Below are 56,285 nucleotides of genomic sequence, written 5' to 3'. Positions count from 1 at the left end.
GCTGTACGGCGCGCTCGCCGCGCTGCTCGCCGAACGCGTGAAGCGCGGCGCCGGCCCGCTCACGCTGCAAAGCTGCGACAACCTGCGCAACAACGGCGCGCGGTTTCGCGCGGGGATGCGCGAATTCCTCGAACGGCGCGGCGAAGGCGGCCTGCTCGCATGGTTCGATGCGCACGTCGCGACGCCCAGCGCGATGGTCGACCGCATCACGCCGCGCCCGACCGCCGACGTGCGCGAGCGCGTCCTCGCGGCCACCGGCGTCGACGACGCGTGCCCGGTGATGGGCGAATCGTTCATCCAGTGGGTGATCGAGGACCGCTTCGCGGCCGGTCGCCCGCGCTGGGAGCTGGCCGGCGCCGAACTCGTCGACGACGTGCATCCGTACGAGGAAGCGAAGATCCGCATCCTCAACGCGACGCACAGCTGCATCGCATGGGCCGGTACGCTCGCGGGCCATACCTACATCCACGAAGGCACGCACGACCCGGCGATCCGCCGCTTCGCGCACGACTACGTGACGCAGGACGTGATCCCGTGCCTCACGCCGAGCCCGCTCGATCTCGCGCGCTATCGTGACGTCGTGCTGGAGCGCTTCGGCAATCCGTACGTGCTCGACACGAACCAGCGGGTCGCGGCCGACGGTTTCTCGAAGATCCCGGGCTTCATCGCGCCGACGCTCGTCGAATCGTTCGCGCGCGGCGCGGCACCCGTCGCCACCGCCGTGCTGCCCGCGCTGTTCCTGCGCTTTCTCGAACGCTGGGCGCGCGGCACGCTGCCGTATGCGTACCAGGACGGCGTGATGGACGACGGCAGCGCACGCGCGATCGTCGAAGCCGACGACCCGGTCGTCGCGCTGTGCGCGAGCCGCGCCTTGTGGGGCTCGCTCGCCGGCAACGCGGCGCTGTTCGAGGCGCTGCGCGCCGGGCTCGCGCGCGTCGACGCCTGGCTCGCCGCCCGCTGATGGCCCGCGCGCGGCGCCCGGCCGCGCAGCCGGGCGAACCCGCTTGGCACAGGCCGTGCGGCACGGCTAAAGTAGCGGCTCCTCACTGACCGAACGGATCGCTCATGTATCTCGGCATCGACCTCGGCACCTCCGAAGTGAAGGTGCTGCTGCTCGCCCCGGACGGCGCGGTCGTCGGCACCGCCGGCTCGCCGTTCAGCGTGTCGCGGCCGCATCCGCGCTGGGCGGAACAGCATCCGGACGACTGGTGGCAAGGCACGCTCGCCGCGCTCGCGGCGCTGCGCGAACGGCACCCGCAGGCGTTCGCGCAGGTGCGCGGCATCGGCCTGTCGGGCCAGATGCACGGCGCGGTGCTGCTCGGCCGCGACGATCGCGTGCTGCGCCCGGCGATCCTGTGGAACGACATGCGCAGCGCCGACGAATGCGCGCTGCTCACCGAACGCGCCCCCGATCTCCATGCGCTGGCCGGCAACCTCGCGATGCCCGGCTTCACCGCGCCGAAGCTGCTGTGGGTCGCGAAGCACGAACCCGACGTGTTCGCGGCAACCGCATGCGTGCTGATGCCGAAGGACTACCTGCGCTTCCGGCTGACCGGCGCGAAAGTGTCCGATCCGTCGGACGCGGCCGGCACGCTGTGGCTCGACGTCGCGCGCCGCGACTGGTCCGATGCGCTGCTCGCCGCGTGCGGAATGACGCGCGGGCAGATGCCGCGCATCGTCGAGGGCAATGCGCCATCCGGCACGCTGCGTGCGGACGTCGCACGCGAGTTGGGGTTATCCGAGGCCGTGCTGGTCGCGGGCGGCGGCGGCGACAACGCAACGAGCGCGCTCGGCATCGGCGCGATCCACGCGGGCGACGGCTTCGTGTCGCTTGGCACGTCCGGCGTGCTGAGCGTGGTCGGCGACCGCTTCATGCCGAATCCCGCGTCGGCCGTGCATGCGTTCTGCCATGCGATTCCCGATCGCTGGCAACTGATGAGCGTCGTGCTGTCGGCCGCGAGTTGCCTGCGCTGGGTCTGCAAGCTGACCGGCACCGACGAGCCCGCGCTGCTCGCCGAAGTCGAGGCGCTCGACCCCGACGCGCTCGCCGCCGCCCCGCTGTTCCTGCCCTACCTGTCGGGCGAGCGCACGCCGCACAACGATCCGTACGCGCAGGGCGTGTTCTTCGGGATGACGCACGCAACCGACCGCGCGCACCTCGGCTACGCGGTACTCGAAGGCGTGACGCTGGGCCTCGCCGACGGCCTCGACGCGCTGCACACGGCCGGCGTCGAGACCGACCAGTTGTCGCTGATCGGCGGCGGCGCGCGCAGCGCGTTCTGGGCGCAACTGATCGCGGACGCGCTGAACGTGCGCACGCGTCAGCACGGCGGCGGCGAAACCGGCGCGGCGCTCGGCGCGGCACGGCTCGGCTGGCTGGCCGTCGGCGGCGATCCGCAGACGGTGCTGACCAAACCGCCGGTGCGCGCCGAATACGCACCGGACGCCGCCCGCCATGCGCGGCTGCGCGAACGCCTCGATGCGTTCCGCACGCTGTACCGTCACGTGCGGCCGCTGTACGAACCGTCGCGCGCACGGCTCGCGTAGGCGAGCTCCGTCGCACGGCCGGCCGCCGGCCGTGCGTGCGACATGCGTTACAGTGGATGCCGTCATGCGGCCCGCCGGCCGGCCCGCGGGGCAGCCCCCAGATCCGAACCGAATCGCTATCGTGTCCAAGTCCTCAGAAAAACTCGATCTCGCCACGCGCGCCGCGTGGCTCTATTACGTCGCGGGCGACACGCAGAACGAAATCGCCGAAAAGCTGCAGGTGTCGCGCCCCGTCGCGCAGCGCCTCGTCGCGTTCGCGGTCGAGAAGAACCTGATCCGCGTGCGCGTCGACCATCGGCTCGCCGACTGCCTCGATCTCGGCGCGCAGCTGTCGAAACGCTACGGCCTCGCGATGTGCGAAGTCGTGCCGGTCGACGCCGATGCGCCCGACGCGATCGACCGCAAGCTCGCGGTCGCCGGCGCGCAGGTGATGGAGCGCTACCTGAACGAAACGCGGCCGATGGTGATCGCGGTCAGCAGCGGCCGGACGCTGAAGGCCGCGGTCGCGCAGATCGCGCAGATCGACCGCCCGCAGCACCGGCTCGTGTCGATGGTCGGCGCGATCGCGGCCGACGGCTCGTCGAACCGCTACGACGTCGCGCAGTACATCTCCGAGAAAACCGGCAGCAAGCACTTCCTGCTGCCCGCACCGCTGTTCGCGGATAGCGACGCCGAGCGCGCGCAGTGGTGCAATCACCGGCTGTACCGGATCGTCGAGGCGCTGTCGGGCGAGGCCGACGTCGCGTTCATCGGGATCGGCAACATCGGCCCGCACTGCCCGCTCTACGAAGACGGCTTCATCACCGAACAGGAGCGCGACGAGATGACCGCGCTCGGCGCGGTGGCCGAACTGCTCGGCGTGCCGATCGACGCGCAGGGCACGCAGATCACCGTGTCGACCAGCGCGCGCGTGACGAGCGTCGCGCTCGCCACGCCGCCGAAGCTGCCGACGATCGCGTTCGCCGGCGGCCCGAAGAAACACGACGCGGTGATTGCCGCGCTGCGCGGCGGCTGGCTGTCGGGGCTCGTCACCGACGAAGCCTGCGCGCGCGCCGCGCTCGCCGCGAAGGCGGCCTGACGCGGCCGTCGGCATCGCGCACGCGCCGGCTCAGGCCGCGCGCGGCGCCGGAAACGCATGCTGGCGGGCGCACCACGCGCCGACCCACGCCAGCGCCAGCAGCACGACGAGCACCCACGGAATCGCACCAGCGCCCGTCGCGCCGAGCAGCATCCCGCCCGCGATGCCACCGCCGGCGATCGCGAGATTCCAGACCGTCACGAGCATCGACTGCGCGACGTCGGCCGACTCCCCCGCCGCGTTCGCGGTGGCCGTCTGGAACAGCGTCGGCGCGCCGCCGAACGCGAGCCCCCACAGCACGACGCCCGCATAGACGAACGTCATCCCCGCCCCGGCGCCGAGCATCGCCGCCGCCAATGCGAACAGCGCGATGCTCGCGAGCGTCAGCCGCCGCTGCGCGACGCCGATCCATGCACCCGTCAGCGCGATGCCGACGAGGGACGCGACGCCGAACACGAACAGCACCACATCGACCTGCGCGCCCATCCGCACGCCCGCAAGGAACGGCGCGACGTACGTGTACAGCATGTTGTGCGCGAGCACGTACGCGAACATCACCGTCAGCACCGGCCGCACGCCGGGCAGCGCCATCACGCCGAGCACCGGCTCGCGCGCGCCGGCCTGCTGGCCCGGATAGTCGGGCACGCGCAGGCGAATCCAGCCGATCAGCGCCAGCGCCGCGACCGTGATCCCGGCGAACGCGACGCGCCAGCCGAACATCGCGCCGAGCGCCGTGCCGGCCGGAATGCCGATCGACATCGCTGCCGGTATGCCGAGCATCGCGACCGCGATCGCGCGGCCGCGCAGCGACGGGTCGACCAGGCGGCTCGCGTAGCCCGCCAGCAGCGCCCACAGCAGCCCGGCCGACATCCCCGCGACGAAGCGCGCGGCCAGCGTGAGCGCGTAGTACGGCGACGCGGCCGTCAGTGCGTTCGACACGACGAAGCCGGCCAGCGCCGCGAGCAGCAACCGGCGCCGGCGCATCGCGCGCGTCGCGGCGACGAGCGGGATCGCCGCGACGATCGAACCCAGCGCGTAGATGGTCACCAGTTGACCGATCAGCGCCTCGGTCACGTGCAGGTCGGTGCTCATCAGCGGCAGCAGGCCGGCCGGCAACGCTTCGGTGAGCACCGTGATGAAGCCGGCGGTGGCCAGCGCGAGCAGGTTCGCGACGGGCAGACGTGCACGAGCCGGCGTGGACAAATCTGCCGCACGATCGACAGCGCGGTCGGAGACGGATACGCACTCGCTCATTGCGCGCTCCGGTCGTCGATGCCATACACCGCATCGCGCACGTCGGTGACGATGCGCCCGTGCATCCCTTCGTACAACGTATTGGTCAGCGCGACGACCGTCAGCCCGGCTGCGCGGTCGACGAACCACGCGTGCCCGTACGCACCGCCCCAGCGCCAGGTGCCGACCGACTCCGGCGACTGCGCGGCCACCGGGTCATGCAGCACGGAAAAACCGAGTCCGAAGCCGAATCCCGGCGCATCCGGCAAGTCGTGCGCGCCCAGTTGCACCCGCGCCATCTCGTCGATCCAGCGCGGTGCGAGCCAGCCGTCGAGGCCCGTGCGCAGCGTATCGAGCAGCGTCAGGCAATCGTGCGCGGTGCCGACCATGCCCGCGCCGCCCGACGGCCATGCGGTCGCGTCGAACGCGCGCGCCGGCTCGAAGCGGATGCCGACCGTGCCGTCGAACACCGGCACGAGATCGTCGTCCGCCATCCGGCGCGGCACGTCGGGCGTGCTGACGTAAGGCGTCGCCAGACGCGCCGCGTCATGCGTGAAAAATGCCGTGTCGGTCATCCCGAGCGGCGTCGTCACGAGCGCCGCCACGGCGTCGGCGAGCGGCCGGCCGTCGACCGCCTCGATCAGCGTACCGATCACGTCGGTCGCAAGCGAGTAGCCCCACGACGTGCCGGGCGCGAACTGCAGCGGCACGCCGGCGATGCGCCGCACGTTCTCGGCGAGTGACAGGCTCGCGCGATCCATCCCGTCGGACACGCCCGCGCGCGCGTACGGCCCGTCGGCGTCCGCTTCGAGAAAGCGATAGCCGAGCCCGGCCGTGTGCGACAGCAGATGCCGCAGCGTGATGTTCGCCGGCGTGCCGTCCGCGAGCGTCGGCGTGAACGCGGGCAGCCGGCGCGCGACCGGCTCGTCGAGCCCGATCTTCGATGCCGCGACCAGCCGCATCGCGGCGGCCGTCACGATCGGCTTGGATACCGACGCGAGCCGGAACAGCGTGTCCGCGCGCATCGGCGTGCCGGCTTCGCGATCGGCCAGCCCGGCCGCGCGTGCATAACGCAATTCGCCGTCGCGCGCGACCAGCACGACCGCGCCGACCGCGCGCGCATCGGCCAGCGCGCGGTCGAGCACGGCATCGAGCCGGGCGCGCAGCGCGGCATCCGGTTCGGCGCGGCGGGCGGTGACAGGCAGTGATGACATGGCGTGACCTCGAACAGTGAAGGAACGCCCATCGTAGGGAGCCGGCACGGGAAGAAAAATCGGGTTAGAGTTCCGGACACTCCGGACATGGGTGTCCGCAATCGGGAACCTGCATGGAAAATCTTGGCGGCTTCGTCGTGTTCGTCCAGGTCGCGGAAACGCGCAGCTTCGTCGCGGCCGGCCGAGCGCTCGGACTGTCGGCGTCGGCGATCGGCAAGCGCATCGCGCGGCTCGAGGCACGCCTGAACGTGCGGCTCTTTCACCGCAGCACGCGCAGCATCACGCTGACGGCCGAAGGCGCGCGCTTTCTCGAACGATGCCGGCGCGTGATCGCCGAAATCGACGCGGCCGAGCAGGAACTGACGCAGAGCGTCGAGGCGCCGCGCGGGCGGCTGCGCGTGAGCCTGCCGACGATCGGCACGTTGCTGTTGCCGGTGCTCGCCGATTTCATGGCCGCGTATCCGGAGATCGAGCTCGACATCGATTTCAGCGACCGGATCGTCGACGTGATCGACGAAGGCTTCGACGTGGTACTGCGCACCGGCCATCCGACCGATTCCCGGCTGTCGTCGCGGCTGCTCGGCCACTTCCGCCAGCACCTGGTCGCGTCGTCCGACTATCTCGAACGGCACGGCACGCCGCGCACGCCGGCCGACCTCCCGCAGCACCGCTGCCTGCATTACCGATTCCCGAGCAGCGGCAAGCTCGAGATCTGGCCGCTGCGCGCGCCGCGCGCCGGCACGCCGCCGGAGGTACCCGTCTCGATGGTCAGCAACAACGCCGAGACGCGCCTGTGCTTCGCGCTGCGCGGGCTCGGCATCGCGTGCCTGCCCGAGTTCTTCGTGCGCGACACGCTCGCCGACGGCAGGCTGCGCGCAGTGCTCGACGATCACGTCGCGAGCCGCACGCCGTTCTACGTGCTATGGCCGTCGGGCCGCCATCCGCTGCCCAAGCTGCGCGCGTTCGTCGACTACATGGCCGAGCATTTGCGGCTGTAACCGGCGCGCGGCCGTCAAGCCGCCTTCGCGTGCGCGCTGAGCCGCCGCAGCGCCTGCCCGTGCTCGTCGAACAGGTGGCAGTGCTCGGCCTGCGCATGCACGCGCAGCGCCTCGCCGGTGCGGTACGTGTCGAGCGGCGGAATCCGCGCGATCAGCCCGTCCGGCGCGACGGCCGACTCCGCATACAGATACGCGGCGTCGCCGAGCGACTCGACGGCCATCGTCCGCGCGGCGACGCCTGCCACCGACGCATCGACCAGCAGATGCTCGGGCCGCACGCCGACGGTCACCGCGGCGCCGCGCTGCAGCCCCGCCGCATCGACCGCGACACGCTGCGTCTCGCCGCTGTCGAAGCGCACGAGCACGCCGCCCGCATCGGCCGATTCGACCGTGCCCTTCAGGAAGTTCATCTTCGGCGAACCGATGAAGCCCGCGACGAACTGGTTCGACGGCGCGTGATACAGCTCGTTCGGCGTGCCGACCTGCTGCACCGCGCCGCCCGACAGCACGACGATCTTGTCGGCGAGCGTCATCGCCTCGACCTGGTCGTGCGTCACGTAGATCATCGTCGTCTTCAGCTCGTCGTGCAGCCGCGCGAACTCCAGCCGCATCTTCACGCGCAGCGCGGCGTCGAGGTTCGACAGCGGTTCGTCGAACAGGAACACCTTCGGCTTCCTCGTGATCGCGCGGCCGATCGCGACGCGCTGCCGCTGGCCGCCCGACAGCTGCTTCGGCTTGCGGTCCAGCAGGTGATCGATGTGCAGGATCTTCGCGGCCTGCTTCACGGCCTGGTCGATCTCGGGCTTCTTCGCGCCGGCGAGCTTCAGGCCGAACGCCATGTTGTCGTACAGCGTCATGTGCGGGTACAGCGCATACGACTGGAACACCATCGCGATGCCGCGCTTCGCGCTCGGCACGTCGTTGACCTTCGCGCCGTCGATCAGCAGGTCGCCGTTCGAAATGTCTTCCAGGCCGGCGATCATCCGCATCAGCGTGGATTTGCCGCAGCCGCTCGGGCCGACGAACACGACGAATTCGCCGTCGGCGATGTCGAGGTTCACGTTGCGCAGCACTTCGGTGTCGTCGTAGCGCTTCGCGATATTGCGCAGGAGCACGCTTGCCATGATCTGTCTCCGTTCGTTCGTGATGCGCCGCGTTGAAAGCGGCGCGCCTTCGTTCCTGATTGCTAGTTCGGCAGCACCGCGCCCGTCGCCTGCCAGCGCGCGACGTAGCCGGGCAGCTCGTGCATGTCGTCGAATACGTGCCGCGCGCCGATGCCGCGCAACGCGTCGATCTGCGCCGCCGACGCGTGCCCGCCGCCGACGAAGCCGAGCACGGTCATGCCGGCCGCGGCCGCCGCGGTGATGCCGGTCACGCTGTCCTCGACGACCAGGCATTGCGCGGGCACTACGCCGAGCGCACGTGCGGCGGCCAGATACACGTCGGGCGCCGGCTTCGGCCGCGCGACCGAATCCGCGCAGAACAGCCGGTCGCCGAAAAAGCGCGCGAGGCCGGTGCGCGCGAGCGCCGCTTCGACGTACGCGCGATAGCTGTTGCTCGCGCAGGCCGTCGTCAGGTCGATCGCGGCCAGCGCCGCATCGATGCCGTCGACCATCGGCGCGTTGACGGCCGCCGCTTCGACCGCGCGGCGGATCGCGTCGACGTCGTCGGCCGACAGCGTGCGGCCGACCGCGTCGCTCGCGCCGGCCAGCACGCGCTCGATGCGCAGCCCGAGCAGCGGCATCACGGCCGGCCGCGCATCGACGCCCGGCCAGCGCGCATCGAGTTCGCGCACGATCACGTCGGCGGCCACGGCCTCGCTGTCGATCAGCACGCCGTCGCAATCGCAGATCAGCACGTTGACGCCGTGACCGGCCGCGCCTTTGCTTGCGCCGCTCATTTAACCGCCCCGAACGTGAGCCCGCGCACGAGCTGCTTCTGCGACAGCCAGCCGACGATCAGGATCGGCGCGACCGCGAGCAGGGAAGCCGCGGACAGCTTCGCCCAGAACAGCCCTTCGGGGCTCGAGTACGACGCGATGAACACGGTCAGCGGCGCCGCGTTCGAGCTCGACAGGTTGATGCTCCAGAACGCCTCGTTCCACGACAGGATCACGAGCAGCAGCGCGGTGGACGCGAGCCCCGGCAGCGCCATCGGCATCAGCAGGTAGACGATCTCCTGCCACGTCGACGCGCCGTCGATGCGCCCGGCTTCCAGGATGTCCTTCGGGATCTCGTTGAAGTACGTGAAGGTCATCCACACCGCGATCGGCAGGTTGATCAGCGTATAGACGATCACGAGCCCCGACACGGTATCTAGCAGCCCCGCGTTCTTCCACAGCAGGTAGATCGGCACCAGCACGCCGACCGACGGCATCATCTTGGTCGACAGCATCCACAGCAGCACCTTCTGCGTGCGGTGGTTCGGGAAGAACGCCATCGCGTACGCGGCCGGCACCGCGAACAGCAGCGAGATCACCGTGACGCCGGCCGAGATCAGGATCGAATTCCACGCAAACCCGAAGTAGTTGCTGCGCGCGAACACCTCGCGGAAGCTGTCGAGCGTCGGCATGAAGAACAGCGTCGACGCGTACGCCTGCTGTTCGGTCTTGAACGCGGTGATCGCCATCCAGAAGATCGGGAAGAACAGCAGGAGCGCGATCAGCCACGCGAGCGTGCCGGGCAGCGCGCGCCGCACGAGGTCGAACACGGCCGGCGTGCGCCGGCCTGCCAAGGTCAGGTCGCTCATTTTTCGTACTCCCCTTTCAGATTGCGCGCGAGCATCCGCACGAGGAAGAACGACACGACGTTCGCGACCACGACGGCGATGATGCCGCCCGCGGACGCGAGGCCGACGTCGAACTGCTGCAGGCCGAGCGCATAGATCAGGTACGACAGGTTGGTCGTCGCGTCGCCGGGGCCGCCGCCGGTCGTCGTATAGATTTCCGCGAAGATCGACAGCAGGAAGATCGTCTCCATCATCACGACCACGGCGATCGCGCGCTTCAGGTGCGGCAGCGTGATGTAGAAGAACATCGCGATCGGGCCGGCGCCGTCGATGCGCGCGGCCTCCTTCTGCTCCTGGTCGAGCGACTGGATCGCGGTGAACAGGATCAGGAACGCGAACGGCAGCCACTGCCACGCGACGATGATGATCACGGCGGTCAACGGGTAATCGGCGAACCAGTCGATCGGCGTCATCCCGAGCGCGCGCATCGCGTTCGCGACGAGCCCGTACACCGGATGCAGGATCATGTTCTTCCAGATCAGCGCGGAGACGGTCGGCATCACGAAGAACGGCGCGATCGCGAGCAGCCGCGCGACGCCCTGCCCGTAGAACTTGCGGTCGAACAGCACCGCCATCAGCACGCCGCCGATAACCGTGATCGCGAGCACCGCGCCGATCAGCACCAGCGTGTGCCAGATCGCCGGCAGGAACGACGGATCGGTCGCGAGGAAGCGGTAGTTGTCGAACCCGGCGAAGCCCTTCACGTCCGGGTTCAGCAGGTTGTAGCGCGAGAACGAATACCAGATCGTCATCGCGAGCGGAATCGACATCCACAGCAGCAGCACCGCGACGGACGGCGACACGAGCCAGCTCGCGCCGCCGCGCGCGCGGCGCGGGGCGCCGGGCGGCGACGACGCGTCGCCGACCGACGGCGCGTGAGCGTGACTCAGGGGAAGACGCAGGTGACGCATGATCGGAGTCCCTCCGGTTGATGCGCGGGCGCGAACGGCCTGCCCGCCTGTCAGCCTAGCCGGCCCGCGCCGTGTGCCACGGCGCACGGTGCGGGCCGCGCGACGGCTTGCGCGTTACTTCTTGTAGCCGGCCTGCCGCACTGCGCGGTCGGCCGCGGCCTGTCCGGCGGCTAGCGCCTGGTCGACCGACATCTGGCCCGCGACCGCGCCCGCGATCGACTGGCCGACCACCGTGCCGAACGACTGGAATTCAGGAATCCCGACGTACTGCACGCCCGTGTACGGCACCTTCTTCAGCGACGGATCGTTCGGGTCGGCCGTCTCGATCGCCTTCAGCACGAAGTCCGAGAACGGCGCGGCGGCCTTGTACTCGGCGCGCTGATACGTCGACGTACGCGTGCCCGGCGGCACCGACGCCCAGCCTTCGTCCTTGCCGACCATCTCGATGTACTGCTTCGACGTCGCCCACGCGATGAACTTGCGCGCGGCGTCCTGCTGCTTCGACGTCTTCGGCACGGCCAGCGCCCACGCCCACAGCCAGTGCGAGCCCTTCGGCGTCGCGGCGACCGGCGCGGCCGCGAAGCCGATCTTGTCGGCCACCTGCGACTGCTGCTTGTTGTAGAGCATCCCGGCCGCGACCGTCGCGTCGATCCACATCGCGCACTTGCCGGACGCGGTCAGCGTCAGGTTCTCGTTGAAGCCGTTCGAGCTCGCTCCGGGCGGGCCGTTCTTCTTCAGCAGGTTCACGTAGAAATTGATCGCCTTCTTCCATTCGGGCGACGTGAGCTGCGCGTTCCAGTTCTCGTCGAACCAGCGTCCGCCGAACGTGTTCACGACCGTCGACACGTACGCCATGTTCTCGCCCCAGCCGGCCTTGCCGCGCAGGCAGATCCCGTAGGTGCCCTTCGACTTGTCGGTGAGCTTGTCCGCGAATTCGGCGATCTGGTCGTAGGTCGGCTGGTCGGGCATCTTCAGCCCCTTCGCCGCGAACAGGTCCTTGCGGTAGAACGTCATCGAGCTTTCGACGTAGAACGGCAGCGCGTAGAGCTGGCCGTTGTACGACAGGCTGTCGCGCGCGGTCTTCACGATGTCGTTCAGGTCGTAGTCGGCCGGCAGCCCCGTGATCGGCGCGAGCCAGCCGCGCTTGCCCCACTGCGGCGTTTCATAGGTGCCGATCGCCATCACGTCGAACTGGCCGCTGCCGGTCGTGATGTCGGTCGTCGCGCGCTGGCGCAGCACGTTCTCCTCGAGGATCACCCAGTTCAGCTTGATGTCGGGGTTCGCCTTCTCGAACGCCGGCGACAGCTTCTTCAGCTCGATCATGTCGGGGTTGTTCAGCGTCGCGATCGTCAGCGTGCCGGCGGACGCCGCGCAGGCCGCCGTCGCGAGCGCGGCTCCGGCGAAACAGCGTGCGGCGGCGTCGAGCATCTTTCGTTGCATGGCATGTCTCCTGTGATTGTTCGAAATGTCGTCGGTCTTGTGTCGGTGTTGCGTCGTTTCCTTCGCGGCCCGTCATGCCGGCCGCTGCATGCCGCACGCGCGCGCATAGTGCGCGATCACGTCGCGTATCCGGTGGCGCACCCATGCGCGCGGCTCTTTCGCGAGGCCGCCCGCGCGGCACGCCGCGTAGACGTCCGGCAGCCACTGCGCGACGAGCGTCTCCGGCACCGGCTGCCGCGCGAGGTTGCCGAACAGCTGCTCGACCGCGGCCGCGACGGCCGGCTGCAGCCAGTAATAGCGGATGCGGTCGCTGTAGCTGAACTGGCGCGCGAGCCGCTGCGCGGTCTCGTCGCCGCGGTAGTACGGCGCCCAGTGTTCGGGCTGCGCGCGCATCGCCGCATCGACGACATCGCGCAACCGCGAGCGCTGCGCGACGTCGTCGATCAGCGCGTCCTCGATGAACGTCAGCGCGAACAGCGCCTCGCGCAGCGCGAACGTCAGCGCGGGGCCGACCTTCAACACCGCGAAGTGGTCGCGCACCAGCGCGGCGAGCGCGGCTTCCGTCTGGTAATCGGTCGAATGCGCTTCGAACACGAGGCGCGGTGTCTGCAGGATACTCGCGCCCAGTGACGCCGCCTTGGCACTGTCGTAATCGAGTACGTGGCGGTCGTCGAAGTCGACGCCCGGCTGCGCGACGATCGCGACGACGCGCGTCCATGCGTCGTCGAGCCCGGCCGCCGAGAACGCGCGGCGGTGCGCGTCGAGCGTCGCCGCGATGCTGTCGCTGCGCGTGACGACGATCTGCGCGATCGCATCGCCGCTCGCGTCGCTACCGGCGTCGCCGCTCACCTCGCCGCCCGGCGTCGGCACCTCGGTGCCGATCACGTAGACGGGCGCGATCCCGACGCGCGCCGCCGCGTCTTCCGCGACACGGCACAGCTCGGCCGCGCGCGCGGCGATCGTGCGATCGTCGAGCCGTGCCGGATCGTCCGCGCACGCCATGCTCGCATCGAGGTGGATCTTTTCGAAACCGGCTTCGACATACGCGGCGACCATCGCAGCGGCTTCCCGCATCGCGTCGGCCGCGCGACGGTGCCGCCACGGGTTCGGGCCGAGATGGTCGCCGCCGAGCACGAGCGCCGACGGCGCGAGCCCGCAGCGCGCGGCAATCGCATCGACGTCTCGACGAAAATCGGCCGGCGTCATGCCCGTATAGCCGCCGAGATGGTTCACCTGATTGCAGGTCGCCTCGATCAAGAGCGGCGAGCCGTCCGCGCGCGCGGCTTCGCACGCGGCCTCCAGCACCAGCCGGTGCGCGCTGCAGATCGAATAGATGCCGCGCTGCGCGTCAGCGCGGTTCGCGTCGAAGATCATCCGCAGCACGGTGTCCGCGTGCGCGGTGCGCGGGCGTTCGGCAACGGTCGTCAGGCCGGACATGCGATCCCCCGTTCGGTCAGGAAGCGGTCGATCTCGGCCGCGCTGCTGTTGCCTTCCATCGGGCCGCGCCGCGTGACCGCGATCGCGCCGGCCGCGTTCGCACGGCGCAGCGCGACCTCGACGGCCACGCCCGCGACGAGGCTCGCGACCAGCGTGCCGCCGAAGCAGTCGCCGGCGCCGGTCGGATCGACTTCGTCGACCGGGAACGCCGGCGCCTCGGCACGGTGGGCGCGATCGAACGCGACGCTGCCTTGCGCGCCGCGTTTGAGCACGACGCGCTCGAGCAGCGGATGCGTCGCGAGCAGGCCCGCGATCGCGCGCTCGGCCGGCTGCGGGCCGCAGAAGAACGGCAGATCGGCTTCGCTCGGCAGGAACAGGTGGCACGCGGCGAGCATCTCGTCGAGCGCCGCGCGCATCGGGCGGAAGCTCAGCATTTCGGGCCGCACGTTCGGATCGAACGACACCTTGGCGCCCGCGCGCGCGGCCTCGATCACGCCGCGCTGCACCGCCGCGATCGCCGATTCGCTCGTCAGCGACGAGCCCATCACATGAAAGTAGCGGCAGCCGTCGAACATCGTGGTGTCGACGTCGGACGCATCGACGCACGCCGCGGCACTGGTCGACAACGTGAACACGAAACTGCGCGAGCCGTCGTCGCGATACGCGACGAACGCGGTGCCGGTCGGGCGGGCGACGCGACGAATGCGCGCGACGTCGACGCCGTCCCGGGCGAGCCGCGCGACGATCGCATCGCCGAACGCGTCGCGGCCGACGCAGCCCGCATACGCGACGCGCGCACCGAGTCGCGCGGCCTGATCGGCGAAGATCGCTGGCGCGCCGCTCGGGAACGGTCCTTCGAACAGGCCTGGCGTATCGAAACCCTGGCCGCGCTCGGCGGCGACGAATTCGGCCAGCAGTTCGCCGGCGACGACGATCTCGGCCATCAGGCGAGCCCTCCTCGTGCGACGGCGGCCGCTGCGTGCGGCGCTGCCGCTGCGTCGCGGGCCGGCCGGCGGATGGCGCGTGCGAGCGGCGCCACGTCAGCTCATCCAGTTGCCGCCATCGACGTTCAACGTCTGGGCGGTGATGTAGTCGGCATCGGCCGACGCGAGGAACAGCGCGGCGCCCGTCAGGTCGCCCGGCACGCCCATGCGGCCGAGCGGCACGGCTTCACCGACGAGCCGCTTCTTCTCGCCGAGCGGCCGGTTCTCGTAGCGCGCGAACAGCGCATCGACCTGCTCCCACATCGGCGTGTCGACCACGCCCGGCGCGATGCCGTTCACGTTGATCCGGTGCGGCGCGAGCGCGAGCGCGGCCGACTGCGTATAGCTGATCACCGCGGCCTTGGTCGCGCAGTAGTGCGAAACGAGCGCCTCGCCGCGACGGCCGGCCTGCGACGACATGTTGACGATCTTGCCGCCGCGCCCCTGCTCGACCATCCGTTGCGCAACCGCCTGCATCAGGAAGAACAGCCCTTTCACGTTGACCGAGAACAGCCGGTCGAACACGTCCCACGATTCGTCGAGGAGCGGGCGCATGTCGAACAGCGCCGCGTTGTTGAACAGGATGTCGACGCCGCCGAAGCGCTCGACCGCCGTGGCGACGATCCGCGTGATGTCGTCGCGGCGCGTGACGTCGGCCGTGACGGCCACCGCGCGGCCCGGGTTGGCCTCGATCAGCCGCGCGAGCGAGCCGCCTGCCGGCTTCACGTCGACGAGCACGCAGCGCGCGCCCTCGTCCAGATAGCGTTGCGCGACCGCCTCGCCGATGCCGCTTGCGGCGCCCGTCAGGATCGCGACCTTGTCTTCCAGTCTCACTGGCTGTCTCCGGTTCGTTCTGTTGCACGACGGTCGAGGTGAGCGAACGCTCATCTACCGATCAATTGCTCTGTTAGTGATCGAATGATCGGATACGCGATGCGCGCTGTCAAGGCGACGTGACGGCTTTCTATGACGCGCTGCGGCACGGCGGCGCACGACGACGCCCCGCCGTGCCCGCGCGGCAAGGCGCAAGACGCACGATGCGGCGCAGTGGTATCGACGATGGAGGGGACGGAGCGTGGACGGAACGAGGCGGAAAACGGAATTCGCGCTGCACGACGCGACGATACGTTATATCATCGCCGTACTTTGTTTCATCGCCCTGCTTCACGCCATGGCTACCTCATCGTCCATTGACGCCCGGCTGTCCCGGGCCGACGCATTCGCCGCCGAGCACGGGCTCGCGTGGACGCCGCTACGCCGCCAGGTCTACGAACGCGTGCTGGCCGCACAGCGCCCGATCGGCGCGTACGACCTGCTTGCCGAACTCGAACCGCAGCGCGGCCGCGTGCCGCCGACGACCGTCTATCGCGCGCTGGATTTCCTCGTCGAGCACGGCTTCATCCACCGGATCGAATCGAAGAACGCGTTCTTCGCCTGCTGCGAGATCGGCGTGCCGCACGAAGGCCAGTTCCTGATCTGCGATTCGTGCGGCGACACCGTCGAGATTCCCGGCGGCGACCTCGCGAAGCAGTTGTCCGCGAGCGAGCCCGCGCACGGTTTCGAAGTCCACCACCAGGTCGTCGAGCTGAGCGGCCTGTGCGGGCACTGCAAGCGCAAGCCCGCGCAGCGCTGACGCCGAATCGCGCGGCGTACGCGCCGCCCTTCCAACGAGGAGTTCCATGTCCATTGCCCTGAAGCGCGCGCCGCGGCGCGCCCTGTCGCCTGTCCGCTGGCTGGCCGCCGCCGTCGCCGCGCTGTCGTTCGCCGCGCCCGTGGTCGCGCAGGCCGCGACCGTCAACGTCGTCGCTGCGGAGAATTTCTACGGCGACGTCGCGTCGCAGATAGGCGGCCGCCACGTCGCGGTCACCAGCATCCTCAGCAATCCGGATCAGGACCCGCACCTGTTCGAAGCGAGCCCGAAGACGGCCCGCGCGCTCCAGCACGCGCAGGTCGTGATCTACAACGGCGCCGACTACGATCCGTGGATGGGCAAGCTGCTCGGCGCGTCGAAACAGGCGAAGCGCGCGACGATCGTCGTCGCCGATCTCGTCGGCAAGAAGGCCGGCGACAACCCGCACCTGTGGTACGACCCGGCGACGATGCCCGCGGCCGCACGCGCGATCGCGGCCGAGCTCGGCCGCGCCGACCCGGCGAACAAGGCCGAATACGACGCGAACCTGCAGAAGTTCGTCGCATCGCTGAAGCCCGTGGACGACAAGATCGCCGCACTGCGCGCGAAGTACAAGGGCGTGCCCGTGACGGCCACCGAGCCCGTGTTCGGCTATATGTCGGACGCGATCGGCCTCGACATGCGCAACCAGCGCTTCCAGCTCGCGACGATGAACGACACCGAAGCCAGCGCGCAGGACGTCGCCGCGTTCGAGGGCGACCTGCGCAAGAAGCAGGTGCGCGTGCTGATCTACAACAGCCAGGCCGAGGAGCCGATGACCAAGCGCATGCTGAAGCTCGCGCGCGACGGCGGCGTGCCGACCGTCAGCGTCACCGAGACGCAGCCGGCCGGCAAGACCTTCCAGCAATGGATGGGCGGCCAGCTCGACGCGCTCGGCACCGCGCTTTCCGCCGACAAGTAACAGACCACCGTAACACCATGACCGCCACTCCCCACGCACTCGCACTCGATCGCGTCACGCTCGAACTGGGCGGCCGCACGATCCTGCGCGACGTCAGCTTCTCGATCGAGCCCGGCGAATTCGTCGGCGTGCTCGGGCCGAACGGCGCGGGCAAGACGACGCTGATGCGCGCGGTGCTCGGCCTCGTCCCCGTGTCGGCCGGCACGCTGTCGGTCGGCGGTGTGCCGGTCGCGCGCGGCAACGCGTCGATCGGCTACATGCCGCAGATCAGGAGCGGCCTCGCGAACCGCCGGATGCGCGGTTACGACTTCGTCGCGATGGCCGCCGACGGCCACCGGTGGGGCCTGCCGCACACGAACGCGGCCACGCGCCGCGACGTCGATCGCGTGCTCGACCTCGTCGGCGGCCCGTCGCTCGCGCGCCGGCCGCTGTCCGAACTGTCGGGCGGCGAACGGCAGCGCCTGCTGCTCGCGCAATGCCTGCTCGGCAATCCGAAGCTGCTGCTGCTCGACGAGCCGCTGATCAGCCTCGACCCGAACCACCAACGCGGCGTCGTCGAACTCGTGCGCAACGTGCAGCGCGAGCTCGGCATCACCGTGCTGTTCTCCGCGCACGAACTGAACCCGCTGTTGAACGCGCTCGACCGCGTGCTGTATCTCGGCAACGGCGTCGCGGCGCTCGGCACCGTCGACGAGGTGATCACGAAGCCCGTGCTGTCGCGGCTCTACGGCTCGCCGATCGACGTGATGCGCGTGAACGGCAAGATCTTCGTGATGTCGGGCGACGTCGAAGTCGAGAAGCACGATCACGAACACGAGGACGACGACGGCCATTCGCACGGCGGTGGCGGCGGCCACGGCCATCACCACCACGGACACGCTCATCCCGGGCATTCGCACGATGTTTGAATACGACTTCATGATCAACGCCTTCGCGGCGTCGGGGATCGTCGCGGTGCTCGCGGGCATCGTCGGCTATTTCCTGGTGCTGCGCGGGCAGACCTTCGCCGGTCACGCGCTGTCGCACGTCGGCTTCACCGGCGCGACGGGCGCGGTGCTGCTCGGCATCTCGCCGATCTGGGGGATGGTCGGCTTCACGCTCGCGGCCGGAATCGGGATGGGCGCGCTCGGCGAAAAGCTCGCGGGCCGCGACGTCGCGATCGGCGTGATCCTGTCGGGCGCGCTCGGCTTCGGCTTGTTGTTCCTGCACTTCTACACGTCGTTCGCGACGCAGGTCACCGCATTGCTGTTCGGCAACGTGCTCGCGGTCAGCCACGACACGCTCGCGGTGCTCGCGGGCATCGGCGCGGTGAGCCTCGCCGCGCTCGCGCTGATCGCGCGGCCGTTGCTGTTCGCGTCGCTGCAGCCCGAACTGGCCGAAGCCAAGGGCGTGTCGCTGCGCACGGTGTCGATGCTGTTCCTCGCGGTGTGCGCGCTCGCGGTGGCCGCTGCCACGCAGATCGTCGGCGTGCTGCTCGTGTTCACGCTGCTGGTCGGGCCGGCGGCGGCCGCGCAGAACGTATCGACGCGACTGTCGACGGGCGTGCTGCTCGCCGCGCTGTTCGCGCTGTTCGAAGCGTGGGCCGGCATCGTGCTCGCGTATCACACCGACTGGCCGACGAGCTTCTGGATCACCGCGCTGTCGGCGCTCGTGTACGGCGCGAGCCTGTTGCGGCGCAACTGATCGGCGCGGCGCATCGCCTCCCGATGCCAATGAAAACGCCGGCGTGCCCGAGGGCAGCGCCGGCGTTTTTTCATGCGCCCGCGATTACGTCGCGGCGCGCCATATGCACGACGTGTGTCGGTTCCGGCTCACCGCGCCAGCACGCGCGCGTGATGCGCGACGTGATCGGCGATGAACGTCGAGATGAAGTAGTAGCCGTGGTCGTAGCCCGGATGGCGGCGCAGCGTCAGCGGCTGGCCGGCCTTCGCGCACGCGGCTTCGAATACGTCCGGGTTCAGCTGGTTCGCGAGGAACTGATCGGCCAGCCCCTGATCGACGAGGATGCCGTCCGCGAACTTCGGCGCATCGGCGCGCGCGACGAGCTCGCTCGCGTCGTGCGCCTTCCACGTCTCGCGATCGGCGCCGAGATAGCCGGAGAACGCCTTCTCGCCCCACGGGCAGCGCGTCGGCGCGGCGATCGGCGCGAACGCCGACACCGACCGGTACAGGCCCGGATGACGCAACGCGAGCGTCAGCGCCCCGTGGCCGCCCATCGAGTGGCCGAAGATGCCGAGCCGCGCACCGTCGATCGGCAGCTCGGCCGTGACGAGTTCGCGCAGCTCGCCCGTCACGTACGACTCCATCCGGTAATGCGTCGACCACGGCGCTTCGGTCGCATCGACGTAGAAACCCGCGCCGACGCCGAAGTCCCACGCATCCGTCTCGCCCGGCACGCCCGCGCCGCGCGGGCTCGTGTCGGGCATCACGAGTGCGATGCCGTGCCGCGCCGCGTATTGCTGCGCGCCGGCCTTGATCGCGAACGTCTCGTCGGTGCACGTGAGCCCGGCGAGATAGAACAGCGCCGGCACGCGCCCGTGCGCGGCCTGCGGCGGCAGATACACCGAAAACTTCATCGGCAGGCCGATGGCCGCCGAATCGTGACGGTAGAAACGCTGCTCGCCGCCGTGGCACGCATGCGAGGAAACGAGTTCGAGCATGGCGGTGCGCTCCGGTCAGTACAGCACGACCGAGCGGATCGACTCGCCGGCCTTCATCAGGTCGAAGCCTTCGTTGATCCGTTCGAGCGGCAGCGTGTGCGTGATCAGGTCGTCGATGTTGATCTTGCCTTCCATGTACCAGTCGACGATCTTCGGCACGTCGGTGCGCCCGCGCGCGCCGCCGAACGCCGAGCCCTTCCACTCGCGGCCCGTCACCAGCTGGAACGGACGCGTGCTGATCTCCTCGCCCGCCGCCGCCACGCCGATGATGAACGACTGGCCCCAGCCCTTGTGCGTGCATTCGAGCGCCTGGCGCATCAGCTTCACGTTGCCGACGCATTCGAACGAGTAATCGGCGCCGCCGTCGGTCAGCTGCACGATGTGGTCGACGACGTTCTCGACTTCGTTCGGGTTGATGAAGTGCGTCATCCCGAACTTCTTCGCGAGCTCGACGCGCTTCGGGTTGATGTCGACGCCGATGATCTTGTCCGCGCCGACCATCTTCGCGCCCTGGATCACGTTCAGGCCGATCCCGCCGAGGCCGAACACGACCACGTTCGCACCGGCCTCGACCTTCGCCGAGTACACGACCGCGCCGACGCCCGTCGTCACGCCGCAGCCGATGTAGCAGATCTTGTCGAACGGCGCGTCCTCGCGCACCTTCGCCACGGCAATCTCCGGCACGACGATGTAGTTCGAGAACGTCGACGTGCCCATGTAGTGGAACAGCGGCTTGCCGTCGAGCGAGAAGCGCGACGTCGCGTCCGGCATCAGGCCCTTGCCTTGCGTCGCGCGGATCTTCTGGCACAGGTTGGTCTTGCGCGACAGGCAGAACTTGCACTCGCGGCATTCGGGCGTGTAGAGCGGAATCACGTGGTCGCCCTTGCGCACGGTGCCGACGCCGGGGCCGACATCGACCACCACGCCCGCGCCTTCATGGCCGAGGATCGCCGGGAAGATCCCTTCCGGATCGGCGCCCGACAGCGTGTAGTAGTCGGTGTGGCAGATGCCCGTCGCCTTCACTTCGATCAGCACTTCGCCGGCGCGCGGCCCTTCGAGATCGACTTCCTCGATCGTCAGCGGCGCACCCGCCTTCCATGCAATCGCGGCTTTCGTTTTCATCGTGTCACTCCTGTGTGTCGGTGAGATCGGCCCGGGCCGGCGTGCGGCGCCGGCCGGGGTTTCGTGCAAAGCGGTCGAAGCCGTGCCGCGTGGCACGGCGCAAGAATCTCGTGCTCGCCATGATGGCCGCTCCCGCCGCGCATCGCGTGCGGGAAACGGTCGCCGGCTTGCCAGGATGCGTCATCGCTGGCGCAAAAGAACAAGTGTTCGAGTTTAAACGCCCGTCGTGAACCATGCATCCGTGCGGGCGTACAGATCAATGAAGCGCGCGTGGCGGGCGGCCAGCAGGCGGTCGTCGTGCGGGGCGGCGACCGGCGACGCGCCCGGCGCCAGCGCGCGCAACGCACCTTCACGCCAATGCCCGATCGCGACGCCTGCGAGCAGCGCGGCGCCGCGCGTCGCGGCGTTCGGGCAATCGATCGCGTGCAGCGACGCGCCGAGCGCGTCGGCGAGCAACTGGCGCCAGCGCGGATCGACCGAGCCGCCGCCCGCGAGACGCAGCGTCGTTACCGCGTCGCGGCGATCGGCGTCGCGGATCGCATCGAGCCCCGCGCGCAACGCGAACGCGACGCCTTCGAACGCGGCGCGCATCATCGCGCCGCGCGTGTCGGCGAGCCCGAGGCCGAGCCAGCCGCCGCGCGCATCGGGGTTCATCCACGGCGAACGCTCGCCGGTCAGGTACGGCAGGAAGCACAGCCGTTCGGACGCCGCCTGCGCGAACGCTTCGTCGTACGCATCGGCCCATCGCGCGTAGCCGAGCCAGCCGCGCACGGCTTCGAGCGCGAGCCCGACGTTCTGCATCGCCGCCATCGTGTAGTAGCCGCCGCCGGCTGCCGCACGATAGCGATGCAAGCCGCGCCGCGCGGGCGGCAACGTATCCGCGAGCACGACGATCTGCCCGCCGCTGCCGGTCGTCAGCAGCGCGTCGCCTGCCGCGGCCAGCCCGCTGCCGAGCGCCGCGCACGCGGTATCGGCCGCGCCCGTCGCGAGCGGCACGCCGGCCGGCAGGCCGAGCGCGGCCGCGGCCTGCGCACCGAGCACGCCGCAGCGCGCGGTGGACGCACGCACCGGCGCGAAACGGTCGGCAGGCAGGCCGAGCGTGTCGATCAATGCGTTGTCCCACGCGCCGTCGGGCGTCGCGAGCGCCGTTGCGCACGCGTCGCTCGGATCGGCTGCGACGTCGCCGCCCAGTGCGATGCGCAGCCAGTCCTTCGGCTGCACGGCCCAGCGCGCGACGCGCAGCGCGTCGGGTTCGTGCGTGGCCAGCCAGCGCAACAGCGGGCCCGCCATGCCGGGCGCGACGGGATTCGGTGGGACGGGCGATCCGGCGGCGGCCCAGTCAGCCGCGTCCGCCTCGCGCACCGCGCGCGTGTCCGGCCACAGCAGCGCGGGCCGCACCGGCTGGCCCGCCGCATCGATCAGCACGACACCATGCATCTGGCCCGAAAAGCCGATCGCCGCGACCTGCGCGCGCTCGTCGGCCGGCAGTCGCGCGGCCGCGCGGACCAGCGCCTGCCACCATGCGTCGGGCGCGATTTCCGCCCAGCCCGGCTGCGGCGACGACAACGCATAAGGTTCGCTCGCGACCGCGCGCTCGACGCCGTCGGCATCGAGCGTGACGAGTTTGACGGAGCCGGTGCCGAGGTCGATTCCGAGCAGGCGCATGACGTGAAGGAGATTCGTGTGAACGGATGTCGATGATAACGGGATCGCGATGGGCGCCCCGGTTTTGGCCGCCGCTTCGACGCATCGAAAGTGCGGTCGGATCGGCGCCCTCCACCGGGCCGCACCTTGCACGCAAAAGCGGCCGTTCGCGGGTTAACCCGGCGCGATTTCCACACACCGCTTTTTGCCACTATGCGGCGCACCCGATACACACCATAAAGCGCGCCATATTTGACATGGGGGCCGGCGCTATTTTGAAGCGCTATAAAACCGGTGAACCTCACTCCCGCGGCAGTTTCCCGATGATCGCCCCCCTGTTCCATACCGAAATGGCATATCGAACCAGCAAAGAACGGAATAGAACCCAGTGCTCTTGTTGCATGGATTCATTCCGAATAACTTCGTATCACCCCGAAAACAAGATCATGGAGTGAGACAGATGCAATCGAACACGGTCCATCCGTGCGATGAGGTGCTGCCGACCGGCAAGCTGGTAACGCTTGGCCTGCAACACGTCCTCGTCATGTACGCCGGCGCCGTCGCCGTGCCGCTTATCGTCGGCGCGGCGCTCAAGCTGCCGAAAGACCAGATCGCGTTCCTGATCAGCGCCGATCTGTTTTCGTGCGGCATCGCCACGCTGATCCAGACACTCGGCCTGTGGATCTTCGGGATCCGCCTGCCCGTCATCATGGGCTGCACGTTTGCGGCCGTCGGCCCGATGATCGCGATCGGCACGAACCCCGGCCTCGGCATTCTCGACATCTTCGGTTCGACCATCGCGGCCGGCATCATCGGCATCGTGCTCGCGCCGATGATCGGCAAGCTGCTGCGGTTCTTCCCGCCCGTGGTCGTCGGCACGGTGATCGCCGTGATCGGGCTGTCGCTGATGGAAGTGGGCATCAACTGGGCGGCCGGCGGTGTCGGCAACCCCGAGTACGGCAGCCCCGTCTATCTCGGCCTGTCGCTGCTCGTGCTCACGCTGATCCTGCTGATCAACAAGTTCGGCCGCGGTTTCGTCGCGAACATCTCGGTGCTGCTCGGCATCGTCGCCGGCTTCGTGATCGCCTTCGCGCTCGGCCGCGTGAACACCGACGGCGTCGCGCATGCGCCGTGGGTCGGTTTCGTGATGCCGTTCCACTTCGGCCTGCCGCACTTCGACCCGCTGTCGATCGTGACGATGGTCACGGTGATGTTCGTCACGTTCATCGAATCCACCGGCATGTTCCTCGCGGTCGGCGACATGGTCGATCGCCCGGTCAACCAGGAGCGCCTCGTGCGCGGCCTGCGCGTCGACGGCCTCGGCACGCTGATCGGCGGCATCTTCAACTCGTTCCCGCATACGTCGTTCTCGCAGAACGTCGGCCTGATCGGCGTGACGGGCGTAAAGAGCCGCTTCGTGTGTGCGACGGGCGGCGTGATCCTCGTGCTGCTCGGCCTGTTCCCGAAGATGGCGCAGGTCGTTGCCTCGGTGCCGCCGTTCGTGCTCGGCGGCGCAGGCATCGTGATGTTCGGGATGGTCGCCGCGAACGGCATCAAGGTGCTGTCGAAGGTCGACTTCGTGCAGAACTCGCACAACCTGTTCATCGTCGCGGTGAGCGTCGGCATGGGCCTCGTGCCGGTCGTGTCGCCGCACTTCTTCTCGAAGCTGCCGCCCGCGCTCGCACCGATCCTGCACAGCGGCATCCTGCTGGCATCGGCCACGGCCGTGATCCTGAACATCGTGTTCAACGGTGTGAAAGGCGAAAAGGATGCGCGCTGCGAGATTCGGCGCGCGGGACACGATTTCGACGGGCGGCCCGCCGACGTGCACCACTGATCGCGCCGCGCCGGACGATGGCGCGAAGCGGTAACGAAAAACGCCACGGCATGCCGTGGCGTTTTGCTTCATTTCCCGCACGATTCGACAACACAAAAGAAAACGCCACGAACTTGCGTCCGTGGCGTTCTCGTTTCCGCATACAGCCGGTTCGACGTGCAAGCGCGGTAAGCCGCGCCTGCGCTTCTTTGCACTTACCCGTTCGTCGCCGTTGCCGACGCGGGCGCCGGAACAGCCGCCTTGTCGTAGTCGACCGGTGCGTCCGGCGCGCGCGGTGCTTCGCCTGCACGCTGGATCCACCCGCCGCCGAGTGCGCGGTACAGATCGACCAGGTTCGTCCAGCGTGCCAGACGCGCGCTGATCAGCGACTGCTGTGCCGAGTACAGATCCGTCTGCGCGGTCAGCACCGACAGGTAGCTGTCGACGCCGTTCTTGTAACGCAGGTCCGACAGGTCGAAGCGACGTTGCTGCGCGTGCTCGTTGCGCTCCAGCGCCGCGATCTGCTGGTCGTACGTGCCGCGTGCGGCGAGGCCATCCGACACTTCGCGGAACGCCGACTGGATCGCCTTCTCGTAGTTCGCGATCTCGATGCGCTTCTGCACGTGCGCGAGATCGAGGTTCGCGATGTTCTGCCCGCCCTCGAAGATCGGCAGTGCGATGCTCGGCGCGAATGACCATGCCGCCGTGCCGGCCTTGAACAGGCCGCCCAGCGTCGGGCTCGCGGTGCCGAACGCGCCCGTCAGCGAGATCTTCGGAAAGAACGCCGCGCGCGCCGCGCCGATGTTCGCGTTCGCGGCCAGCAGCGTCTGCTCGGCCTGCATCACGTCAGGACGACGCGTCAGCAAGTCCGACGGCAGGCCAGCCGGCACGTCCGTCAGCAGGTTCTGCGCGTCAAGCGGCATGCCCGCCGGCAGATCGTCCGGCAGCGGCTCGCCGATCAGCAGCACCAGCGCGTTCAGCGCCTGCGCGCGGGCACGGGCCTGCGCCTGCTGGTTCGCGAGTGCCGTCTCGACGACCGTCTGCGCCTGACGCAGCTCGAGCTCCGAGCCCGTACCGTTGTCGAACTGCAGCTTGGTCAGGTCGTACGATGCCTGCGCGGTCTTCAGCGTGTCTTCCGTGACCTTCAGCAGGTCATCGGTCGACAGCAGCGTCAGGTATTGATCGGCCACCTGCGACACCAGCGAGATCTCCGACGCCTGTCGCGCATACGCGGTCGACAGGTATTGCGCGAGCGCCTGATCCTTCAGGCTCTGCACGCGGCCGAACAGGTCGAGCTCCCACGACGCCGACAGTCCGACGTTGTAGGTGCGCGAGATCAGCGGCTGGCCCGTCTGCGATACACCAGCCGGGAAACGCTGGATGCTGCCCGTGCCCGTACCGTCGAGCGTCGGGAACAGCCCCGCGCGCGTGATCTGGTACTGCGCACGCGCCGCCTCGATGTTCAGCACCGACACGCGCAGGTCGCGGTTGTTTTTCAGCGCGATCTCGATCAGCCGCTGCAGGCGCGGATCGACGAAGAACTCGCGCCAGCCGATGGCAGTCGCCGTCTGGCCGTTCGCGCTGCGCGCGCCGGCCGCGCCCGGCTGCGTCGCGTAGACGCCGCCGGCCGGGTACGCCTGCGCGACGGGTGCATCGGGCCGCTTGTAGTGCGGCGCCATCGTGCAGCCTGTGGCAAAGAGCGCGACTGCGATTGCAGTCAAAGCGTGTTTTTGCATCATCACTGTCCCTTGTTGCCTTCGTCGCCGTTGCCCGGCTTCTCTTCGTGGTGCGAGTGCTCCTGAGCCAGGCGCAGCGCCTCGTCGACGTCTTCCTTCTCGCCGCTGAAGATCGCACGGATCTTCACGAAGAACATCGGGATCATGAAGATCGCGAGGAACGTCGCCGTGATCATCCCGCCGATCACGCCCGTACCGATCGCGTGCTGGCTGGCCGAACCCGCGCCGTTGCTGATCGCGAGCGGCATCACGCCGAGAATGAACGCGAGCGACGTCATCAGGATCGGACGCAGCCGCAGGCGCGCCGCTTCCAGCGCGGCCTCGATCGGCCCCATCTTCTCCGTCTGCTGCAGTTCGCGCGCGAACTCGACGATCAGAATCGCGTTCTTCGCGGACAAGCCCACGGTGGTCAGCAGGCCGACCTGGAAGAACACGTCGTTCTCGAGGCCGCGCATCGTGGCCGCGAGCAGCGCACCGATCACGCCGAGCGGCACGACCATGATCACCGAGAACGGAATCGACCAGCTTTCATACAGTGCCGCCAGACACAGGAACACGACGAGGATCGAGATCGCGTACAGGATCGGCGCCTGCGAACCGGACTGGATTTCCTGGAACGACAGGCCCGTCCACGAATAGCCGATGCCGACCGGCAGCTTCTTCGCGAGCGTTTCCATCGCGGCCATCGCCTGACCGGTCGACTTGCCCGGTGCGGCCTGACCCTGGATTTCCATCGCCGACACGCCGTTGTAGCGCTCGAGCTTCGGCGAACCGTACGTCCAGTGACCGGTCGAGAACGCGCTGAACGGCACCATCCCGCCCGACCCGTTGCGCACATACCAGATGTTCATGTCTTCCGGCGTCATCCGGAACGGCGCATCGGCCTGCACGTACACCTTCTTGATCCGGCCGTCGGTATCGAGGAAGTTGTTCACGTACTTCGACGCCCATGCGATCGAGAACGTCTGGTCGATCGCATCCGCCGTCACGCCCAGCGCATTCGCCTTCTCGCGGTCGATGTTGACCTTGTACTGCGGCGTATCGTTCAGGCCGTTCGGACGGACACCCTGCAGCGTCGGATCCTTCGACGCCATCCCGAGCAGCTGGTTACGTGCCGCCATCAGCGCGTCGTGGCCGAGACCGGCGTTGTCCGTCAGCTCGAAGTCGAAGCCGGCGGCCGTGCCGAGTTCGGGAATCGACGGCGGGTTGAACGGGATCACGAGCGCGTCCTTGTAGCTCCCGTAACGCCCGAACATCCGGCCGATCAGCGCCTGCACCTTCTGGTTCGCATGCTGGCGCTGCGAGTAGTCCTTCAGGCGCACGAACACGAGACCCGAGTTCTGGCCGCGACCCGCGAAGCTGAAGCCGTTGACCGTGAACGCCGATTCGACGATTTCCTTCTCGTCCTTCAGCAGGTAGTCGGAAATGTTCGCGAGCGTCTTCGCGGTCGTTTCCTGCGTCGAGCCCGACGGCGTCTGCACGATCACGAACATCAGGCCCTGGTCTTCATCGGGCAGGAACGACTTCGGCAGGCGCACGAACAGCAGCCCGACCGCGACGATCACGACCAGATAGATGATGAGCCAGCGGCCCGAGCGCTTGATCACGTGGTGCACGCCGACGTGGTACTTGTCGCGGCTGTTGTTGAACGTGCGGTTGAACCAGCCGAAGAAGCCCTTCTTCTCTTCGTGATGCCCTTGCGGGATCGGCTTGAGGATCGTCGCGCACAGTGCCGGCGTCAGAATCAACGCGACCAGCACCGACAGCACCATCGCCGACACGATCGTCAGCGAGAACTGACGATAGATCGCACCGACCGAGCCGCCGGAGAACGCCACCGGCACGAACACCGCCGACAGCACGAGCGCCACGCCGACGAGTGCGCCGGTGATCTGGCCCATCGCCTTGCGGGTCGCCTCCTTCGGCGACAGCCCCTCTTCCGCCATCACGCGCTCGACGTTCTCGACCACCACGATCGCATCGTCGACCAGCAGGCCGATCGCGAGCACGAGGCCGAACATCGACAGCGTGTTGATCGAGAAGCCGACCATCGACATGATCGCGAACGTCCCGAGCAGCACGACCGGCACCGCGATCGTCGGGATGATCGTCGCCCGCAGGTTCTGCAGGAACAGATACATCACGAGGAACACGAGCACGATACCTTCGAGCAGCGTCTTGACCACTTCCTCGATCGACAGCTTCACGAACGGCGTCGTGTCGTACGGATACTTCACGACGAGGCCGTGCGGGAAGAACGGTGCGAGCTCGTCGATCTTCGCGCGTACGGCCTTCGCGGTCGCGAGCGCGTTCGCGTTGGTCGCGAGCTGGATACCGAGTGCCGCGGTCGGCTGACCGTTGTACTTCGTGTCGAAGTTGTAGTTTTCGCCGCCGAGGCCGATCTGCGCGACGTCCTTCAGGCGAACCTGCGAGCCGTCCTGGTTGACCTTCAGCAGGATGTTGCCGAACTGCTCGGGCGTCTGCAGCAGCGTCGATTCGGTGATCGTCGCCTGCAGCACGGTGCCCGGCGTGGCCGGCGTGCCGCCGATCTGGCCGCCCGCGATCTGCACGTTCTGCGCGGTGATCGCCGAGCTGACGTCGACCGGCGTGAGGCCGTAGTTGGTCAGGCGGTTCGGGTCGAGCCAGATCCGCATCGCGTACTGCGAGCCGAACAGCGTGACGGTACCGACGCCGTTCAGCCGGCTGATCGGGTCCTTCACGTGCGACGCCACGAAGTTCGCGAGGTCGTACTTGTTCATGCTGCCGTCTTCGGAGTTGAAGGCGAGCACCAGCAGGAAGCTGCTGCTCGACTTCGTGACCGACAGACCGAGCTGCTGCACGACCTGCGGCAGAACCGGCGTCGCGAGCGACAGCTTGTTCTGCACCTGAACCTGCGCGATGTCGGCGTTGGTGCCCGGCGCGAAGGTCAGCGTGATCGTTGCGTTGCCCGAGTCGTCACTCGTCGACGACATGTACAGGAAGTTGTCGAGACCGCTCATCTGCTGCTCGATCACCTGCGTCACCGTGTCTTCCACCGTCTTCGCGGAAGCGCCCGGATAGTTCGCGGTGATCTGGATCGATGGCGGCGCGATCGTCGGATACTGCGAGATCGGCAGCGTGAAGATCGCCGCGACCCCGGCCAGCATCAGGATGATGGCGATCACCCACGCGAAGATCGGGCGATCGATAAAAAACTTTGCCATGAAACAGGCTCCCTGTTATTGCGCGCTCGACGCGGCGGCAGCACTCGCCGGCGCGGCGCCCGATGCGGCGGCACCGGAAGCGGCAGCGGCGCCGGACCCGGCAGCGGCCGGCGCGGCGGGGGCAGCGGCACCCGAGGCGGCATCGGCCGCCGGGGCGAGCTGCGCGGCGACGGTCTTCACGGTCGCGCCGGGGCGCACCTTGTCGACGCCCTGCACGATCACGTGATCGCCCGCCTGCAGACCGCCTTCGACGATCCAGTTCTGGCCTTGCATGCCGGTGGTCTTCAGCGGACGCGGCTCGACCTTGTTGCTGGCGTTCACCACCATCGCGATCGCCTGCCCCTTCTGGTCATGCGTGACGCCGATCTGCGGCACCAGGAACGCGTTCTCGTTCACGCCTTCCTCGATCCGTGCGCGCACGAACATGCCCGGCAGCAGCACGCGGCCCGGGTTCGGGAACACCGCGCGGATCGTCACCGAGCCGGTGGTCTGGTCGACCGTCACGTCCGAGAACTGCAGCTTGCCCGGCTCCGAGTAGGTCTTGCCGTCCTCGAGGATCAGCGACACCTTGGCCGCGCCCGGGCCGCTCGTCTTCAGGCGGCCGCTCTGCACGTCCTGGCGCAGCTTCAGCCCTTCGAGGCTCGACTGCGTGAGGTCGACGTACACCGGATCGAGCTGCTGCACGGTCGACATCAGCGTCGCCTGGCTCGCCTGCACGTATGCGCCCGGCGTCACTTGCGAGATGCCGACGCGGCCGCTGATCGGCGACACGACATCCGTATAGCCGAGGTTGATCTGCGCGGTATCGACCGCCGCCTTGCCGGCCGCGACGTCCGCCGCGGCCTGGCCTTGGGTGGCGACCGCGTTGTCGTAGTCCTGCTTGCTGACCGCGTTCGCGGCCACCAGCACCTTGTAGCGCGCGACCAGCGCGTTCTGCGTGACGAGGTTCGCCTGCGCCTTCGCGAGCGTCGCCTTCGCGCTGTTCAGCGCCGCGATGTACGGCGCCGGATCGATCTTGTAGAGGCGCTGACCGGCCTTGACGTCGGTGCCTTCGGTGAATTCACGGCGCAGCACGATGCCGTCGACCCGCGCGCGGACTTGCGCGACGAGGAATGCACTGGTGCGGCCCGGCAGGTCGGTGAAGACCGGTACGGCTTGCGGCTGGACGGTGACGACGCCAACTTCCGGCGTTTGCGGCGGCGGTGCCGATTCTTTTTTCCCGCACGCGGCCAGGAAAACGGCGGCCGTCGCGACAGTGATTAAGCGGTATGGAACCCGTTCGACGCGCATGGAGCGACCTCTGTGTATAACCAATGGAATAAGTGCCGCGCCCGACCCGAGCGCAACACGGATGCGCCTCGCGGCGCTGATCGAACACCTGAATTACTGGACTGCCAGATACAGCACGTCGGCACGAGACCTCCGTGCCGACGGGGATGCCGCGAACTGCGGACTGGTACTAGGGCGGGAATCAGCAGAGTGGGATATTAACTGATTGCCACTTGGGTCATTCGATCGTAGGGTGGTATTGTATATACATTCACGAATGTATGTAAAAAGCCCGTTTGTATTCCGCCCGCGGTCCAGTCTTACAGATTGTTACCCGCAGCAAGCATAGCCTGTCTGCATGACGGCGACGAGGGGTTGCGGACCCCATATTCACTCAAGATCGATCCAATCAGGCCTGCACATGGTCAGACGTACCAAGGAGGAGGCGCTCGAGACGCGCAATCGCATTCTCGACGCCGCCGAACACGTGTTCTTCGAGAAAGGCGTGTCGCACACGTCGCTCGCGGACATCGCCCAGCACGCCGGCGTGACGCGCGGCGCGATCTACTGGCATTTCGCGAACAAGAGCGAACTGTTCGATGCGATGTTCGACCGCGTGTTCCTGCCGATCGACGAACTGAAACGGATGCCGCTCGACGCGCCGGGCGGCAATCCGCTCGAGAAGGTGCGCCAGATCCTGATCTGGTGCCTGCTCGGCGTGCAGCGCGACCCGCAGCTGCGCCGCGTGTTCAGCATCCTGTTCATGAAGTGCGAATACGTCGCGGACATGGAGCCGCTGCTGCAGCGCAACCGTGCGGGGATGAGCGAGGCGCTGCACATGATCGACGCCGATCTCGCGGTGGCCGTGGGGCTCAAGCTGCTGCCCGAGCGGCTCGACACGTGGCGCGCGACGCTGATGCTGCACACGCTCGTCAGCGGGTTCGTGCGCGACATGCTGATGCTGCCCGACGAGATCGACGCCGAGCAGCATGCGGAAAAACTCGTTGACGGCTGCTTCGACATGCTGCGCTACAGCCCGGCGATGCTGAAGGATCGCGACTGACCACCCGGCGCATGGCGCGCCCCGCCGCCGTCACCGTGCCGCGTCAGGCCGCCTTCGCGCGCTGCGCGCGGGCCCGCCGGTTCGATGCGGCCACCGAATCGCGCGCCGGCATCGGCGCGCCGGCCAGTCCCGCGATCCACGTGTCGGTCGACATCACCGCCGCGAAATTCGACTGGAACACCACGCCATACGCGCGGTGAATCTCTTCGGCGCTTACCGCTCCCGCTTCGTTCTCGTAAGGCAGCGCGCCCGTCGCGTCGTTCAGGTATTCGACCTTCAGCCCCGCATGCGCCGCGTGATAGACCGTCGACGCATTGCAATTGTGCGTCATGTAGCCGGCCACCGCGAGCGTGTCGATTCCATGCGCGTCGAGCCACGCGGCGAGATTGGTGCCGGCGAACGAGCTCGCCTGCGCCTTCTCGATCAGGTGCGCGTACGGCCGGCTGGCCACCACCGCGTGCAGCGCAACGCCATCGCTACCGGGCGCGAAGATCGGCGCGCCGGCCGGCGCGACATGCTGAACCACGATCACCGGCACGCCGGCCGCGTGCGCGGCGTCGATCGCGCGGCCGATGTTCGCGAGCGACACGTCGAGCGGCGGATATTCGATCGGCAGGTTGCCCGTCACGTATTCGTTCTGCACGTCGATCACGATCAGTGCACGGCGGGCAACAGGACGGGAAGTGGAATGCGGAACGGCGGTCGACATGGCGGGCTCCTGGTCGGGAGGCGCTGCCCCGCCCCGGAGCGGGGCGGCCAGCAGTGCGATGGGATGCATTGTCGAGCCGGGCGGCTTGTGCCGATAGTGGCCCGATAGCCATTCTTCGATAGAATCGGGCCATCGCCTTGCCGGAGCCCGTCATGCTCGCCACCGCCCCGTTCACGCCATCCACCCCATCCGCCCCGTCCGTTCCGACCGTCGTCGCCGTGATCGCGTACGACGGCATCAGCCCGTTCCACTTGTCGGTGCCGTCGGTCGTGTTCGGCAAGGAACGCGACGCGGCCGCGTCGCCCGCGTTCGAGTTCCGCGTCTGCTCGGCCGAGCGCGGCCCGCTCGCGACGACGGGTGGCTTCACGATCACCGCACCGTACGGGCTCGATGCGCTCGACGATGCAGACATCGTCATCGTGCCTTCCTGGCGGGACCCGGACGAAGTGCCGCCCGACGCGCTGCTCGATGCGGTCCGCGCGGTCGCCGCGCGCGGCGCGGAGCTCGTCGGCCTGTGCCTCGGCGCCTACGTGCTCGCCGCGGCCGGCCTGCTCGACGGCCGCCCGGCCACCACGCACTGGGCGTGGGCCGACGATTTCGCCCGGCGCTTTCCGCGCGTGAAACTCGATCCCGACGTGCTGTACGTGAACGACGGCAACCTGATGACGTCGGCCGGCACGGCGGCAGGCCTCGACTGCTGCCTGCACGTCGTGCGGCGGCGCTTCGGCTCGGACGCCGCGAACCGGATCGCGCGCCGCCTCGTGATCCCGCCGCACCGTCAGGGCGGACAGGCCCAGTACGTACCGCAGCCGGTTGCCGCGCATCCGCGCGATGCGCGGCTCGCGGGGTTGCTCGACTGGGTGCGCGCCCATCTCGACGCCGCGCACAGCGTCGATTCGCTCGCCGAACGCGTGCTCATGAGCCGGCGCACGTTCACGCGCCACTTCCGCCAGGCGACGGGCACGACCGTCACCGCATGGCTGCAGGCCGAGCGGCTCGCGCGCGCGCAGCATCTGCTCGAAACCACCGGACAATCGATCGACGCGATCGCGCAGGCGGCCGGCTACGGCTCAAGCGTGTCGCTGCGCCAGCATTTCGCGGGCGCGCTCGGCACGTCGCCGTCTGCGTATCGAAGGGAATTTCGCGGCGCCGGAGTGGGTGCCGACGCGGCGCAATGACGCCTGCCGTGCGGGCCGCGAACAGGCCGGGAAGCGGAACCGGGCGGCCGATCGCCGATCAGCCGCCGTTGATCCAGCGCGCCGCGTAAAGCAGCAGCGCGACGAACACGATCATCGCCGCCCAGGCCCACACGGGCACCGTGCCGGAATCGCGATGCGGGAGCGCGCTCGCGGCACGTCCGCTCAGCGCGCCGCCGAGATGATGCGGCAGCGAACGCTTCGTCGCGGCCACCAGCGACGCCGGCCGCAGAAATACATGCTGGCGGCGCGGCGCGGCGGCGCTCGCGCGATTCGGCGCGAGACCGTGTTTCGCCTGCACGACCGCGCAGAACTCGCGGAAGAACGTGTCGGTCCATTCGCGCAGCGCATTGTCGATCTGCCGCCCCGGCAGTTCGGCGAGCGGCCCGCTCGCCGTCGCCCAGACCACGTACTCGATTCGCGTGGCGCTCGCGTCGTCGTCCGGCATCAGCACGAGTTCGACCTGGCCGCGCAGCGCGCCGAGGCCGTCGGCCCGCGCCTTGAAGTTGAGCACGCGGCGCGGCTGACCTTCGGCGTCGCCCTGCTCGGCGGCCGCATGCGCGCGCACGTCGTAGCGGGCGCGCAGCGGGCCGAGCGGCACCGTGATGGTCAACGCGAACTCGCCGTGCGCGAGTTTCACGAACGATTCGCAATGGTCGAAACTCGCCCGCAGCAGCGCGAGATCCTCCAGCGCATCCCGCACGACAGTTGGCGCGAGCGGTACGCGTAACGTGTCGTTCAGTTCCATGACGCCTCCCCGATGAACGCGCGCCGCATCAGGACGTCTCGACGAGACTGTCGACCCGTGCGACATCGAACGCGACGTAGTGCGCAAGCACGGCCGCCGCCTCCTTCGGTTCTTCGTAACTCCATGCGGCGTTTTCGATCACGCCGTCTTCCGTCTGCAAGTCGAAATGCACGGCCTGCCCCCTGAACGGGCAGGCCGTCGTGACGCCCGATTTCACGAGCCGGCGCATGTTGACGTCGCCGCGCGGCAGGTAATGGATGTCCGGGAGTCCCGCCTCGCGCACGGTCAGCGCACCGTGCGAATCGGCATAGGTGATGCCGCGATGGATCACGCGCACGCGATGACGGTTCGGCACGATTTCGAGTCGAGGGTCGGCTGCATCGGACATCGTTTCTCCTTCGGGCGGCCGCCTGGCCGGGGCAGGAAACGAAAAAGCCACGGCACGCATGCCGTGGCTTTCATTATGGGCGAAACTTCGTCCGATTGCGCGACCGGGGGCCCGGCCGCACGCGGCGGGCTACTGCGCACTCCACTGGAACGCGGCTTTCGCGCCGCCCTTCGCGCCGACCGTGACGGCGCGCGATTCGTCGCTGCCCTGGTACGACGCATGCACCGTATAGCGCCCCGGCGGCACCTTCACGAGCATGTACGGCCCGCGCGCATCGGTTTTCAGCACTTCGGCGCCCTTGCCGTCGACGATCCGGACATGCACGTCGGCCAGGAACTCGCCGCCCTTGCCGGTGAAGCGCAGCGCCAGCGGCCACTGCGACTCGCTGCGCTGGAACGCCGTCGATTCGTCCTGCCCGACGCCGCCGGACACGAAGGTGACGTCGCCTTGCTGGCGCGCGGCCGGCAAGCCGTCCGACTGCGCGTACGCGCCGGTCGCACCGGCTGCGAGGCCGGCGGTCAGCGCCGCGGCGACGGCAAATCGGGACACGTTGCGTAGATATTGCATGGCTCTCTCCTTGGGGTCGGAACACATACGGGGCGCGGCGTCGCCAATCGAACGGCGGCGGCGCCCGCCGCGGCCGGTCAGGCCGGCCGTCGGCCGTGGCCGGTCAGCTCAGGTCGACCGGCACGAAGATCTGTGCATTATCGCGCTGGATCAGCAGAGCAAGACTGTTGCCCGCGCCCTTCACCGCGTCGCGCAACTGCTCGGGGCTCGTGACCGGGCGGCCGTTGACCGCGAGAATCACGTCGCCCGGCTGGATGCCCGCGTTGGCGGCCGGCCCGCCGGCCTGCTGCACGATCAGCCCGTGCGACAGGTTGTCGGCGGTGCGCTCCTGAGGCGACAGCGGCCGCACCGCGACACCCAGGCGCCCCTGCTCCACCGGCCCGCCGTCGTTCGACGCGAGCTTCGCATCGGCCATCGCGCCGAGCGTCACGCTGATCGACTTCTTCGACTTGTCGCGCCAGATCTGCAGGTCGGCCTTCGAACCCGGCTTCAGGTTCGCGATCTGCGCGGGCAGCGACGTCGAATCGGCGACCGGCGAACCGTTGACCGACAGGATCACGTCGCCCGGCTGCAGCCCGGCCTTCGCGGCCGGGCCGTTGGGGTCGACCGAGCTGACGAGCGCGCCGTCCGGCTTCTGCAGCCCGAACGAGCTCGCGAGCGTCTGGTTCAGCCCCTGCACGGCCACGCCGAGACGGCCGCGGCTCACGTGGCCCGTCTTCACGAGCTCGTCCTTCACCTTGATCGCCTCGTTGATCGGGATCGCGAACGACAGGCCCTGGAAGCCGCCCGTCTGCGAGTAGATCATCGAGTTGATGCCGATCACCTCGCCCTGCAGGTTGAACAGCGGGCCGCCCGAGTTGCCGGGGTTCACCGGCACGTCGGTCTGGATGAACGGCGTGTAGTTCTCGTCCGGCAGCGCGCGCGACTTCGCGCTGATGATGCCCGACGTGACCGTGTTGTCGAAGCCGTACGGCGAGCCGATCGCGACGACCCACTGGCCGACCTTGCTCTGCGCCGGGTCGCCGATCTTCACGGTCGGCAGGCCGCTCGCGTCGATCTTCAGCACGGCGACGTCGGACTGCTTGTCGGAGCCGACGACCTTCGCCTTGTATTCGCGCTTGTCGGTCAGCTTGACCGTGACGACGTTCGCGCCGTCGATCACGTGCGCATTGGTGAGGATGTACCCGTCGGCGCTGACGATGAAGCCCGACCCGAGGCTCGCGCTCGGCTGGTCGTCCGGCTGCGCGTCGCCGCCCATGCCCGGCACCTGGCCGTAGAAGTGCTTGAAGAACTGGTAGAACGGGTCGCTCGGATCGATCGGCAGTTGCGGCTGCGGCGCGCGCCGCGACACCTGCTTCACGACGTGCTTCGCGCTGATGTTCACGACCGCCGGGCCGTACGTCTCGACGAGCCCGGAGAAATCGGGAATGCCGGTCTTGGCCGCGGCTTCGGCCGGCATCATCGCGGCCTGCGCGGGCGTGATGATCTGCGGATCGGCGCGGCGGGTACCGGCGAAATAGCCTGCCGACAGGGCGGCCGCCACGGCGACCGCGACGGTGCCGCGCGCAAGGAATCGGGTGTTCATCGTAGGACCTCCTCGTTGTTAGGACGCAGCGTAACGACCCTGACTTAAAGGAGGCTTAATCAGCCTTAAGCGGGGCTTAAGCGGCTGCCGGCATCCGGCCGGCACACCGCCCCTTCAAGCAGATTCGGAAGGCTGCGGGGCCGGGGCCGGCATCTCGGCATCGCGGAACACGACGCTGACGAGCAGGCCGCCCGCGGCTGCATCGCCGAGCGACACCGTCGCGCCCTGCTGCGCCGCCACGCGCTTGACGATCGCGAGTCCGAGCCCGCTGCCCGACACGTCGGTGCGTGCCCGCGCCGAGCTGTCGCGATAGAAGCGGTCGAACACGCGCTCGCGCTCGTCGGCCGGAATGCCCGGCCCGCTGTCGGCGATCTGCACGCACGCGCGGCCGGCCGCGTCGCGCGTCAGCGACACGTCGATGCGGCCGCCGTCCGGCGTGTACTTCACCGCGTTGTCGAGCAGGTTGCCGAACATCACGCGCAGCGCGCCGACGTCCGCGACGACGCTCGCCGCGCGCGTTTCCTCGAAGCCGAGATCGATGTCGTGCCGCTGCGCGAGCGGCGCATGCGCGGCCACGCATTCGGCGAGCAGCGCCTGCAGGTCGACCGGTTCGCGCATCGTCGCGCCGTCCGGCTCGGCGCGCGCGAGCGCGAGCAGTTGCTCGGTGAGACGCGTCGCGCGCGACACGCCGTCCTGGAGATCCGCGATCGCCTCGCGGCGCGATGCGTCGTCCTTCGCGCGGGCGACGAGCTGCGCCTGGATCTGCACGGCCGCGAGCGGCGTGCGCAACTCGTGCGCGGCATCGGCGACGAACGCCTTCTGCGTGTCGAGCGCCGCCGCCAGCCGCGCGAGCAGCCCGTTCAGCGCCCGCACGAGCGGCTGCACCTCGAGCGGCAGGCGCGCGTCGGGCAGCGAATCGAGCGCTTCCGGCCGGCGCGCCTCGACCGCGCGCGTCACGCGGCCGAGCGGCGCGAGCCCGCGCCCGACGATTCCCCACACGGCCGCGCCGAGGAACGGCAGCAGCACGATCAGCGGCCACAGCGTGCGCAGCGCGACGTTCGCCGCCAGCCGGTTGCGCACCGACAGCGGCTGCGCGAGCTGCACGACGTTGTCGCCGACGATCGCCCCGTACACGCGCCATTCACCGCGATCGGTGCGCTCGGTCGAGAAGCCGAGCTCCGCGCGCGGCGCGATCGGCGCGCGCGGATGCGAGAAGTACATCAGCACGCCGTTGCGGTTCCAGATCTGGATCACGATGCCTTCGTCGCCGTTGGTGCGCGAGCCGAACACCTGCGAGAACGGTTCGGACGGCAGCGCCGCGGCGATTTCCTGCAACTGGTAGTCGAACAGCTCGTTCGCTTCCGCGAGCGCCTGCCGGTAGATGAGCCAGCCCGCCATGCCCACGCCCGCGACAACGATCGCGAGCAGCCAGATCAGCAATTGATGACGAATCGACCGCACGCGTCAGCTTTCCTTGACGACCATGTAGCCGAGCCCGCGCACGTTGCGGATCAGGTCCGAGCCGAGCTTCTTGCGCAGCGCGTGGATGTAGACCTCGACCGTGTTGCTGCCGATCTCCTCGCCCCAGCCGTACATCTTCTCCTCGAGCTGGCTCTTCGACAGCACCGCGCCCGGCCGCGCGAGCAGCGCCTCGAGCAGCGCGAACTCGCGTGCGGACAGCGCGACGGGCGCGCCGTCGAGCGTCACCTGGTGCGACGCGGGATCAAGCGTCAGCGCGCCGTGGCGGATCAGCGACTCGCTGCGCCCGGCCTGGCGGCGGATCAGCGCGCGCATCCGCGCGCCCAGCTCGTCGAGATCGAACGGCTTGACGAGGTAGTCGTCGGCGCCCGCGTCGAGCCCCTTCACGCGATCGGCGACCGCGTCGCGCGCGGTGACGATCAGCACCGGCAGCGCGAGCCCGCGCCCGCGCAGCGTGCGCAGCACGTCGATGCCGTCGCGCTTCGGCAGACCGAGATCGAGCAGCAGCAGATCATACGTCTCGCCGCCGAGCGCGGTGAGCGCGGCGTCGCCGTCCTGCACCCAGTCGACCGCAAAGCCATCCGAGCGCAGCGCCTTGCGCACGCCCTCGGCAATCATTCGATCATCTTCGACAAGCAGAATCCGCATCGGGCCACGCATCCATGGGGCGAGTCAAACACGGCGACCATTGTAGCGCCGCGAATCGCGTGCGCGGCGTGCAATGCAACAGTAAGGCGGATTGCAAGGGGCCTGCCCCGACTTGTCTCTACAATGTGCGCTTCGGCGCCCCCGCGCGTCCTGCCCGAGCCCCTGCTTTTCCCGTATTCGCCCATGCCGATTTCCGATCTTTCCGCCCGGTTCGCCCCTCGCGCCCGCGCCTGCCTGCGGGCGGCCGCCGTCATCGCCACCTGCACGGCCCTCGCGTTCGCGCCGCCCGCGCAGGCCCGCAAGAAATCCCACAAGGAAGCGCGCAAGACCGCCGTCGTGTCGCCCGCCGCGCGCGCGGCCGGGCTGCCGGCCTCCGTGCTCGTCGCGCTGCAGCGCGCGAAGGTGCCGGCATCGGCGATGAGCGTCGTGGTCGAGCGCGTCGGCGATCCGCAACCGCTGATCGCATGGAATGCGAGCCGGCCGATGCTGCCGGCCTCGACGATGAAACTCGTGACGACCTTCTCGGGCCTGTCGATCCTCGGCCCCGACTACCGCTGGCGCACCACCGCGTACACGGACGGCACGATCGACCCCGACGGCACGCTGCAGGGCAACCTGTACATCAAGGGCACCGGCGATCCGAAGCTCGTGCCCGAGGAGCTGATCGACCTCGTCGACAAGCTGCGCAAGGCCGGCGTCAAGCGCGTGGCCGGCGGCCTCGTGCTCGACAAGAGCTATTTCGCGGCGTCGACGCGCGACCTGCCGTCGTTCGACGACGACGCCAGCGCGCCGTACAACGTCGGCCCCGATCCGCTGCTCTACGCGTTCAAGGCCGTGTCGTTCACGGTCACGCCGGGCGAGGACGGCAAGGTCGCCGTCGACGTGCTGCCGCCGCTCGCGGATCTGTCGATCGACAACCAGCTCGTCGAAGGCTCGGGCTCCTGCAGCGCGGCCGCCGCGGCAGCGCGCCCGACGCTCACGGCCGGCGGCGGGATCATGACCGCGTCGTTCGCCGGCGACTACCCGCTGCGCTGCGGCGCGCACACGACCAACCTCGCGATCCTCGATCACACGACCTTCTTCGCGCGCGGCTTCCTCGCGCTGTGGCAGCAGGACGGCGGCACGATCGCGGGGCCCGTGAGCGAAGGCAAGGTGCCGACCACCGCGCGGCCGCTCGCCGTGCATCACAGCCCGGTGCTCGGCAGCATCGTCTACGACATCAACAAGTTCAGCAACAACGTGATGGCGCGCAACCTGTTCCTGACGATCGGCGCGGTCAGCGGCAAGCCGCCCGCGACACCCGAGCAGTCGAGCCGCGCGATCCAGGCGTTCCTGCAGAAGAACGGCATCGCAATGCCCGACCTCGTGATCGAGAACGGCTCGGGGCTGTCGCGCGAAGAGCACGTGAGCGCGCTGTCGCTCGCCGCGCTGCTGCAGGCCGCGAACGCGAGCCCCGTCGCGCAGGCGTTCGTCGATTCGCTGCCGATCGCCGGCATCGACGGCACGATGAAGAACCGCCTCACCAACGCGGGCGTGCTCGGCAACGCGCACATCAAGACCGGCACGCTGCGCGACGTGCGCGCGATCGCCGGCTACGTCGCCGGCGCCGACGGCCAGAGCTACATCGTCGTCAGCTTCATCAACAACGATCACGCGGAAGGCGCGCGCGCCGCGCACGACACGCTGCTCGAGTGGGTCTACGCGGGCGCGCACTGACGGTCCGCGCACCGCGCATCGGGCCGTCCCGGCAAGGCGGCCCGTGCGGCTCCCCGCCCGCGCCGCCCGCGAAATCCCGCGCCGCGCGGTTTGAAACGCCCCCATCACTTTCGCGCGCCGCGCCGCGCGCGCACCCTTCCCGCAAAACAGGGCCGCACCGCCCGGCCCCGTGCAGTACGGATTCCGTAGAAACCCTGTCCTCAGAGGGAACCCTCTACGCTGCCCCCTCGCCTAGCGCGTAGCGATTGCGTAGGCTGTTGGCCTGACGATATCTACAACGGGCCACACGCCCGGCCTGATGGCTTGCAGGGGAACGAAGGAGACACACGCCCATGCGATTCGACGTCGAATTGCTTCTGCTCGCGCTGGCGCCCGTCTTCCTGCTCTGCATCGCGTGGGAGGCCTGGCACCTCGCCCGCACCCGTGCGCAGGACCGCATCTATGCGTGGCGCGACACGCTGTGCAACGCGGCGCTCGCGCTGATGCACCAGGGCGCCGACAAGCTCGCGTGGCTGTTCGTGATTCCCGTCTATGCGTACTGCTACCGGCACTATCGCGTCTACACGTGGCACGACGGCTGGCTGTCGTTCGCGGTGCTGTTCGTCGCGCAGGACTTCCTCTACTACGTATTCCATCGCGCGAGCCATCGCGTGCGCTGGCTGTGGGCCGCGCACGTCGTGCACCACTCGTCCGAGCGGATGAATTTCTCGACCGCCTTCCGCCAGAGCCTGATGTACCCGGTCGCCGGCATGTGGCTGTTCTGGCTGCCGCTCGCGTTCGCCGGCTTTCCGCCGCAACAGGTCGTCGGCATCGTGCTGATCAACCTCGCGTTCCAGTTCTTCGTGCACACGCAGGCGATCGGCAAGCTCGGCTGGGTCGAATACGTGCTCAACACGCCGTCGATCCACCGTGCGCACCATGCGCGCAACGCACGCTACATCGATCGTAATTACGCAGGCGTCCTGGTGATCTGGGATCGTCTGTTCGGCAGCTATGTCGAGGAAACGCCCGACGATCCGCCGCAGTACGGCATCGTCGAGCGGCTCGGCTCGAACAACCCGTTTGTCGCGACGTTCCACGAGTGGGTGTCGATGGCGTCCGACGCGTTGCGCGTCGACGGATGGCGCAACAAGCTGCGCGCGATTTTCGGCCCGCCCGAATGGGCGAGCGCTTATCATGCGCAGATTGCCGAGGCCGCGAACCAGGATCCGCGCACCGAGCCGCTGGCGGCTGCGCGCGATCGATAAACCGTTTCAGCCAACGGCCGCCGCGCAGCCCGGAACCGAGCAGGCACGCGGCAGATGAGAAACACATCAGGCCATATCTACGAGGAGATCGAACGATGCAGACACAACAACACGCACCTTCCCGCAGCCGGCTGCGCATGCTGCGCACCGCGCAGGTCGCGATCGCCGGCGCCGCGCTCGCGCTGCTCGCTGCATGCGGCGGCGGTGACGACAACAACGGCAGTAGCGCGTCGAACACGCCGCCGTCGGGCGTGAAGATGCAGGTCGTGTCGTTCGGCGACAGCCTGTCCGACGTCGGCACCTACTCGCAGATCAAGCTCGGCTTCGGCGGCGGCCGCTTCACGACCAACCCGGGCCAGGTCTGGACGCAGGACGTCGCGCAGTACTACGGCGACACGCTGCAGCCCGCGAACCAGGGCGGCTTCGGCATTCCGCTGCAGGCCACCGGCGGCCTCGGCTACGCGCAGGGCGGCTCGCGCGTGACGCTGCAGCCGGGCATCGGCCATGCGGACGCCAGCGTGCCGAACCCCGACTACGCACAGGCGACCACCACGCCGATCGCGGACCAGGTCAAGCAGTACCTGACGCAGCACGGCAGCTTCAACGCCGGCCAGATCGTGCTGATCAACGGCGGCGCGAACGACATCTTCTACCAGGCCCAGGTCGCGCAGGCGCAAGGCAACACGCCGGCCGCGCAACTCGCGGCCGCACAGGCGATCGGCCTGGCCGCGCAGCAGCTCGGCGGGATCGTCCAGCAGATCGTCGCGGCAGGCGCGACGCACGTGTTCGTCTCGAACGTGCCGGACATCGGCGGCACGCCGCTCGCGCTGCAGGGCGGCACGCAGGCCGCGTTCACGCAACTGTCGGGGCTGTTCAACAAGACGCTGGTCGGCACGCTCGCCGCGCTGAAGGTCGACCCGACGAAGTATGTGGTGGTCGATGCGTTCACGTGGCAGGACGGCATCGCGGCCAACTACCAGGCGAACGGCTTCAGCGTGTCGAATACCGACACCGCCTGCAACCTGAAGGCGATGGTCCAGGCCGCCACGCAGTACGGCGTCGCGAACGCGACCGCGTTCGGCTCGTCGCTGTTCTGCTCGCCGCAGACCTACACGGTCGCGAACGCGGACCAGACCTACATGTTCGCCGACACGGTCCACCCGACGACGCACCTGCATGCGCTGTTCGCGCAGTACGTCCAGCAGCAGATCGCGAAGTCCGGCGTCGGCAAGTAAGCCGCCGGCGACGCGCCCAAACGAAAACGCCCGACCGGTTCGCCGGTCGGGCGTTTTTCGTTGGTGCGGATGGATGTGAACGGATGCGGATCGATGCGTCAGTCGCGCGCTTCGAATGCGGCCGCCGCGCGGCCGAGGCGATCGTTGACCGCGATCCATTCGACGGTCTCGGGCAGCTTCTCGACGAGGATGCGCGCGACCTGCGCGCGGTCGAGCGCCCGCAGCATCCCGTACAGGTCGCGCGCATAGGCCTGCGGATCTTCCGGCGCCGCGATGAAATGCACGCCGTCGGCCTGCGCCCAGTGCCCAGCCCGCGACGCGCGGGCGACGAGCGCGACGCGTTCGCCGTCGGTTTGCGCGGCCACGAGCAATGGCTCGAGCGCGTCGAACGGCAACAGCGCGAGCGGCGTACGCGGCGCGTAATGCGCTTTCAGCGTGCCAGATGCGCGCGGTGCGGTCGCATCGCTGCCGTCCGGCAGCTTCGGCGCGCGGCCGAGCACGTCGGCGATCTGCCGCGGCGTCACGTGGCCCGGGCGCAGCAGCGCCGGGAAACCGCGCGACAGGTCGAGAATCGTCGATTCGATGCCGACTTCGGATGCGCCACCGTCGAGCACGTGCACGGTATCGCCGAATTCGTCGCGCACGTGTTGCGCGGTCGTCGGGCTCACGTGGCCGAACCGGTTCGCGGACGGCGCGGCCACGCCGCCGTGGCCGCCGCGCCGCGCGCTGAACGCGGCCAGCAGCGCCTGCGCGACCGGATGCGACGGACAGCGCAGCCCGACCGAATCCTGCCCGCCGCTCACGGCATCCGGAATGCGCGCGTGGCGCTTCAGGATCAGCGTGAGCGGCCCCGGCCAGAATGCCTCGATCAGCGCGTGCGCGTCGGCCGGCAAGTCGTCGGCCCAGTAACCCGGATCGCCGCCGGGCGGCAGATGCACGATCACCGGATGATTCGCGGGCCGCCCCTTCGCCGCGTAAATGCGCGCGACGGCCTCGGGGTTCGCTGCATCGCCGCCGAGCCCGTAGACGGTTTCGGTCGGAAACGCGACGAGCTGGCCCGCGTCGAGCAGCGCGGCGGCCGCGTCGATTTGCGCGGGCGTCACGTGCGTCGGGAGGTCGATGGACATCGGCCCGCGCCTCAGTCGAGCGGCACGCGCAGCAGCTGCGCGCATGCGGTGGCCGCCGCGACGGCTTCGTCGCGCGTCTCGGCCGTGAAGTTCACGTGGCCCATCTTGCGGCCGACGCGCGCTTCTTCCTTGCCGTACAGGTGCAGGTGGGCGGCCGGCATCGCGGCGACCGTGTCCCACGGCGGCGTGACGGCGTCAGCCGCCGCACCGTTCGGGAACCACACGTCGCCGAGGATGTTCAGCATCGCGGCCGGCGAATGCTGGCGCGGATTGCCGAGCGGCATGCGCGTCATCGCGCGCACCTGCTGCTCGAACTGGCTCGTTGCGCACGCATCGACCGTGTAGTGGCCGGAGTTGTGCGGGCGCGGCGCCATTTCGTTCGCGACGAACGAGCCGTCCTCCAGCACGAAGAACTCGACGCACAGCACGCCGACGTAGCCGAGCGTATCGGCGATCCGGATCGCCGCCTGCTGCGCTTCCTCGACGCGGGCCGCATCGGCGGCCGGCGCCGGCACGACCGTCAGCGCGAGGATGCCGTTGTGGTGCACGTTCTGCGCGAGCGGGAACGCGGCCGAGCGGCCGTCCGCGCCGCGCGCGATCAGCGCCGACACTTCGTATTTCAGCGGCAGGCGCTTCTCCAGCACGCACGGCACGCCGCCGAGCGCGGCATGCGCGTCGCGCGCTTCCTGCGGGGTGGCGACGCGCACCTGGCCCTTGCCGTCGTAACCGAGGCGGGCCGTCTTCAGGATGCCCGGCAGCACCGCGGTAAGCGCCGCATCGTCGAGCGCGGCGAGCGCCGCCGCCGATTCGATCACGACGTGCGGCGCGACCGGCACGCCCGACGCCTCGATGAAACGCTTCTCCGCGATGCGATCCTGCGCGACCGCGACGCAGCGGCCGGCCGGCGCGACGAACGTCGTGCGCGCGAGGAAATCGAGGCTCGCGGCCGGCACGTTCTCGAACTCCGTCGATACGGCCTCGCACAGGTCGGCCAGTTCGGCGAGCGCGGCTTCGTCGTCGTACGCCGCGCGCAGGTGCCGATCGGCAACCGCGCCGGCGGGGCTCGTCGGATCGGGATCGAGCACGGCGACGCGATAGCCCATCGACTGGGCGGCAAAGCAGAACATGCGGCCGAGCTGGCCACCGCCGACCATGCCCAGCCACGCGCCGGGCAGGATCGGGGAAACGGAATCAGGAGTTGCGGTCATGTCAGTGGTCGGTCGCGGCGGAACGCGGAACGGCCCGCCGCAGTGGGAAAATCCGGCGCCGGCCGCGTCGTGCGGCCGCGCGCCATGCCGTCATTCCAGCGGCGGCAGCACCATCGCGTGCGCGGCTTCGTTCTGGCGCACGCGGAACGCGGCGAGCCGGTTCGCATAGTCGACCGAGTTGCCGGACAAGATCGACACCGCGAACAACGCGGCATTCGCGGCGCCGGCCTCGCCGATCGCGAACGTCGCGACCGGCACGCCCTTCGGCATCTGCACGATCGAGTGCAGCGAATCGACACCCTTCAGGTACTTGCTCGCGACCGGCACGCCGAGCACGGGCACCGTGGTCTTCGCAGCCAGCATGCCGGGCAGGTGCGCGGCGCCGCCGGCGCCCGCGATGATCGCGCGCAGCCCGCGCTCGCGCGCCTTCTCCGCATAGTCGAACATCTCGTCGGGCATCCGGTGCGCGGACACGACCTTCGCTTCGTACGGCACGCCGAATTCCTGCAGGATGGCGACCGCGTGCTTCATCACGTCCCAGTCGGAACTCGAACCCATCAGCACGCCGATGAGCGGCGCGCTGTGCGTGTGGGCAGTCTGGATTTCGCTCATGTCGTCGGTACCTCGATCAGGCGAGCGACTGGCCGGTGATGCGCTCGAGCGCTTCCTGGTACTTCGCGGCCGTCTTCTCGACGACGTCGGCCGGCAGCGCCGGCGCCGGCGCGGTCTTGCCCCACGGCTGCGTCTCGAGCCAGTCGCGCACGAACTGCTTGTCGAACGACGGCGGGTTGGTGCCCACTTCGTACTGGTCGGCCGGCCAGAAGCGCGACGAATCGGCGGTCAGCACTTCGTCCATCAGGTACAGCTTGCCGTGGTTGTCGAGGCCGAATTCGAACTTCGTGTCGGCGATGATGATGCCGCGCGTCGCCGCGTAGTCGGCCGCTTCCTTGTACAGCTTGATCGAGATGTCGCGGATCGTCGCGGCCAGCTCGGTGCCGATGCGGCGCTCGGTTTCCTCGAACGTGATGTTCTCGTCGTGCTCGCCCATCTCGGCCTTCGCGGCCGGCGTGAAGATCGGCTCGGGCAGCTTCTGCGCGTTCTGCAGGCCTGCCGGCAGCTGCACGCCGCACACGGCGCCCGACGCCTGGTATTCCTTCCAGCCGCTGCCGGCCAGGTAGCCGCGCACGACCGCTTCGATCATGATCGGCTCGAGGCGCTTGACGACCACGCCGCGGCCCTTCACCTGCTCGACCTCGTCGGCCGCGACGACCGCTTCCGGCGCGTCGCCCGTCAGGTGGTTCGGCACGATGTGCGCGAGCTTGTCGAACCAGAAGTTCGCCATCTGGTTCAGCACGCGGCCCTTGTTCGGAATCGGCTCGCCCATCACCACGTCGAAGGCCGACAGGCGATCGGTCGTGACGATCAGGAGCTTGTCGTTGCCGACCGCGTAGTTATCGCGAACCTTGCCGCGACCGAGGAGCGGCAGCGAGCGGAGCGTGGATTCGTAAAGGGTAGACATCGTCTTTTCGCAGATAAGGAGCCAAACAAAAAGGGAAACGCCGTTCCCCGCGGCAGGCGGGAACGGCGGTCTTGCAATACGTCGGCAAACCGGCGGGCGCAACGCCCGGGCGGCTGCCGGCCGGCCCTTGTTCGGCCGGACGAAACGGCTGCCGGGGCCGGATCGAATCCGGCCAACCGGGCGGCCAGCCCGTGCCCGGCGGCAGAACCGGGCGGGGCAAATCGTACTACAGTCTCAGCGGACGACCTGTGCGAGCGCGCCCGACTTGTACTGCTCGGCGATCTTGTCGAGCGACACCGGCTTGATCTTGCCGGCCTGGCCTTCGCAGCCGAACGCGAGGTAACGGTCGACGCACACCTTCTTCGCGGCTTCGCGCGCGGGCTTCAGGTAGTCGCGCGGATCGAACTTGCCCGGGTTCTCGAACAGGTAGCGGCGGATCGCGCCGGTGATCGCCAGACGCAGGTCGGTGTCGATGTTGATCTTGCGCACGCCGTGCTTGATGCCTTCCTGGATTTCCTCGACCGGCACGCCGTAGGTTTCCTTCATGTCGCCGCCGAATTCGCGGATCTCGGCCAGCAGCTCCTGCGGCACCGACGACGAACCGTGCATCACCAGGTGCGTGTTCGGGATGCGCGCGTGGATTTCCTTGATGCGCTGGATCGACAGGATGTCGCCCGTCGGCTTCTTCGAAAACTTGTACGCGCCGTGCGACGTACCGATCGCGATCGCGAGCGCGTCGCACTGCGTGAGCTTCACGAAGTCGGCGGCCTGCTCCGGATCGGTCAGCAGCTGCTCGCGGGTCATCGTGCCTTCCGCGCCGTGGCCGTCTTCCTTGTCGCCCTTCATCGTCTCGAGCGAGCCGAGCACGCCGAGTTCGGCTTCGACCGTCACGCCGATCGAGTGCGCCATCTCGACGACCTTGCGCGATACGTCGACGTTGTACTCGTAGGATGCGACCGTCTTGCCGTCGGCTTCGAGCGAACCGTCCATCATCACGCTCGTGAAGCCGCTGCGGATCGCGGCCGTACAGACGGCCGGCGACTGGCCGTGATCCTGGTGCATCACGACCGGGATGTGCGGATACGATTCGACCGCCGCTTCGATCAGGTGGCGCAGGAACGGCTCGCCCGCATACTTACGCGCGCCGGCCGATGCCTGCATGATCACGGGCGCGCCGACCTGATCCGCCGCCGCCATGATCGCCTGGACCTGCTCCAGGTTGTTCACGTTGAAGGCCGGCAGGCCGTAACCGTGCTCTGCCGCGTGGTCCAGCAATTGACGCATTGATACGAGAGGCATTGTGGAACTCCTTGGAATGAAAACCGGTGCGCCCTGACGCCGGCGCGGCGCTCGCTTCCCTCTGAACCGGGACGGCGCGGCGCGGCTGAGCGTCGAATAGCCGCATTTTATCGCGAAGCGCCTCCGATTCCGACCGCCCGGAGGGCCCCGCTCGCAATTTGTTACGTTCGCACGGCACAATGCGGCCAAAAAGGAGAAAAAAAGCCGCGCGGGGCTTCGGACCCCGCGCGGCTTTTGCGCAAAAAACAGTGACGGATCGGCTTCGGCCGATCCGGGCTGCCGGCCACCGGGCCGGCTCGATGCGGCTCAGCAGGCGCTCAATAGTGCTCGCCGACCCGCACGATCTTCAGCGTGTTGGTGCCGCCCGCCTGCCCCATCGGCTCGCCGACGGTCAGCACGACCATGTCGCCATGCTGCACGTAACCCTGCTTGACGACGATCTCGAGCGCCGCCTGCAGCGCCGAGTCGCGGTCGCTGTTGAAGTCGACGTGCAGCGGCGTCACGTTGCGGTACAGCGCCATCGTGCGCTCGCTGCCGACGCGCGGCGTCAGCGCGAAGATCGGCACGTGCGTGTAGTGACGCGACATCCACAGCGCGGTCGCGCCCGACTCGGTCAGCGCGATGATCGCCTTCGCGCCCAGGTGGTACGCGGTGAACAGCGCGCCCATCGCGATCGACTGGTCGATCCGCGTGAACGTGCGGTCGAGGAAATCCTTGTCCAGCTCGACTTCTTCCGACTTTTCCGCCTCGACGCACACGGCCGCCATCGTCTCGATCGTGACGACCGGATACTTGCCGGCGGCCGTCTCGGCCGACAGCATCACCGCGTCGGTGCCGTCGAGCACCGCGTTCGCGACGTCCGATACTTCCGCACGGGTCGGCACCGGCGCGTAGATCATCGATTCCATCATCTGCGTCGCGGTGATCACGAGCTTGTTCGACTCGCGCGCCATCCGGATCATCCGCTTCTGCAGCGCCGGCACGGCCGCGTTGCCCACTTCCACCGCGAGATCGCCGCGCGCGACCATGATGCCGTCGGACGCGTCGAGGATGCTCTGCAGCGCCGGAATCGCCTCCGCGCGCTCGATCTTCGCGATCATCTTCGGCTTGATGCCGTACGGCGCGCCCGCGATATTCGCGAGCTGGCGCGCCATTTCCATGTCGGTCGCATTCTTCGGGAACGACACCGCGACGAGGTCCGCGCCGAGCGACATCGCGGTCCGGATGTCTTCCATGTCCTTCGCGGTCAGCGCCGGCGCCGACAGGCCGCCGCCCTGGCGGTTGATCCCCTTGTTGTTCGACAGCTCGCCGCCCACCTTGACGGTCGTGTGAATCTCGTCGCCGAGCACGCGCTCGACGGTCAGCACGATCAGGCCGTCGTTCAGCAGCAGCAGGTCGCCCGGCTTCAGGTCGCGCGGCAGCTCCTTGTAGTCGAGGCCGACGCGCTCGTCGTTGCCGAGTTCGCAGCCCGCATCGAGGATGAACGGCTGCCCCGGCACGAGCGTGGTCTTGCCGTTCTCGAACTTGCCGACGCGGATCTTCGGGCCCTGGAGGTCGGCCATGATCGCGATCTCGCGCCCGACCTTGCGGGCGGCCTCACGCACCATTTCGGCGCGCTGGCGGTGATCGTCGGCCGTGCCGTGCGAAAAATTGAGCCGCACGACGTCGAGGCCCGCCTGCATCATCTGCAGCAGAATCTCCGGCGAACTGGATGCCGGGCCGATCGTGGCGACTATCTTGGTGGCGCGCTGCATGAAACTCCTCATCTGGATCAAGGTGGATGCGCTGGGTGAAACGCTGCGAGAGCCGGAAGCGGCAGGCCCAGCGGCCGCCGCTCCGGGGAGCGTGCCGGTGCTGGCGCCCGGCATCGCTTTGTTCTGAAATTCGTGGTGCTGCACGGCCGCGTCGCCGGCGGCCGCCGGTGCGCGCGGGGCGGTGTTCGCCCGCGCGGGCGCGCGTTTGCGCTTGCCCGCGCCGGCCGGCTGCTCCGCTTTCGCGGAGCGCGCGGCCTTCGTCACCCCTGCGCGCGCCGCCACGCTCAGGCCGCCCGCGTTTCGAGCACTTCCACCGCCGGCAGCTTCTTCCCCTCGAGGAACTCGAGGAAGGCGCCGCCGCCCGTCGAGATGTAGCTGACCTGGTCGTGGATGCCGTACTTCGCGATGGCCGCGAGCGTGTCGCCGCCGCCCGCGATCGAGAACGCGGACGATTTGGCGATCGCTTCGGCGAGCGTCTTGGTGCCGTTGCCGAACTGGTCGAACTCGAACACGCCGACCGGGCCGTTCCACACGATCGTGCCGGCCTTCTCGAGCTGGCTCGCGAGTGCCTTGGCCGTATCGGGGCCGATGTCGAGGATCATGTCGTCCGCTTCGATGTCGGCGACCTGCTTCACCGTGGCCGCGGCCGTCGGCGAGAATTCCTTGGCCGTCACGACGTCGGTCGGGATCGGCACCGACGCGCCGCGCTCGCGCGCTTCGTCGATGATCGCCTTCGCCTCGGCGACGAGATCGGCTTCCGCGAGCGACTTGCCGATCGACAGGCCGGCCGCGAGCATGAACGTGTTCGCGATGCCGCCGCCGACGATCAGCTGGTCGACCTTGCCGGCCAGCGACTTCAGGATGGTCAGCTTGGTCGACACCTTCGAGCCGGCGACGATCGCCACCAGCGGGCGGGCCGGGTTGCCGAGCGCCTTGCCGAGCGCGTCGAGTTCGGCCGCCAGCAGCGGGCCCGCGCACGCGATGGGCGCGTATTTCGCGATCCCGTGGGTGGTCGCTTCCGCGCGGTGCGCGGTGCCGAACGCGTCGTTCACGTACACGTCGCAGAGCTTCGCCATCTTCTGGGCGAGCTCGTCCGAATTCTTCTTCTCGCCCTTGTTCACGCGGCAGTTCTCGAGCAGCACGACCTGGCCCGGCGCGACGTTCACGCCGTTCTCGACCCAGTTCGACACCAGCGGCACGTCACGGCCGAGCAGTTCGGCGAGACGCTTGGCGACCGGCGCGAGCGAGTCTTCCGGCTTGAATTCGCCTTCGGTCGGACGGCCCAGGTGCGACGTGACCATCACGGCCGCGCCGGCGTCGAGCGCGGCCTGGATGGCCGGCACGGACGCGCGCACGCGGGTGTCCTCGGTGATGTTGCCGTGATCGTCCTGCGGGACGTTCAGGTCGGCGCGGATGAACACCCGCTTGCCGGCGAGCTGGCCGGCGGCGATCAGGTCGGTAAGACGCTTGACTTGGCTCATGTTGAACAGATTGAAGTAGTGGATGGGGAAAGGGGGTTCACGCTGGACGTGCGCGGGCTGCCGCGAAAGGGCGCCGGATGCGGCCGTGGCTGGCGGTTCGCATGACGCGCACGGGTAAAAAATCTCGAACGGGCATTCTAGCCGATCCACCCGGCAGACTGACCCGTGCGGCGGCGAATTCCGCCTATTTGGGATCGCGCGCCGGCACGGACGCATTGCTGCAGTGCAGCAATACGCGCGCGCAACCGGGCGGCGCCGGCCAGGCCGGAACGGCGGCCCATCAGAAGATCAGGCGGAGCGCGGTGAACACGAGCATGCCGACGACGATCGTGCCGAGCATGCTGCGCCGCCACAAAAACCAGCCGAGCCCAGCGAGCGCCGCGTAGAACGGATGGTTGGACAGCGCGAACGACAGCCCGGCCGGCGTTTCGAGCACGTCGGGCAACACGACGGCGACCAGCGCGGCGGCCGGCGCGTAGCGCAGCGCGCGCTGCGCGCGTTCGGGCAAGACCGTGCGCTCGCCGCCGATCAGGAACAGCGCGCGCGTGACGGCCGTGACGATCGTCATCCCGACGATGACGATCCAGATCTCGGTCGCGCTCATTCCATGTCCTTTTCGTGCACGGTTTCGGTACGGATGCGTCGCCAGTCGGCCCGCTCGACGAAGAAATCGGCCGTGCAGCCGGCCGCGAGCGCGGCGAGCACCGCGATCGGCAGCGCGAGCCGGTACGGCAGGTCGAACGCGACGAGCGACACGATCCCGGCGACCGCGACGGCCGCGAGCGTCGAGCGGTTCGCGACCGCCGACACCATGATCGGGATCAGCGCGAGCGTGCCGGCCAGTTCCAGCCCCCAGCTCGCGGGAAAGACGCTCGCGAGCAGGATGCCGGCGAGCGAGGACACCTGCCACGACGCCCAGCTCGCGAGCGCCATCCCCCAGAAATACGCTTCCTTGCCCGGCACGCGGCCGTACGCGAAGCCCTGTTTCTGGAACAGCAGGTAGATCACGTCGCCGTTGAAATAGCCGATCGCGAGGCGCCGCCACAGCGGCAGGTAGGAAAAATGAGGCGCCAGCCCGGCGCTGAAGATCACGAAGCGCATGTTGACCATCGCGGCCGTGAGCAGCACGGTCCAGATCGGCAGCTTCGCCGCGAGGAGCGGCAGCACCGCGAGCTGCGACGAGCCCGCGTAGACGAACAGCGACATCGCGCTCGCCTGCCCGAGCGTCATCACGGACTTGCTCATCGCGATGCCGGTGACGAGCCCCCAGGACAGGATCGCCATCAGTGTCGGGGAATAGTCGCGTGCGCCCTGGATCAGCGCGAAGCGGTCGGTGGCGGACAATCGAGCGAGCATCGGAAAGCGGGCCGCAGCGGGCGGTTCGTCGGGACGCCGGCGCCTCCTGCCGGTGCGACCCATCGTTATTGGAATCGGTACCGGACGATTATAGCGCCGGCCCCGTGCCGGCCGACCGGATCGCCCCCAAATGACGCTAAAATAAGCGTCTTTCCGGCTCAACGCTGCACAACCCGCAGCACACCACCGCTTCCAGGAGAATCGTATGTCAATGGCCGACCGCGACGGCAAGATCTGGATGGACGGCAAGCTGATCGACTGGCGCGACGCCAAGATCCACGTCCTGACCCACACGCTGCATTACGGCATGGGCGTCTTCGAGGGCGTGCGCGCGTACAAGACGGCCGACGGCGGCACCGCGATCTTCCGCCTGCGCGAGCACACCAAACGTCTGCTGAATTCCGCGAAGATCTTCCAGATGGACGTGCCGTTCGACCGCGAAACGCTCGAAGCCGCGCAACTCGCGGTCGTGCGCGAGAACCGGCTCGAGTCGTGCTACCTGCGCCCGATCATCTGGGTCGGCTCGGAAAAGCTCGGCGTGGCCGCGAAAGGCAACACGATCCACGTCGCGATCGCCGCATGGCCGTGGGGCGCGTACCTCGGCGAGGACGGCCTCGCGAAGGGCATCCGCGTGAAGACGTCGTCGTTCACGCGCCACCACGTGAACGTGTCGATGGTGCGCGCGAAGGCGTCGGGCTGGTACGTGAACTCGATCCTGGCGAACCAGGAAGCGACGGCCGACGGCTACGACGAGGCGCTGCTGCTCGACGTCGACGGCTACGTGTCGGAAGGCTCCGGCGAGAACTTCTTCCTCGTGAACAACGGCAAGCTGTACACGCCCGACCTGTCGTCGTGCCTCGACGGCATCACGCGCGACACGGTCATCACGCTCGCGAAGGACGCCGGCATCGACGTGATCGAGAAGCGCATCACGCGCGACGAGGTCTACACGGCCGATGAAGCGTTCTTCACCGGCACGGCCGCCGAAGTCACGCCGATCCGCGAACTCGACAACCGCACGATCGGCAGCGGCGCGCGCGGCCCCGTCACGGAAAAGCTCCAGTCGGCGTTTTTCGATATCGTGTCGGGCAAGAACGCGAAGTACGCGCACTGGCTGACGAAGGTCTGAGCGCGCCGCGCCCCGACCGCCCCACACAAGAGTGATAAGAGAAAGTCTCATGAGTGAAATCAAGGAAATGCCGCTCGTCGAGCTGACGGCCAAGGATCTTCCCGCCTATTGCCCGAACCCGGCCATGACGCGCTGGAATGCCCACCCGCGCGTCTTCATCGACGTGTCGCACGGCGAGGCGCGCTGCCCGTACTGCGGCACGCGCTACAAGCTGCGCGACGGCGAGGTCGTCAAGGGCCACTGAGCCCCGGCGGCCGGGCCTGAAGGCCCACCGTCCCGCAAGGCGGCGCAGCCGGGAGTCCGGCGCGCCGCCCGTCCCCATTCTGGCAACCCGAACGCGGCGCCCGAGCGCCGTGCTTCATTACGACATCGGAAGTCGACCTGATGCGTCGAGCGCTGGTTATCGCACCGAACTGGATCGGTGACGCATTGATGGCGCAGCCGCTTTTTGCGCTGCTGAAGAAACTCCATCCCCGCATCGCGATCGATGCCGTCGCACCCTCATGGGTCGCGCCCGTGCTCGAGCGGATGCCCGAGATCCACGATGTCTACGCGACCGATCTCGCGCACGGCAAGCTGCAGCTGCTGCGCCGCTGGCAGCTCGCGAGCGACCTGCGCGACGTCGGCTACGACGCAGCGTACGTGCTGCCGAACTCGCTGAAGTCCGCGGTGATCCCGTGGCTCGCGAACATCCCGCTGCGGATCGGCTACACGGGCGAGCACCGCTACGGGCTGTTGAACGTGCGGCACGCGAACCCCGACAAGTCGGGCGAGCGGCCGCCGATGACGACCCACTACGCGGCGCTTGCGTACGCGCCGGGCGCGAAGCTGCCCGAGTCGATGAAGACGCTGCCCGCCCCGCGCCTGGACGCCGACCTGAACGAGACGGCCCGCGTGTCCGCACGTTTCAATCTCGATACGCGCAAGCCGCTCGTCGTGTTCTGCCCCGGCGCCGAATACGGCCCGGCCAAGCGTTGGCCGCCCGAGCACTTCGCGACGCTCGCGACCATCGTCCACCAGTCGTTCCCGTATACGCAGATCGTCGCGCTCGGCTCGCAGAAGGATGCCGCGGCCGCGCAGGCGATCGCCGACCATGCGCCGAACGTGCGCAACCTGTGCGGACAGACGTCGCTGTCCGAGGCGTGCGCGCTGATCGCGCGCGCGAACGCGGTCGTCACCAACGATTCGGGGCTGATGCACGTCGCCGCCGCCTTGCGCCGGCCGCTCGTCGCGTTGTACGGATCGACCGATCCGCGCCACACCCCTCCGCTGTCGGACCTGGCGAAGGTACAATGGCTGCATCTCGAATGCAGTCCCTGCTTCGAACGCGAGTGCCCGCTCGGCCACCTGAAGTGCCTGCGCGAACTCGGTCCGGAGCAGGTATTCGGCGATTTGCGCGGCATGCTCGTCGGGCAGCGCTGACCCTGACCGGCAGCGTCGCACGGCGCGCCGGGCAATCCGATTCACCGGTGTGCGGCGGCTCGATCCGGGCCGCCGTGCTGAATACGGCGCGCGATGCGCGCGAGAGACCACCCCGATGCCACGTTTTGCCCGCCTCTTCGAAGCCGCTGCCGATACGCTGAACGCCTACTACCAGGCCGTCGCGGATGCCAATCTCGACGCGCTGCTGGCGTTGTGGATCGACGAGGATTTCGCCAGCTGCGTATGGGCGGACGGCGAGCATCTGCACGGCCTCGACCAGATCCGCGGCGGGCTCGCCAACCGGCTCGCGACGCGCCCGGTCACGATCGAGCCGCTCGACATCCGCGTGTACGACAGCCTCGGCACGGTCGTCTATACGATCGCCGAAGCGCATCAGCAGGCCGATCTGACGGCCGAACCCGACATGGTTTTCGCGACGTACGTGATGATCCACGAACGCGGCGAATGGCGCATCGCGCACATCCACGCGAGCCCGATTCCTGAACAAGCGGCCGGACAATTCGCCGCGAAGATCCGTCACGGGCAGGGTCCGCTGCACTGACGAAGAACGAAGCAACGCATTAGCGGGGCGATCATGAGTACGGCTTCTCCGCCCACCTCGCCGCTGACCGGGGCTCCGGCCCCCAACGACGATTCATTGCGCTATCGCGCACCGCGCTGGCTGCCCAACAGCCATGTGCAAACCATCGTGCCCGCGCTGTTCGCGCGGCGGCCGGTAG

The 56,285-nt window shown here is 68.7% G+C and carries 52 protein-coding genes (2 of these 52 cut by a window edge); 20 read left to right on the top strand and 32 right to left on the bottom strand.

Annotated features, from left to right (window positions below; translation table 11 throughout):
* The 3 genes from dalD to BLS50_RS11630 all read left to right on the top strand — a co-directional run.
* Window positions 1-961: the 3' portion of a D-arabinitol 4-dehydrogenase gene (dalD, locus tag BLS50_RS11640; RefSeq protein WP_027812143.1), read on the top strand. The gene continues 434 nt to the left of window position 1, outside the view; 961 of the gene's 1,395 nt are visible here — the last part of the coding sequence; its start codon lies beyond the left edge, outside the window; it ends in the stop codon at window positions 959-961.
* Between the two features lie 104 nt (window positions 962-1,065).
* The gene (xylB, locus tag BLS50_RS11635; protein ID WP_074802255.1) at window positions 1,066-2,547 is read left to right on the top strand and encodes a xylulokinase; all 1,482 of its coding nucleotides are present in this window, start codon (window positions 1,066-1,068) and stop codon (window positions 2,545-2,547) included.
* Window positions 2,548-2,611: 64 nt separating this feature from the next.
* A complete protein-coding gene (locus BLS50_RS11630) occupies window positions 2,612-3,625 on the top strand; it encodes a sugar-binding transcriptional regulator (RefSeq protein WP_074802254.1) in 1,014 nt (337 codons plus the stop codon).
* Window positions 3,626-3,655: 30 nt separating this feature from the next.
* Here BLS50_RS11630 and BLS50_RS11625 read toward each other — a convergent pair whose 3' ends face one another.
* Together BLS50_RS11625 and BLS50_RS11620 are read right to left on the bottom strand one after the other, a co-directional pair.
* Complete coding sequence (locus tag BLS50_RS11625) at window positions 3,656-4,879, bottom strand: MFS transporter (protein ID WP_074802253.1); 1,224 nt, start codon at window positions 4,877-4,879, stop codon at window positions 3,656-3,658.
* A complete protein-coding gene (locus tag BLS50_RS11620) occupies window positions 4,876-6,072 on the bottom strand; it encodes a serine hydrolase domain-containing protein (protein ID WP_074802252.1) in 1,197 nt (398 codons plus the stop codon). The genes BLS50_RS11625 and BLS50_RS11620 overlap by 4 nt, the downstream gene beginning before the upstream one ends.
* A gap of 113 nt (window positions 6,073-6,185) precedes the next feature.
* On the opposite strand from BLS50_RS11620, the gene BLS50_RS11615 reads away from it, so the two are divergent.
* Window positions 6,186-7,070, top strand: coding sequence for a LysR family transcriptional regulator (locus BLS50_RS11615; protein ID WP_074802251.1), 885 nt, complete (start codon window positions 6,186-6,188; stop codon window positions 7,068-7,070).
* A gap of 14 nt (window positions 7,071-7,084) precedes the next feature.
* On the opposite strand, the gene BLS50_RS11610 is transcribed toward BLS50_RS11615, so the two are convergent.
* From BLS50_RS11610 to BLS50_RS11575, 8 genes are all read right to left on the bottom strand, one after another.
* Window positions 7,085-8,194 carry an ABC transporter ATP-binding protein gene (locus BLS50_RS11610; protein WP_074802250.1) on the bottom strand — a complete coding sequence of 370 codons (1,110 nt, stop codon included), beginning with the start codon at window positions 8,192-8,194 and terminating at the stop codon, window positions 7,085-7,087.
* 62 nt (window positions 8,195-8,256) lie between these two features.
* Entirely contained in the window at window positions 8,257-8,970 is a 714-nt protein-coding gene (locus tag BLS50_RS11605; RefSeq protein ID WP_006477977.1) for an HAD family hydrolase, read from the bottom strand.
* Window positions 8,967-9,818, bottom strand: coding sequence for a carbohydrate ABC transporter permease (locus tag BLS50_RS11600; RefSeq protein ID WP_011546080.1), 852 nt, complete (start codon window positions 9,816-9,818; stop codon window positions 8,967-8,969). The genes BLS50_RS11605 and BLS50_RS11600 overlap by 4 nt, the downstream gene beginning before the upstream one ends.
* Window positions 9,815-10,768: a carbohydrate ABC transporter permease gene (locus tag BLS50_RS11595; RefSeq protein WP_011546081.1), complete on the bottom strand. Its 954-nt coding sequence runs from the start codon at window positions 10,766-10,768 to the stop codon at window positions 9,815-9,817. The genes BLS50_RS11600 and BLS50_RS11595 overlap by 4 nt, the downstream gene beginning before the upstream one ends.
* Window positions 10,769-10,882: 114 nt before the next feature.
* Window positions 10,883-12,208 carry an ABC transporter substrate-binding protein gene (locus BLS50_RS11590; RefSeq protein WP_006477974.1) on the bottom strand — a complete coding sequence of 442 codons (1,326 nt, stop codon included), beginning with the start codon at window positions 12,206-12,208 and terminating at the stop codon, window positions 10,883-10,885.
* Between the two features lie 72 nt (window positions 12,209-12,280).
* Window positions 12,281-13,645: a D-tagatose-bisphosphate aldolase, class II, non-catalytic subunit gene (locus tag BLS50_RS11585; RefSeq protein ID WP_074802249.1), complete on the bottom strand. Its 1,365-nt coding sequence runs from the start codon at window positions 13,643-13,645 to the stop codon at window positions 12,281-12,283.
* Window positions 13,633-14,589 carry a sugar kinase gene (locus BLS50_RS11580; RefSeq protein ID WP_053525357.1) on the bottom strand — a complete coding sequence of 319 codons (957 nt, stop codon included), beginning with the start codon at window positions 14,587-14,589 and terminating at the stop codon, window positions 13,633-13,635. The genes BLS50_RS11585 and BLS50_RS11580 overlap by 13 nt, the downstream gene beginning before the upstream one ends.
* A 96-nt stretch (window positions 14,590-14,685) precedes the next feature.
* Window positions 14,686-15,462, bottom strand: a complete 777-nt coding sequence (locus BLS50_RS11575) for an L-iditol 2-dehydrogenase (RefSeq protein ID WP_012329130.1) — start codon at window positions 15,460-15,462, stop codon at window positions 14,686-14,688.
* A gap of 337 nt (window positions 15,463-15,799) precedes the next feature.
* Between BLS50_RS11575 and BLS50_RS11570 the strand changes: the two genes are divergently transcribed.
* The 4 genes from BLS50_RS11570 to BLS50_RS11555 are packed head-to-tail and all read left to right on the top strand — an operon-like array spanning window position 15,800 to window position 18,902.
* Entirely contained in the window at window positions 15,800-16,261 is a 462-nt protein-coding gene (locus BLS50_RS11570) for a Fur family transcriptional regulator (protein WP_011546084.1), read from the top strand.
* Between the two features lie 46 nt (window positions 16,262-16,307).
* Entirely contained in the window at window positions 16,308-17,219 is a 912-nt protein-coding gene (locus BLS50_RS11565; RefSeq protein ID WP_074802248.1) for a metal ABC transporter solute-binding protein, read from the top strand.
* Between the two features lie 17 nt (window positions 17,220-17,236).
* A complete protein-coding gene (locus tag BLS50_RS11560; protein WP_012329132.1) occupies window positions 17,237-18,127 on the top strand; it encodes an ABC transporter ATP-binding protein in 891 nt (296 codons plus the stop codon).
* On the top strand, window positions 18,120-18,902 hold the full coding sequence (locus BLS50_RS11555) for a metal ABC transporter permease (RefSeq protein WP_027810962.1): 783 nt from the start codon (window positions 18,120-18,122) through the stop codon (window positions 18,900-18,902). Before BLS50_RS11560 ends, BLS50_RS11555 begins: the two co-directional genes overlap by 8 nt.
* A gap of 128 nt (window positions 18,903-19,030) precedes the next feature.
* Here the strand turns inward: BLS50_RS11555 and fghA are convergent, their stop codons facing one another.
* The 3 genes from fghA to BLS50_RS11540 form a co-directional block, all read right to left on the bottom strand.
* Window positions 19,031-19,879: an S-formylglutathione hydrolase gene (gene fghA, locus BLS50_RS11550; RefSeq protein WP_027809324.1), complete on the bottom strand. Its 849-nt coding sequence runs from the start codon at window positions 19,877-19,879 to the stop codon at window positions 19,031-19,033.
* Window positions 19,880-19,894: 15 nt separating this feature from the next.
* Window positions 19,895-21,001, bottom strand: coding sequence for an S-(hydroxymethyl)glutathione dehydrogenase/class III alcohol dehydrogenase (locus BLS50_RS11545; protein WP_006483756.1), 1,107 nt, complete (start codon window positions 20,999-21,001; stop codon window positions 19,895-19,897).
* A 213-nt stretch (window positions 21,002-21,214) separates the two neighbouring features.
* Window positions 21,215-22,666 (bottom strand): xylulokinase, encoded by a 1,452-nt coding sequence (locus BLS50_RS11540; protein ID WP_069233077.1) that lies wholly within the window; start codon window positions 22,664-22,666, stop codon window positions 21,215-21,217.
* 439 nt (window positions 22,667-23,105) lie between these two features.
* On the opposite strand from BLS50_RS11540, the gene BLS50_RS11535 reads away from it, so the two are divergent.
* Window positions 23,106-24,482 carry a nucleobase:cation symporter-2 family protein gene (locus BLS50_RS11535; protein WP_011546090.1) on the top strand — a complete coding sequence of 459 codons (1,377 nt, stop codon included), beginning with the start codon at window positions 23,106-23,108 and terminating at the stop codon, window positions 24,480-24,482.
* 194 nt (window positions 24,483-24,676) lie between these two features.
* On the opposite strand, the gene BLS50_RS11530 is transcribed toward BLS50_RS11535, so the two are convergent.
* Genes BLS50_RS11530 through BLS50_RS11520 form a run of 3 tightly spaced genes read right to left on the bottom strand, consistent with a single transcriptional unit; the run spans window position 24,677 to window position 30,690 of the window.
* Window positions 24,677-26,200 (bottom strand): efflux transporter outer membrane subunit, encoded by a 1,524-nt coding sequence (locus tag BLS50_RS11530; protein ID WP_074802247.1) that lies wholly within the window; start codon window positions 26,198-26,200, stop codon window positions 24,677-24,679.
* A complete protein-coding gene (bpeB, locus tag BLS50_RS11525) occupies window positions 26,200-29,400 on the bottom strand; it encodes an efflux RND transporter permease BpeB (RefSeq protein WP_011546092.1) in 3,201 nt (1,066 codons plus the stop codon). Before bpeB ends, BLS50_RS11530 begins: the two co-directional genes overlap by 1 nt.
* A 15-nt stretch (window positions 29,401-29,415) precedes the next feature.
* Window positions 29,416-30,690, bottom strand: a complete 1,275-nt coding sequence (locus tag BLS50_RS11520) for an efflux RND transporter periplasmic adaptor subunit (protein ID WP_011546093.1) — start codon at window positions 30,688-30,690, stop codon at window positions 29,416-29,418.
* A 400-nt stretch (window positions 30,691-31,090) separates the two neighbouring features.
* Here BLS50_RS11520 and BLS50_RS11515 point away from each other — a divergent pair, with 400 nt between their 5' ends.
* The gene (locus tag BLS50_RS11515; RefSeq protein WP_006486802.1) at window positions 31,091-31,732 is read left to right on the top strand and encodes a TetR family transcriptional regulator; all 642 of its coding nucleotides are present in this window, start codon (window positions 31,091-31,093) and stop codon (window positions 31,730-31,732) included.
* A 43-nt stretch (window positions 31,733-31,775) separates the two neighbouring features.
* Here the strand turns inward: BLS50_RS11515 and BLS50_RS11510 are convergent, their stop codons facing one another.
* Window positions 31,776-32,441 (bottom strand): cysteine hydrolase family protein, encoded by a 666-nt coding sequence (locus BLS50_RS11510; RefSeq protein ID WP_074802246.1) that lies wholly within the window; start codon window positions 32,439-32,441, stop codon window positions 31,776-31,778.
* Window positions 32,442-32,593: 152 nt separating this feature from the next.
* On the opposite strand from BLS50_RS11510, the gene BLS50_RS11505 reads away from it, so the two are divergent.
* On the top strand, window positions 32,594-33,619 hold the full coding sequence (locus tag BLS50_RS11505; RefSeq protein ID WP_074802245.1) for a helix-turn-helix domain-containing protein: 1,026 nt from the start codon (window positions 32,594-32,596) through the stop codon (window positions 33,617-33,619).
* Window positions 33,620-33,677: 58 nt separating this feature from the next.
* Here the strand turns inward: BLS50_RS11505 and BLS50_RS11500 are convergent, their stop codons facing one another.
* The 6 genes from BLS50_RS11500 to BLS50_RS11475 form a co-directional block, all read right to left on the bottom strand.
* Window positions 33,678-34,385, bottom strand: a complete 708-nt coding sequence (locus BLS50_RS11500) for a CoxG family protein (RefSeq protein ID WP_074802244.1) — start codon at window positions 34,383-34,385, stop codon at window positions 33,678-33,680.
* 28 nt (window positions 34,386-34,413) lie between these two features.
* Window positions 34,414-34,773: a DUF427 domain-containing protein gene (locus BLS50_RS11495; protein ID WP_006477955.1), complete on the bottom strand. Its 360-nt coding sequence runs from the start codon at window positions 34,771-34,773 to the stop codon at window positions 34,414-34,416.
* A 129-nt stretch (window positions 34,774-34,902) separates the two neighbouring features.
* Window positions 34,903-35,340, bottom strand: coding sequence for a carboxypeptidase-like regulatory domain-containing protein (locus tag BLS50_RS11490; protein ID WP_011546098.1), 438 nt, complete (start codon window positions 35,338-35,340; stop codon window positions 34,903-34,905).
* Between the two features lie 103 nt (window positions 35,341-35,443).
* Window positions 35,444-36,925 (bottom strand): DegQ family serine endoprotease, encoded by a 1,482-nt coding sequence (locus BLS50_RS11485; RefSeq protein ID WP_006477953.1) that lies wholly within the window; start codon window positions 36,923-36,925, stop codon window positions 35,444-35,446.
* 114 nt (window positions 36,926-37,039) lie between these two features.
* The gene (locus BLS50_RS11480) at window positions 37,040-38,386 is read right to left on the bottom strand and encodes an ATP-binding protein (protein WP_011546100.1); all 1,347 of its coding nucleotides are present in this window, start codon (window positions 38,384-38,386) and stop codon (window positions 37,040-37,042) included.
* Between the two features lie 3 nt (window positions 38,387-38,389).
* Window positions 38,390-39,052 carry a response regulator gene (locus BLS50_RS11475; protein ID WP_006481728.1) on the bottom strand — a complete coding sequence of 221 codons (663 nt, stop codon included), beginning with the start codon at window positions 39,050-39,052 and terminating at the stop codon, window positions 38,390-38,392.
* Between the two features lie 183 nt (window positions 39,053-39,235).
* Between BLS50_RS11475 and dacB the strand changes: the two genes are divergently transcribed.
* The 3 genes from dacB (at window position 39,236) to BLS50_RS11460 (ending at window position 43,250) form a co-directional block, all read left to right on the top strand.
* Window positions 39,236-40,768, top strand: a complete 1,533-nt coding sequence (gene dacB, locus BLS50_RS11470) for a D-alanyl-D-alanine carboxypeptidase/D-alanyl-D-alanine endopeptidase (protein WP_074802243.1) — start codon at window positions 39,236-39,238, stop codon at window positions 40,766-40,768.
* A gap of 332 nt (window positions 40,769-41,100) precedes the next feature.
* On the top strand, window positions 41,101-42,015 hold the full coding sequence (locus tag BLS50_RS11465; protein ID WP_074802242.1) for a sterol desaturase family protein: 915 nt from the start codon (window positions 41,101-41,103) through the stop codon (window positions 42,013-42,015).
* Window positions 42,016-42,110: 95 nt separating this feature from the next.
* Entirely contained in the window at window positions 42,111-43,250 is a 1,140-nt protein-coding gene (locus tag BLS50_RS11460; protein ID WP_011546103.1) for an SGNH/GDSL hydrolase family protein, read from the top strand.
* 98 nt (window positions 43,251-43,348) lie between these two features.
* On the opposite strand, the gene BLS50_RS11455 is transcribed toward BLS50_RS11460, so the two are convergent.
* From BLS50_RS11455 to pyk, 6 genes are all read right to left on the bottom strand, one after another.
* Window positions 43,349-44,377, bottom strand: a complete 1,029-nt coding sequence (locus BLS50_RS11455) for an L-threonylcarbamoyladenylate synthase (RefSeq protein WP_074802241.1) — start codon at window positions 44,375-44,377, stop codon at window positions 43,349-43,351.
* Window positions 44,378-44,388: 11 nt separating this feature from the next.
* Window positions 44,389-45,585, bottom strand: coding sequence for a 5-(carboxyamino)imidazole ribonucleotide synthase (locus tag BLS50_RS11450; RefSeq protein WP_074802240.1), 1,197 nt, complete (start codon window positions 45,583-45,585; stop codon window positions 44,389-44,391).
* A gap of 90 nt (window positions 45,586-45,675) precedes the next feature.
* Window positions 45,676-46,197: a 5-(carboxyamino)imidazole ribonucleotide mutase gene (gene purE / locus BLS50_RS11445; protein ID WP_006477946.1), complete on the bottom strand. Its 522-nt coding sequence runs from the start codon at window positions 46,195-46,197 to the stop codon at window positions 45,676-45,678.
* 16 nt (window positions 46,198-46,213) lie between these two features.
* Window positions 46,214-47,104 carry a phosphoribosylaminoimidazolesuccinocarboxamide synthase gene (locus tag BLS50_RS11440; protein ID WP_069233092.1) on the bottom strand — a complete coding sequence of 297 codons (891 nt, stop codon included), beginning with the start codon at window positions 47,102-47,104 and terminating at the stop codon, window positions 46,214-46,216.
* 234 nt (window positions 47,105-47,338) lie between these two features.
* Window positions 47,339-48,403: a class II fructose-bisphosphate aldolase gene (gene fba / locus BLS50_RS11435; protein ID WP_006481730.1), complete on the bottom strand. Its 1,065-nt coding sequence runs from the start codon at window positions 48,401-48,403 to the stop codon at window positions 47,339-47,341.
* Window positions 48,404-48,720: 317 nt separating this feature from the next.
* A complete protein-coding gene (gene pyk / locus BLS50_RS11430; protein ID WP_011546106.1) occupies window positions 48,721-50,157 on the bottom strand; it encodes a pyruvate kinase in 1,437 nt (478 codons plus the stop codon).
* On the opposite strand from pyk, the gene BLS50_RS36300 reads away from it, so the two are divergent.
* Window positions 50,156-50,284, top strand: coding sequence for a hypothetical protein (locus BLS50_RS36300; RefSeq protein WP_023476234.1), 129 nt, complete (start codon window positions 50,156-50,158; stop codon window positions 50,282-50,284). The two genes, pyk and BLS50_RS36300, sit on opposite strands and share 2 nt — an antisense overlap.
* Before the next feature lie 157 nt (window positions 50,285-50,441).
* On the opposite strand, the gene BLS50_RS11425 is transcribed toward BLS50_RS36300, so the two are convergent.
* From BLS50_RS11425 to BLS50_RS11415, 3 genes are all read right to left on the bottom strand, one after another.
* Window positions 50,442-51,638 carry a phosphoglycerate kinase gene (locus BLS50_RS11425; RefSeq protein WP_011694387.1) on the bottom strand — a complete coding sequence of 399 codons (1,197 nt, stop codon included), beginning with the start codon at window positions 51,636-51,638 and terminating at the stop codon, window positions 50,442-50,444.
* 280 nt (window positions 51,639-51,918) lie between these two features.
* Window positions 51,919-52,242, bottom strand: a complete 324-nt coding sequence (locus tag BLS50_RS11420) for an AzlD domain-containing protein (protein ID WP_006477942.1) — start codon at window positions 52,240-52,242, stop codon at window positions 51,919-51,921.
* On the bottom strand, window positions 52,239-52,994 hold the full coding sequence (locus BLS50_RS11415) for an AzlC family ABC transporter permease (RefSeq protein WP_012329152.1): 756 nt from the start codon (window positions 52,992-52,994) through the stop codon (window positions 52,239-52,241). The genes BLS50_RS11420 and BLS50_RS11415 overlap by 4 nt, the downstream gene beginning before the upstream one ends.
* A 205-nt stretch (window positions 52,995-53,199) precedes the next feature.
* Here BLS50_RS11415 and BLS50_RS11410 point away from each other — a divergent pair, with 205 nt between their 5' ends.
* The 5 genes from BLS50_RS11410 to BLS50_RS11390 form a co-directional block, all read left to right on the top strand.
* Window positions 53,200-54,123, top strand: a complete 924-nt coding sequence (locus BLS50_RS11410; RefSeq protein WP_074802239.1) for a branched-chain amino acid transaminase — start codon at window positions 53,200-53,202, stop codon at window positions 54,121-54,123.
* 49 nt (window positions 54,124-54,172) lie between these two features.
* Window positions 54,173-54,367 carry a zinc-finger domain-containing protein gene (locus BLS50_RS11405; RefSeq protein ID WP_006482499.1) on the top strand — a complete coding sequence of 65 codons (195 nt, stop codon included), beginning with the start codon at window positions 54,173-54,175 and terminating at the stop codon, window positions 54,365-54,367.
* A 140-nt stretch (window positions 54,368-54,507) separates the two neighbouring features.
* On the top strand, window positions 54,508-55,545 hold the full coding sequence (waaF, locus tag BLS50_RS11400) for a lipopolysaccharide heptosyltransferase II (protein WP_006477936.1): 1,038 nt from the start codon (window positions 54,508-54,510) through the stop codon (window positions 55,543-55,545).
* Between the two features lie 115 nt (window positions 55,546-55,660).
* Window positions 55,661-56,107 (top strand): nuclear transport factor 2 family protein, encoded by a 447-nt coding sequence (locus tag BLS50_RS11395; RefSeq protein ID WP_006477934.1) that lies wholly within the window; start codon window positions 55,661-55,663, stop codon window positions 56,105-56,107.
* 33 nt (window positions 56,108-56,140) lie between these two features.
* A protein-coding gene (locus BLS50_RS11390; protein ID WP_027809228.1) for a YheT family hydrolase crosses the window boundary here: on the top strand, window positions 56,141-56,285 show its start. 893 nt of this gene lie beyond the right edge of the window; only the first 145 of its 1,038 coding nucleotides appear in the window; it begins with the start codon at window positions 56,141-56,143; its stop codon lies beyond the right edge, outside the window.

The organism is Burkholderia orbicola (genome assembly GCF_900100915.1).
GTDB classification, from domain to species: Bacteria; Pseudomonadota; Gammaproteobacteria; order Burkholderiales; family Burkholderiaceae; genus Burkholderia; species Burkholderia orbicola.
Note: the sequence above shows the minus strand (reverse complement) of the source record. Positions and strands in the feature narration are given on the sequence as shown.

Bases quoted from the DNA above. Each gene is read 5' to 3' on its own strand.
- xylB (WP_074802255.1), top strand. From the start codon at position 1,066: ATGTATCTCGGCATCGACCTCGGCACCTCCGAAGTGAAGGTGCTGCTG.
- fba (WP_006481730.1), bottom strand. From the start codon at position 48,403: ATGCCTCTCGTATCAATGCGTCAATTGCTGGACCACGCGGCAGAGCAC.
- BLS50_RS11520 (WP_011546093.1), bottom strand. From the start codon at position 30,690: ATGCGCGTCGAACGGGTTCCATACCGCTTAATCACTGTCGCGACGGCC.
- dacB (WP_074802243.1), top strand. From the start codon at position 39,236: ATGCCGATTTCCGATCTTTCCGCCCGGTTCGCCCCTCGCGCCCGCGCC.
- BLS50_RS11545 (WP_006483756.1), bottom strand. From the start codon at position 21,001: ATGAAAACGAAAGCCGCGATTGCATGGAAGGCGGGTGCGCCGCTGACG.
- BLS50_RS11600 (WP_011546080.1), bottom strand. From the start codon at position 9,818: ATGAGCGACCTGACCTTGGCAGGCCGGCGCACGCCGGCCGTGTTCGAC.
- BLS50_RS11625 (WP_074802253.1), bottom strand. From the start codon at position 4,879: ATGAGCGAGTGCGTATCCGTCTCCGACCGCGCTGTCGATCGTGCGGCA.
- BLS50_RS11585 (WP_074802249.1), bottom strand. From the start codon at position 13,645: ATGTCCGGCCTGACGACCGTTGCCGAACGCCCGCGCACCGCGCACGCG.
- BLS50_RS11565 (WP_074802248.1), top strand. From the start codon at position 16,308: ATGTCCATTGCCCTGAAGCGCGCGCCGCGGCGCGCCCTGTCGCCTGTC.
- fghA (WP_027809324.1), bottom strand. From the start codon at position 19,879: ATGCTCGAACTCGTTTCCTCGCATGCGTGCCACGGCGGCGAGCAGCGT.
- BLS50_RS11570 (WP_011546084.1), top strand. From the start codon at position 15,800: ATGGCTACCTCATCGTCCATTGACGCCCGGCTGTCCCGGGCCGACGCA.
- BLS50_RS11580 (WP_053525357.1), bottom strand. From the start codon at position 14,589: ATGGCCGAGATCGTCGTCGCCGGCGAACTGCTGGCCGAATTCGTCGCC.
- BLS50_RS11535 (WP_011546090.1), top strand. From the start codon at position 23,106: ATGCAATCGAACACGGTCCATCCGTGCGATGAGGTGCTGCCGACCGGC.
- BLS50_RS11490 (WP_011546098.1), bottom strand. From the start codon at position 35,340: ATGCAATATCTACGCAACGTGTCCCGATTTGCCGTCGCCGCGGCGCTG.
- purE (WP_006477946.1), bottom strand. From the start codon at position 46,197: ATGAGCGAAATCCAGACTGCCCACACGCACAGCGCGCCGCTCATCGGC.
- BLS50_RS11475 (WP_006481728.1), bottom strand. From the start codon at position 39,052: ATGCGGATTCTGCTTGTCGAAGATGATCGAATGATTGCCGAGGGCGTG.
- BLS50_RS11605 (WP_006477977.1), bottom strand. From the start codon at position 8,970: ATGAGCGGCGCAAGCAAAGGCGCGGCCGGTCACGGCGTCAACGTGCTG.
- BLS50_RS11615 (WP_074802251.1), top strand. From the start codon at position 6,186: ATGGAAAATCTTGGCGGCTTCGTCGTGTTCGTCCAGGTCGCGGAAACG.
- BLS50_RS11500 (WP_074802244.1), bottom strand. From the start codon at position 34,385: ATGGAACTGAACGACACGTTACGCGTACCGCTCGCGCCAACTGTCGTG.
- BLS50_RS11450 (WP_074802240.1), bottom strand. From the start codon at position 45,585: ATGACCGCAACTCCTGATTCCGTTTCCCCGATCCTGCCCGGCGCGTGG.
- BLS50_RS11630 (WP_074802254.1), top strand. From the start codon at position 2,612: ATGCGGCCCGCCGGCCGGCCCGCGGGGCAGCCCCCAGATCCGAACCGA.
- BLS50_RS11620 (WP_074802252.1), bottom strand. From the start codon at position 6,072: ATGTCATCACTGCCTGTCACCGCCCGCCGCGCCGAACCGGATGCCGCG.
- BLS50_RS11540 (WP_069233077.1), bottom strand. From the start codon at position 22,666: ATGCGCCTGCTCGGAATCGACCTCGGCACCGGCTCCGTCAAACTCGTC.
- BLS50_RS11495 (WP_006477955.1), bottom strand. From the start codon at position 34,773: ATGTCCGATGCAGCCGACCCTCGACTCGAAATCGTGCCGAACCGTCAT.
- BLS50_RS11610 (WP_074802250.1), bottom strand. From the start codon at position 8,194: ATGGCAAGCGTGCTCCTGCGCAATATCGCGAAGCGCTACGACGACACC.
- BLS50_RS11530 (WP_074802247.1), bottom strand. From the start codon at position 26,200: ATGATGCAAAAACACGCTTTGACTGCAATCGCAGTCGCGCTCTTTGCC.
- BLS50_RS11465 (WP_074802242.1), top strand. From the start codon at position 41,101: ATGCGATTCGACGTCGAATTGCTTCTGCTCGCGCTGGCGCCCGTCTTC.
- BLS50_RS11505 (WP_074802245.1), top strand. From the start codon at position 32,594: ATGCTCGCCACCGCCCCGTTCACGCCATCCACCCCATCCGCCCCGTCC.
- pyk (WP_011546106.1), bottom strand. From the start codon at position 50,157: ATGCAGCGCGCCACCAAGATAGTCGCCACGATCGGCCCGGCATCCAGT.
- BLS50_RS11590 (WP_006477974.1), bottom strand. From the start codon at position 12,208: ATGCAACGAAAGATGCTCGACGCCGCCGCACGCTGTTTCGCCGGAGCC.
- BLS50_RS11440 (WP_069233092.1), bottom strand. From the start codon at position 47,104: ATGTCTACCCTTTACGAATCCACGCTCCGCTCGCTGCCGCTCCTCGGT.
- BLS50_RS11415 (WP_012329152.1), bottom strand. From the start codon at position 52,994: ATGCTCGCTCGATTGTCCGCCACCGACCGCTTCGCGCTGATCCAGGGC.
- BLS50_RS11425 (WP_011694387.1), bottom strand. From the start codon at position 51,638: ATGAGCCAAGTCAAGCGTCTTACCGACCTGATCGCCGCCGGCCAGCTC.
- BLS50_RS11395 (WP_006477934.1), top strand. From the start codon at position 55,661: ATGCCACGTTTTGCCCGCCTCTTCGAAGCCGCTGCCGATACGCTGAAC.
- bpeB (WP_011546092.1), bottom strand. From the start codon at position 29,400: ATGGCAAAGTTTTTTATCGATCGCCCGATCTTCGCGTGGGTGATCGCC.
- BLS50_RS11595 (WP_011546081.1), bottom strand. From the start codon at position 10,768: ATGCGTCACCTGCGTCTTCCCCTGAGTCACGCTCACGCGCCGTCGGTC.
- BLS50_RS11420 (WP_006477942.1), bottom strand. From the start codon at position 52,242: ATGAGCGCGACCGAGATCTGGATCGTCATCGTCGGGATGACGATCGTC.
- BLS50_RS11455 (WP_074802241.1), bottom strand. From the start codon at position 44,377: ATGTCCATCGACCTCCCGACGCACGTGACGCCCGCGCAAATCGACGCG.
- BLS50_RS11460 (WP_011546103.1), top strand. From the start codon at position 42,111: ATGCAGACACAACAACACGCACCTTCCCGCAGCCGGCTGCGCATGCTG.
- BLS50_RS11555 (WP_027810962.1), top strand. From the start codon at position 18,120: ATGTTTGAATACGACTTCATGATCAACGCCTTCGCGGCGTCGGGGATC.
- BLS50_RS11510 (WP_074802246.1), bottom strand. From the start codon at position 32,441: ATGTCGACCGCCGTTCCGCATTCCACTTCCCGTCCTGTTGCCCGCCGT.
- BLS50_RS11485 (WP_006477953.1), bottom strand. From the start codon at position 36,925: ATGAACACCCGATTCCTTGCGCGCGGCACCGTCGCGGTCGCCGTGGCG.
- BLS50_RS11560 (WP_012329132.1), top strand. From the start codon at position 17,237: ATGACCGCCACTCCCCACGCACTCGCACTCGATCGCGTCACGCTCGAA.
- BLS50_RS36300 (WP_023476234.1), top strand. From the start codon at position 50,156: ATGAAACTCCTCATCTGGATCAAGGTGGATGCGCTGGGTGAAACGCTG.
- waaF (WP_006477936.1), top strand. From the start codon at position 54,508: ATGCGTCGAGCGCTGGTTATCGCACCGAACTGGATCGGTGACGCATTG.
- BLS50_RS11410 (WP_074802239.1), top strand. From the start codon at position 53,200: ATGTCAATGGCCGACCGCGACGGCAAGATCTGGATGGACGGCAAGCTG.
- BLS50_RS11515 (WP_006486802.1), top strand. From the start codon at position 31,091: ATGGTCAGACGTACCAAGGAGGAGGCGCTCGAGACGCGCAATCGCATT.
- BLS50_RS11405 (WP_006482499.1), top strand. From the start codon at position 54,173: ATGAGTGAAATCAAGGAAATGCCGCTCGTCGAGCTGACGGCCAAGGAT.